General features: G+C 64.4%; 53 protein-coding genes, 3 pseudogenes and 1 riboswitch (1 of these 57 cut by a window edge). Of the genes and pseudogenes, 32 read left to right on the forward strand and 24 right to left on the reverse strand.

All coding sequences use genetic code 11. From position 1 onward, the window contains the following. Positions 1-342: 342 nt before the first annotated feature. Complete coding sequence (locus DM373_RS17500; RefSeq protein ID WP_110994769.1) at positions 343-612, reverse strand: DUF3077 domain-containing protein; 270 nt, start codon at positions 610-612, stop codon at positions 343-345. A 185-nt stretch (positions 613-797) separates the two neighbouring features. Next, positions 798-1,046, reverse strand: coding sequence for a hypothetical protein (locus DM373_RS17505; protein WP_110994770.1), 249 nt, complete (start codon positions 1,044-1,046; stop codon positions 798-800). A 491-nt stretch (positions 1,047-1,537) separates the two neighbouring features. Here DM373_RS17505 and hemA point away from each other — a divergent pair, with 491 nt between their 5' ends. From hemA to DM373_RS17535, 6 genes are all read left to right on the forward strand, one after another. Then, positions 1,538-2,815: a glutamyl-tRNA reductase gene (gene hemA, locus DM373_RS17510; RefSeq protein WP_110994771.1), complete on the forward strand. Its 1,278-nt coding sequence runs from the start codon at positions 1,538-1,540 to the stop codon at positions 2,813-2,815. Then, positions 2,812-3,894 carry a peptide chain release factor 1 gene (prfA, locus tag DM373_RS17515; protein WP_110994772.1) on the forward strand — a complete coding sequence of 361 codons (1,083 nt, stop codon included), beginning with the start codon at positions 2,812-2,814 and terminating at the stop codon, positions 3,892-3,894. The genes hemA and prfA overlap by 4 nt, the downstream gene beginning before the upstream one ends. Continuing rightward, positions 3,894-4,724 (forward strand): peptide chain release factor N(5)-glutamine methyltransferase, encoded by an 831-nt coding sequence (gene prmC / locus DM373_RS17520; RefSeq protein WP_110994773.1) that lies wholly within the window; start codon positions 3,894-3,896, stop codon positions 4,722-4,724. Before prfA ends, prmC begins: the two co-directional genes overlap by 1 nt. Next, positions 4,718-5,473, forward strand: coding sequence for a molybdopterin-synthase adenylyltransferase MoeB (locus DM373_RS17525; RefSeq protein ID WP_110994774.1), 756 nt, complete (start codon positions 4,718-4,720; stop codon positions 5,471-5,473). The genes prmC and DM373_RS17525 overlap by 7 nt, the downstream gene beginning before the upstream one ends. Continuing rightward, positions 5,466-6,263, forward strand: a complete 798-nt coding sequence (gene murI, locus DM373_RS17530) for a glutamate racemase (RefSeq protein ID WP_110994775.1) — start codon at positions 5,466-5,468, stop codon at positions 6,261-6,263. Before DM373_RS17525 ends, murI begins: the two co-directional genes overlap by 8 nt. 112 nt (positions 6,264-6,375) lie before the next feature. Continuing rightward, complete coding sequence (locus DM373_RS17535) at positions 6,376-6,894, forward strand: acyloxyacyl hydrolase (protein ID WP_110994776.1); 519 nt, start codon at positions 6,376-6,378, stop codon at positions 6,892-6,894. A 96-nt stretch (positions 6,895-6,990) separates the two neighbouring features. Here DM373_RS17535 and DM373_RS17540 read toward each other — a convergent pair whose 3' ends face one another. From DM373_RS17540 to DM373_RS17560, 5 genes are all read right to left on the reverse strand, one after another. After that, positions 6,991-7,677 carry an SDR family NAD(P)-dependent oxidoreductase gene (locus DM373_RS17540; protein WP_110994777.1) on the reverse strand — a complete coding sequence of 229 codons (687 nt, stop codon included), beginning with the start codon at positions 7,675-7,677 and terminating at the stop codon, positions 6,991-6,993. Beyond that, positions 7,674-9,116, reverse strand: a complete 1,443-nt coding sequence (phrB, locus tag DM373_RS17545; RefSeq protein ID WP_110994778.1) for a deoxyribodipyrimidine photo-lyase — start codon at positions 9,114-9,116, stop codon at positions 7,674-7,676. The genes DM373_RS17540 and phrB overlap by 4 nt, the downstream gene beginning before the upstream one ends. A gap of 4 nt (positions 9,117-9,120) precedes the next feature. Further along, entirely contained in the window at positions 9,121-9,999 is an 879-nt protein-coding gene (locus DM373_RS17550; protein WP_110994779.1) for a MerR family transcriptional regulator, read from the reverse strand. After that, positions 9,989-10,957: a YbgA family protein gene (locus DM373_RS17555; RefSeq protein WP_110994780.1), complete on the reverse strand. Its 969-nt coding sequence runs from the start codon at positions 10,955-10,957 to the stop codon at positions 9,989-9,991. The genes DM373_RS17550 and DM373_RS17555 overlap by 11 nt, the downstream gene beginning before the upstream one ends. A 107-nt stretch (positions 10,958-11,064) precedes the next feature. After that, positions 11,065-12,051 carry an NAD(P)/FAD-dependent oxidoreductase gene (locus tag DM373_RS17560; RefSeq protein WP_110994781.1) on the reverse strand — a complete coding sequence of 329 codons (987 nt, stop codon included), beginning with the start codon at positions 12,049-12,051 and terminating at the stop codon, positions 11,065-11,067. 187 nt (positions 12,052-12,238) lie between these two features. Here DM373_RS17560 and DM373_RS17565 point away from each other — a divergent pair, with 187 nt between their 5' ends. Continuing rightward, complete coding sequence (locus DM373_RS17565) at positions 12,239-13,144, forward strand: TIGR01777 family oxidoreductase (protein WP_110994782.1); 906 nt, start codon at positions 12,239-12,241, stop codon at positions 13,142-13,144. A gap of 13 nt (positions 13,145-13,157) precedes the next feature. Beyond that, entirely contained in the window at positions 13,158-14,171 is a 1,014-nt protein-coding gene (gene hemH, locus DM373_RS17570) for a ferrochelatase (RefSeq protein WP_110994783.1), read from the forward strand. 124 nt (positions 14,172-14,295) lie between these two features. Here the strand turns inward: hemH and DM373_RS17575 are convergent, their stop codons facing one another. Both DM373_RS17575 and upp read right to left on the reverse strand, forming a co-directional pair. Further along, a complete protein-coding gene (locus DM373_RS17575; RefSeq protein ID WP_110994784.1) occupies positions 14,296-15,570 on the reverse strand; it encodes a uracil-xanthine permease family protein in 1,275 nt (424 codons plus the stop codon). Between the two features lie 2 nt (positions 15,571-15,572). Beyond that, entirely contained in the window at positions 15,573-16,211 is a 639-nt protein-coding gene (gene upp / locus DM373_RS17580) for a uracil phosphoribosyltransferase (protein WP_110994785.1), read from the reverse strand. Positions 16,212-16,373: 162 nt separating this feature from the next. On the opposite strand from upp, the gene DM373_RS17585 reads away from it, so the two are divergent. From DM373_RS17585 to DM373_RS17595, 3 genes are all read left to right on the forward strand, one after another. Continuing rightward, on the forward strand, positions 16,374-16,931 hold the full coding sequence (locus DM373_RS17585) for a hypoxanthine-guanine phosphoribosyltransferase (RefSeq protein WP_110994786.1): 558 nt from the start codon (positions 16,374-16,376) through the stop codon (positions 16,929-16,931). Between the two features lie 103 nt (positions 16,932-17,034). After that, positions 17,035-17,505 (forward strand): hypothetical protein, encoded by a 471-nt coding sequence (locus DM373_RS17590; protein WP_110994787.1) that lies wholly within the window; start codon positions 17,035-17,037, stop codon positions 17,503-17,505. Between the two features lie 70 nt (positions 17,506-17,575). Beyond that, complete coding sequence (locus DM373_RS17595) at positions 17,576-17,866, forward strand: PA4642 family protein (protein ID WP_110994788.1); 291 nt, start codon at positions 17,576-17,578, stop codon at positions 17,864-17,866. Positions 17,867-18,037: 171 nt separating this feature from the next. On the opposite strand, the gene mqo is transcribed toward DM373_RS17595, so the two are convergent. Then, on the reverse strand, positions 18,038-19,543 hold the full coding sequence (gene mqo, locus DM373_RS17600) for a malate dehydrogenase (quinone) (RefSeq protein ID WP_110994789.1): 1,506 nt from the start codon (positions 19,541-19,543) through the stop codon (positions 18,038-18,040). 606 nt (positions 19,544-20,149) lie between these two features. Beyond that, complete coding sequence (locus DM373_RS17605; protein WP_110994790.1) at positions 20,150-20,383, reverse strand: hypothetical protein; 234 nt, start codon at positions 20,381-20,383, stop codon at positions 20,150-20,152. A 144-nt stretch (positions 20,384-20,527) separates the two neighbouring features. On the opposite strand from DM373_RS17605, the gene DM373_RS17610 reads away from it, so the two are divergent. Further along, entirely contained in the window at positions 20,528-21,112 is a 585-nt protein-coding gene (locus DM373_RS17610; RefSeq protein ID WP_110994791.1) for a YajG family lipoprotein, read from the forward strand. Positions 21,113-21,417: 305 nt separating this feature from the next. On the opposite strand, the gene DM373_RS17615 is transcribed toward DM373_RS17610, so the two are convergent. Next, positions 21,418-21,624, reverse strand: coding sequence for a hypothetical protein (locus DM373_RS17615; RefSeq protein WP_110994792.1), 207 nt, complete (start codon positions 21,622-21,624; stop codon positions 21,418-21,420). 158 nt (positions 21,625-21,782) lie between these two features. Here DM373_RS17615 and DM373_RS17620 point away from each other — a divergent pair, with 158 nt between their 5' ends. After that, positions 21,783-22,043, forward strand: a complete 261-nt coding sequence (locus DM373_RS17620) for a hypothetical protein (protein ID WP_110994793.1) — start codon at positions 21,783-21,785, stop codon at positions 22,041-22,043. A 148-nt stretch (positions 22,044-22,191) separates the two neighbouring features. Here DM373_RS17620 and DM373_RS17625 read toward each other — a convergent pair whose 3' ends face one another. Beyond that, positions 22,192-23,358: a 1-acyl-sn-glycerol-3-phosphate acyltransferase gene (locus DM373_RS17625; RefSeq protein WP_110994794.1), complete on the reverse strand. Its 1,167-nt coding sequence runs from the start codon at positions 23,356-23,358 to the stop codon at positions 22,192-22,194. A 125-nt stretch (positions 23,359-23,483) separates the two neighbouring features. Here DM373_RS17625 and DM373_RS17630 point away from each other — a divergent pair, with 125 nt between their 5' ends. Genes DM373_RS17630 through DM373_RS17640 form a run of 3 tightly spaced genes read left to right on the forward strand, consistent with a single transcriptional unit; the run spans position 23,484 to position 24,562 of the window. After that, the gene (locus DM373_RS17630; protein WP_110994795.1) at positions 23,484-23,666 is read left to right on the forward strand and encodes a CPXCG motif-containing cysteine-rich protein; all 183 of its coding nucleotides are present in this window, start codon (positions 23,484-23,486) and stop codon (positions 23,664-23,666) included. Further along, entirely contained in the window at positions 23,666-23,926 is a 261-nt protein-coding gene (locus DM373_RS17635; protein WP_110994796.1) for a putative signal transducing protein, read from the forward strand. The genes DM373_RS17630 and DM373_RS17635 overlap by 1 nt, the downstream gene beginning before the upstream one ends. Before the next feature lie 15 nt (positions 23,927-23,941). After that, complete coding sequence (locus tag DM373_RS17640) at positions 23,942-24,562, forward strand: SOS response-associated peptidase (protein WP_110994797.1); 621 nt, start codon at positions 23,942-23,944, stop codon at positions 24,560-24,562. Positions 24,563-24,710: 148 nt separating this feature from the next. Here the strand turns inward: DM373_RS17640 and DM373_RS29730 are convergent, their stop codons facing one another. Next, a complete protein-coding gene (locus DM373_RS29730) occupies positions 24,711-25,553 on the reverse strand; it encodes a methyl-accepting chemotaxis protein (RefSeq protein WP_425272596.1) in 843 nt (280 codons plus the stop codon). A 15-nt stretch (positions 25,554-25,568) separates the two neighbouring features. After that, positions 25,569-26,852: pseudogene (locus tag DM373_RS29735) on the reverse strand (methyl-accepting chemotaxis protein); the annotation flags it as partial. 151 nt (positions 26,853-27,003) lie between these two features. Between DM373_RS29735 and DM373_RS17650 the strand changes: the two are divergent. Further along, complete coding sequence (locus DM373_RS17650) at positions 27,004-27,819, forward strand: M48 family metallopeptidase (RefSeq protein ID WP_110994799.1); 816 nt, start codon at positions 27,004-27,006, stop codon at positions 27,817-27,819. 189 nt (positions 27,820-28,008) lie between these two features. Here the strand turns inward: DM373_RS17650 and DM373_RS17655 are convergent, their stop codons facing one another. The 3 genes from DM373_RS17655 to DM373_RS17665 form a co-directional block, all read right to left on the reverse strand. Beyond that, complete coding sequence (locus DM373_RS17655) at positions 28,009-28,593, reverse strand: TMEM165/GDT1 family protein (RefSeq protein WP_208642806.1); 585 nt, start codon at positions 28,591-28,593, stop codon at positions 28,009-28,011. A 90-nt stretch (positions 28,594-28,683) separates the two neighbouring features. Next, positions 28,684-28,805, reverse strand: a riboswitch (yybP-ykoY riboswitch). A gap of 38 nt (positions 28,806-28,843) precedes the next feature. Further along, positions 28,844-29,842, reverse strand: coding sequence for a class I SAM-dependent methyltransferase (locus DM373_RS17660; protein WP_110994801.1), 999 nt, complete (start codon positions 29,840-29,842; stop codon positions 28,844-28,846). Between the two features lie 51 nt (positions 29,843-29,893). Continuing rightward, positions 29,894-30,859, reverse strand: a complete 966-nt coding sequence (locus DM373_RS17665; RefSeq protein WP_110994802.1) for a 2-hydroxyacid dehydrogenase — start codon at positions 30,857-30,859, stop codon at positions 29,894-29,896. Between the two features lie 236 nt (positions 30,860-31,095). On the opposite strand from DM373_RS17665, the gene DM373_RS17670 reads away from it, so the two are divergent. The 3 genes from DM373_RS17670 to DM373_RS17680 all read left to right on the forward strand — a co-directional run bounded on the left by DM373_RS17670 (position 31,096) and on the right by DM373_RS17680 (position 36,430). Continuing rightward, the gene (locus DM373_RS17670; protein ID WP_110994803.1) at positions 31,096-32,778 is read left to right on the forward strand and encodes a fatty acid--CoA ligase; all 1,683 of its coding nucleotides are present in this window, start codon (positions 31,096-31,098) and stop codon (positions 32,776-32,778) included. A 335-nt stretch (positions 32,779-33,113) separates the two neighbouring features. After that, positions 33,114-35,039 (forward strand): DUF1302 domain-containing protein, encoded by a 1,926-nt coding sequence (locus DM373_RS17675; RefSeq protein ID WP_110994804.1) that lies wholly within the window; start codon positions 33,114-33,116, stop codon positions 35,037-35,039. Between the two features lie 26 nt (positions 35,040-35,065). After that, a complete protein-coding gene (locus DM373_RS17680; RefSeq protein ID WP_110994805.1) occupies positions 35,066-36,430 on the forward strand; it encodes a DUF1329 domain-containing protein in 1,365 nt (454 codons plus the stop codon). 71 nt (positions 36,431-36,501) lie between these two features. Here the strand turns inward: DM373_RS17680 and DM373_RS28780 are convergent, their stop codons facing one another. Further along, positions 36,502-36,699, reverse strand: coding sequence for a hypothetical protein (locus DM373_RS28780; RefSeq protein WP_157966856.1), 198 nt, complete (start codon positions 36,697-36,699; stop codon positions 36,502-36,504). Here DM373_RS28780 and DM373_RS17685 point away from each other — a divergent pair. From DM373_RS17685 to DM373_RS17710, 5 genes are all read left to right on the forward strand, one after another. Beyond that, positions 36,698-39,415 carry a winged helix-turn-helix domain-containing protein gene (locus DM373_RS17685; RefSeq protein WP_110994806.1) on the forward strand — a complete coding sequence of 906 codons (2,718 nt, stop codon included), beginning with the start codon at positions 36,698-36,700 and terminating at the stop codon, positions 39,413-39,415. The genes DM373_RS28780 and DM373_RS17685 overlap by 2 nt on opposite strands. Positions 39,416-39,577: 162 nt before the next feature. Next, complete coding sequence (locus DM373_RS17690; protein WP_110994807.1) at positions 39,578-41,185, forward strand: response regulator; 1,608 nt, start codon at positions 39,578-39,580, stop codon at positions 41,183-41,185. Next, on the forward strand, positions 41,182-41,874 hold the full coding sequence (locus tag DM373_RS17695) for a sensor histidine kinase (RefSeq protein ID WP_110994808.1): 693 nt from the start codon (positions 41,182-41,184) through the stop codon (positions 41,872-41,874). Before DM373_RS17690 ends, DM373_RS17695 begins: the two co-directional genes overlap by 4 nt. Before the next feature lie 191 nt (positions 41,875-42,065). Next, a complete protein-coding gene (locus tag DM373_RS17705; protein ID WP_110994809.1) occupies positions 42,066-42,710 on the forward strand; it encodes an MBL fold metallo-hydrolase in 645 nt (214 codons plus the stop codon). 95 nt (positions 42,711-42,805) lie between these two features. Then, entirely contained in the window at positions 42,806-43,525 is a 720-nt protein-coding gene (locus tag DM373_RS17710; protein WP_110994810.1) for a YiaD family glycine zipper/OmpA-like lipoprotein, read from the forward strand. Positions 43,526-43,615: 90 nt separating this feature from the next. Here the strand turns inward: DM373_RS17710 and pta are convergent, their stop codons facing one another. Then, the gene (gene pta, locus DM373_RS17715) at positions 43,616-45,706 is read right to left on the reverse strand and encodes a phosphate acetyltransferase (protein WP_110994811.1); all 2,091 of its coding nucleotides are present in this window, start codon (positions 45,704-45,706) and stop codon (positions 43,616-43,618) included. 32 nt (positions 45,707-45,738) lie between these two features. After that, complete coding sequence (locus DM373_RS17720) at positions 45,739-46,041, reverse strand: DUF3565 domain-containing protein (protein ID WP_110994812.1); 303 nt, start codon at positions 46,039-46,041, stop codon at positions 45,739-45,741. Here DM373_RS17720 and DM373_RS17725 point away from each other — a divergent pair. From DM373_RS17725 to DM373_RS17735, 3 genes are all read left to right on the forward strand, one after another. Continuing rightward, entirely contained in the window at positions 46,040-46,525 is a 486-nt protein-coding gene (locus DM373_RS17725; protein ID WP_110994813.1) for an FKBP-type peptidyl-prolyl cis-trans isomerase, read from the forward strand. The genes DM373_RS17720 and DM373_RS17725 overlap by 2 nt on opposite strands. 138 nt (positions 46,526-46,663) lie before the next feature. Beyond that, positions 46,664-47,146: a glutathione peroxidase gene (locus DM373_RS17730; RefSeq protein ID WP_110994814.1), complete on the forward strand. Its 483-nt coding sequence runs from the start codon at positions 46,664-46,666 to the stop codon at positions 47,144-47,146. Between the two features lie 196 nt (positions 47,147-47,342). Beyond that, on the forward strand, positions 47,343-48,446 hold the full coding sequence (locus DM373_RS17735; protein ID WP_110994815.1) for an NADH:flavin oxidoreductase: 1,104 nt from the start codon (positions 47,343-47,345) through the stop codon (positions 48,444-48,446). Here the strand turns inward: DM373_RS17735 and DM373_RS17740 are convergent. Continuing rightward, positions 48,415-49,632, reverse strand: coding sequence for a glycosyltransferase family 4 protein (locus tag DM373_RS17740; RefSeq protein WP_110994816.1), 1,218 nt, complete (start codon positions 49,630-49,632; stop codon positions 48,415-48,417). The genes DM373_RS17735 and DM373_RS17740 overlap by 32 nt on opposite strands. 267 nt (positions 49,633-49,899) lie before the next feature. Between DM373_RS17740 and DM373_RS29740 the strand changes: the two are divergent. Together DM373_RS29740 and DM373_RS29745 are read left to right on the forward strand one after the other, a co-directional pair. Next, positions 49,900-50,580: pseudogene (locus DM373_RS29740) on the forward strand (PAS domain-containing protein); the annotation flags it as partial. 186 nt (positions 50,581-50,766) lie between these two features. Continuing rightward, positions 50,767-51,126 (forward strand): annotated as a pseudogene (locus DM373_RS29745) (methyl-accepting chemotaxis protein); the annotation flags it as partial. A 72-nt stretch (positions 51,127-51,198) separates the two neighbouring features. Here DM373_RS29745 and cysZ read toward each other — a convergent pair. Continuing rightward, a complete protein-coding gene (gene cysZ / locus DM373_RS17750; protein WP_110994818.1) occupies positions 51,199-51,927 on the reverse strand; it encodes a sulfate transporter CysZ in 729 nt (242 codons plus the stop codon). Between the two features lie 327 nt (positions 51,928-52,254). Between cysZ and trxB the strand changes: the two genes are divergently transcribed. After that, positions 52,255-53,217 (forward strand): thioredoxin-disulfide reductase, encoded by a 963-nt coding sequence (gene trxB, locus DM373_RS17755; protein WP_028689829.1) that lies wholly within the window; start codon positions 52,255-52,257, stop codon positions 53,215-53,217. Positions 53,218-53,395: 178 nt separating this feature from the next. Here trxB and nadC read toward each other — a convergent pair whose 3' ends face one another. After that, positions 53,396-54,244 (reverse strand): carboxylating nicotinate-nucleotide diphosphorylase, encoded by an 849-nt coding sequence (gene nadC / locus DM373_RS17760; protein WP_110994819.1) that lies wholly within the window; start codon positions 54,242-54,244, stop codon positions 53,396-53,398. 243 nt (positions 54,245-54,487) lie between these two features. On the opposite strand from nadC, the gene DM373_RS17765 reads away from it, so the two are divergent. Then, on the forward strand, positions 54,488-55,060 hold the 5' portion of the coding sequence (locus DM373_RS17765) for a DUF1631 domain-containing protein (RefSeq protein ID WP_110994820.1). Its footprint extends 1,536 nt past the window's final position; the window shows 573 of its 2,109 coding nt (coding positions 1-573); the start codon lies at positions 54,488-54,490; the stop codon falls past the right edge of the window.

A 55,060-nucleotide genomic window follows, 5' to 3' on the forward strand; every position in this document is an offset into this window, starting at 1 on the left:
AATGATGGCGGGTTGGGTGTGGAATGCGTATTGCTCATTGACGGCAAAGTAGGAGAGGCTATTTTGCATGCCGAGTTTTCAATTGATGGTGATAAGTGTGAGTTAATGTACAAGTACATAGGCTCTTGACTTCAGGAATGCTTAGCGTTGTTGCTCTTTAATGAAGATGGGTTGAAGTTTAGAATTTTGAATCGCCCCTGGTTTCGTATGCACTAGGGGCGATGCACTGCTAGGGATAACTGTAATTAGGTGATCAGAGGCGAGCCCAGGCCTATTCGGCGCGCGCACCGCTCAACCCAATTGCCAGGGCGCCAGCACGCCGACTCCCTGGCACAGCACCACTCAGTGCCTCATCCCCAACTCGGCATCATCCATCAGCGCCTTGGCCAGCGCGCTCAGGTAATACGACGCCCACAGCAGTTGCGGTTTTTCCTCCATGATCCCGGCGATGGTCAGGTCGCGTACGCAGCCCATCAGCTCCGATGCCTGGTCACGGGCGTGCTGGCAGGGGATGCCGGGTTCAATGCAGAACAGCGGGGCGGTCATGCCTTCGCCTTGGTAGAACTTGGTTTTGCCCGCAGTGGTGCGGGGCGTGGTGTCGTCTGTGTTCATTGCTCACTCTCCCTGAAATGATCGGTGCCTGGGCGGGCCCCATCGCGGGTCAAGTCGCATCGGCGCACCGCCGCTCCCACGGATGCAGGCATAACCCTGCGGGCTGGGGGGGGCGTGGGAGCGGCGGTGCGCCGATGCGACTTGCCCCGCGATAGCGCCAGCCCAGGCGACACATGACCAACGGCCTAGTGGAACGCCCGGGGCTCCATCTGCGGCATCTGCACCTGAATCAGTGCCGACTCAAGCAGCACCCGCAGCGCCTCGATCTCATGCATCAACGCCATGATCAGAATCGACGCGGGCGACTTGGACTGCTGGACCGAAATGGCCTGATGCGCCACAGCCTGCGCGCACAGGGCGTACTCCGTGGCCTGGATCAGGGTGTCCTCAAGGGAATGATGATTGTGGGGTGGATCTGGGACGATCTTTAGCATGGTTTCAGTCCTGTTCGTGAAATAAGGACCACCACCGCAGGCTGTCAAACAAGAAGGTGGCAGCTGTACATGGGTTGACAGACCGGTGAACAAAACCAAAAGACCGGCGCACACGGAGGTGCCCCACGCACAGCCGCCATAAAAGCAAAGCCATGCGGTTTGTTCAGGACGGCCTGTCAAAGCCGGTCACTGTTTTCGCAGCGACCGCCCGAGACTAGAGGCCAACCCAGACCACCGCAATGGCTTGAAAGGACCTGGCAGTATGTTTGGGAAATGGACTACAGGAAAGGTGCTTAATCTGATTCTTCCCATTCCCATTTACCGCCCACCACCCCGCAAAAAGTCGCTTGAGCGTGGGAGCCTTCGCCTTCGAACCTGTCGATACCCACCCTCGCTACCACCTGCCTATCGCCACAATAGCGAACGGTGGTTGTTCTAAAACCTGCGAAGTAGGACAATTATCGGCTTCACGTCCCAACCAGCGACCTTGCATGGCCTTTCTTGCACTTGGTATCAACCATAAGACTGCCTCGGTAGACGTACGCGAGCGCGTGGCGTTTACCCCAGAGCAGCTGGTGGATGCCCTGCAGCAGCTCTGCCGACTGACCGCCAGCCGCGAGGCGGCGATCCTGTCCACCTGCAACCGCAGCGAACTCTATATAGAGCAAGACCAGCTCGGCGCCGACGCGGTGCTGCAATGGCTGGCCGACTATCACCAGCTGAGCCTCGATGAACTGCGCGCCAGCGCTTACGTGCACGAAGAGCACGACGCGGTGCGGCACATGATGCGGGTGGCTTCGGGCCTCGACTCGCTGGTGCTGGGCGAACCGCAGATCCTCGGCCAGATGAAGTCGGCCTACGCCGTGGCCCGTGAGGCCGGCACCGTCGGCCCGCTGCTCGGGCGCCTGTTCCAGGCCACCTTCAGCGCCGCCAAGCAGGTGCGCACCGACACCGCCATCGGCGAGAACCCGGTGTCGGTGGCCTTTGCCGCGGTCAGCTTGGCCAAGCAGATCTTCTCCGACCTGGGGCGCAGCCAGGCGCTGCTGATCGGTGCCGGCGAAACCATCACCCTGGTCGCCCGCCACCTGCACGAGCAGGGCGTGCGCCGCATCGTCGTGGCTAACCGCACCCTTGAACGCGCCAGCATGCTGGCCGAGCAGTTCGGCGCCCACGCCGTGCTGCTGGCGGATATCCCGCAGGAGCTGGCCAACAGCGACATCGTCATCAGCTCCACCGCCAGCCAGTTGCCGATCCTGGGCAAGGGTGCGGTGGAAAGCGCGCTGAAGCAGCGCCGGCACAAGCCGATCTTCATGGTCGACATCGCGGTGCCGCGTGACATCGAGCCGCAGGTCGGCGACCTGGATGACGTCTACCTCTACACCGTCGACGACCTGCACGATGTGGTCGCCGAAAACCTCAAAAGCCGCCAGGGCGCGGCCCAGGCTGCCGAAGAGCTGGTGTCGGCCGGTGCCGACGATTTCATGGTGCGCCTGCGCGAGCTGGCCGCGGTGGATGTGCTCAAGGCCTATCGCCAACAAAGCGAGCGCCTGCGCGACGAAGAGCTGCAAAAGGCCCAGCGCCTGCTGGCCAACGGCGGCAACCCCGAAGAAGTACTGGCGCAACTGGCCCGGGGGCTGACCAACAAACTCCTGCACGCGCCCAGCGTGCAACTGAAAAAGCTCTCTGCCGAAGGCCGCCTCGATGCACTGGCCATGGCCCAGGAACTCTTCGCCCTCCATGAGGGCTCGACGGACAAAACCCCGCAATGAAAGCGTCGCTGCTGAACAAACTGGACACGCTCCAGGACCGCTTCGAGGAACTCACCGCGCTGCTGGGTGATGCCGAAGTCATTTCCGACCAGACTCGCTTCCGTGCCTATTCCCGCGAATACGCCGAAGTCGAGCCGGTGATCGCCGCCTATAAAGAGTGGCGCAAGGTCCAGGATGACCTCGAAGGCGCCCAGGCGCTGCTCAAGGACGCCGACCCCGACCTGCGCGAAATGGCCGTCGAGGAAGTGCGCGAGGCCAAGGAGCAGCTGGTGGGCCTTGAGTCGAACCTGCAGCGCATGCTGCTGCCCAAGGACCCCAACGACGGGCGCAACGTGTTCCTGGAAATCCGCGCCGGCACCGGCGGTGACGAGGCGGCGATCTTCTCCGGCGACCTGTTCCGCATGTACTCGCGCTATGCCGAGAAACGCGGCTGGCGCCTGGAGATTCTCTCCGAGAACGAAGGCGAGCACGGCGGTTACAAAGAGATCATCGCCCGGGTCGAAGGCGACAGTGTGTACGGCAAGCTGAAGTTCGAGTCCGGCGCCCACCGCGTGCAGCGAGTGCCCGAGACCGAGTCGCAAGGCCGCATCCACACCTCGGCCTGCACCGTGGCCGTGCTGCCCGAGCCCGACGAGCAGGTGGCGATCGAGATCAACCCGGCCGACCTGCGCGTGGACACCTACCGCGCCTCTGGCGCCGGCGGCCAGCACGTCAACAAGACCGACTCGGCGATCCGTATCACCCACTTGCCGACCGGCATCGTGGTCGAGTGCCAGGAAGAGCGTTCGCAGCACAAGAACCGTGCGCGGGCGATGTCCTGGCTGTCGGCCAAGCTCAACGACATGCAGACCAGCGCCGCGCAGAACGCCATTGCCAGCGAGCGCAAGCTGCTGGTCGGTTCGGGCGACCGGTCCGAGCGCATCCGCACCTACAATTATCCACAGGGCCGGGTGACCGACCACCGCATCAACCTCACCCTCTATTCCCTCGACGATATCCTCGCCGGCGGTGTGGACGCGGTGATCGAGCCGCTGCTGGCCGAGTATCAGGCCGATCAGCTGGCCGCCCTGGGGGATTGATGACCATCATTGCCAGCCTGCTGCGCAACGCGCAGTTGCCGGAGTCGCCCACCGAGCGCCTGGACGCCGAGCTGCTTTTGGCCGCGGCCCTGGGCAAGTCGCGCAGCTACCTGCACACCTGGCCCGAGCGCATCGTCAGCAGCGAGGCCGCCGAGGCGTTCGCCGGCTTTATCGAGCGCCGTCGCGCGGGTGAGCCGGTGGCCTACATCCTGGGCCAGCAAGGCTTCTGGAAGCTCGACCTGGAAGTGGCGCCGCACACCCTGATCCCACGCCCGGACACCGAGCTGCTGGTGGAGACCGCCCTTGAGCTGGTCCCGGCCACGCCTGCCCGGGTGCTGGACCTGGGCACCGGCACCGGCGCCATCGCCCTGGCCTTGGCCAGCGAGTGCCCGGCCTGGCAGGTGACGGCGGTGGACCGTGTCGACGAAGCCGTGGCGCTGGCCGAGCGCAACCGTCAACGCCTGGGCCTGGGCAATGCGCAGATTCGCGCCAGCCATTGGTTCGATGCCCTGGCCGGCGAGCGCTTCGACCTGATCCTCAGCAACCCCCCCTACATTCGCGCCGCCGACCCGCACCTGGTGGCCGGCGATGTGCGCTTCGAGCCCAGCAGTGCCTTGGTTGCAGGTGAAGATGGCCTGGACGACCTGCGGGTGATCGTCGCCCAGGCGCCGCAGCACTTGCTGCCCGGCGGCTGGCTGCTGCTCGAACATGGCTACGACCAGGCCCCGGCGGTGCGCGAACTGCTGGCGGCCAGCGGCTTCGTCGAGGTCGCCAGCCGTGTCGACCTGGGCGGCCACGAACGCATCAGCCTGGGGCGCCTGCCATGCTGAGCGACCTGGAGCTATTGCGGTACAGCCGGCAGATTTTGCTGCCCCAAGTGGACATCGACGGCCAGCTGCGCTTGAAGCACGGCAAGGCGCTGGTGATTGGCCTCGGCGGCCTGGGCTCGCCCGTGGCGCTGTACCTGGCCGCCGCCGGCGTCGGCCAATTGCACCTGGCCGATTTCGACACCGTCGACCTCACCAACCTGCAGCGCCAGGTCATCCACGACAGCGACAGTGTCGGCATGAGCAAGGTGGATTCGGCGATCAAGCGCCTGCAGGCGATCAACCCGGAAATCACCCTGGTCGCCCATCGCCAGGCGCTGGATGTAGATTCGCTGGCCGCCGCGGTGGCGGCGGTGGACGTGGTGCTGGACTGCTCCGACAACTTCGGCACCCGTGAGGCGGTCAATGCCGCCTGTGTCGCGGCCGGCAAGCCGTTGGTCAGTGGCGCGGCGATCCGCCTCGAAGGCCAGCTGTCGGTGTTCGATACGCGGCGCGACACCAGCCCCTGCTACCACTGCCTGTACGGCCATGGCAGCGAGGCCGAGCTCACCTGCAGCGAAGCCGGCGTGCTGGGCCCGCTGGTTGGGCTGGTGGGCAGCCTGCAAGCACTGGAAGCCCTGAAATTGCTAGCCGGCTTCGGTGAGCCGCTGGTGGGGCGCCTTCTGTTGATCGATGCGCTGAGCACCCGCATGCGCGAACTGCGGGTCAAGCGCGACCCGGCCTGCACCGTGTGCGCTAGCCGCCATGGCTGAAGGGCTGGCGCCGGTTGGCGTGATGGATTCGGGGGTCGGCGGCTTGTCGGTACTCGCCGAAATCCAGCGCCTGTTGCCCAATGAGTCGCTGTTGTACGTGGCCGACAGCGGTCACGTGCCCTATGGCGAAAAATCCCCCGACTACATTCGCCAGCGCCTGCGCCATATCGCCGGGTTCTTCCGCGATCAGGGTGCCAAGGCGATGGTCCTGGCCTGCAACACCGCCACCGTGGCGGCGGTCGCCGACCTGCGCGAGCTGTACCCCGACTGGCCGCTGGTGGGCATGGAGCCGGCGGTCAAGCCGGCGGCGGCGGCCACCCGCTCTGGCGTGGTCGGCGTGCTGGCCACCACCGGCACGCTGCAAAGCGCCAAGTTCGCCGCCTTGCTCGACCGTTTCGCCAGCGATGTGCAGGTGATCACCCGGCCTTGCCCTGGGTTGGTTGAGTGCATCGAGGCCGGCGACCTGGCCAGCCCGGTCCTGCGCCAATTGCTGGCGGGCTACGTGCAGCCGTTGCTCGCGGCGGGCTGCGACACCTTGATCCTGGGCTGCACCCACTACCCCTTCCTGCGCCCGCTGCTGGCGCAGATGGTCCCGGCAGACGTGGCGATCATCGACACCGGTGCCGCCGTGGCACGCCAGCTGCAGCGCCTGCTGGCGGAGCGCGGCTTGCTCGCCGCGGGGCCGGCGCAGCCCACCCGGTTCTGGAGCAGCGCCGACCCGGATACCTTGAAAAAAATCCTGCCGTTGCTGTGGCATAAATCCGACAGCGTGCAAAGCTTCCCCTTATAAAAAGTGTGAAGGGCGTCAATCGCCGTTGGAACTATGGTTTCGCCGTCGATTTCTACCGCTCTGCCTGCATGCCGGGCAAACACTGAACACCATCAGGAAGAAGGGGTTTTGCATGCGCAAACTGTGCGTCTTGGCGGCCGTTGCCGCCGTTTCCATGGGGCAGGCGGTGGCTGTGCAGGCCGCTGACATTTCGTTTTCGGTAGGACAGACCGGGGACTCGACCCAGGTCTATCGGCTGGGCTTGCAGTCGAACTGGGACGCCAGCTGGTGGCAAACCGGGGTCGGGCGCCTGACGGGCTACTGGGATGGCGCCTACAGCTATTGGCAGGGTGACAAGACCGCCAGCAACCACAGCCTGTCGTTCGCGCCGGTGTTCGTCTATGAGTTCGCCGGCGAGTCGGTCAAGCCCTACATCGAGGCGGGGATTGGCGTAGCGGCATTCTCCAGCACCGAGCTGGAAGACAACCGGTTGGGCTCGTCATTCCAGTTCGAGGACCGTATCGGCTTTGGCCTGCGCTTCGCGGGCGGGCATGAGGTGGGGATTCGCGCCACCCACTATTCCAATGCCGGGCTCAAGCAGCCCAACGACGGGGTGGAAAGTTACGCCCTGCATTACCGCATGCCGTTATAGGGCCGGCTGATAGTCCTTGTGCCGCGAAAGGGCTGCGAAGCGGCCCCAGCATGCACGAGCCTGGAATAGCTTGATATGGCTTGCTGGCAAAGCTGTTCAGCCTGGCAACGGCCAAAGGCTGTTCAGGCTCAGCGCCTCGAGCACAAGTTCAGGTTGGCGCTGCTCCAGGCGTGCCAGCAACTCATTGGCGGCGGTCTGTGCGGTCCAGTCCTCCGGGATGGCCTGGGAGAGGGTTACCGGGGTTTTCAACGACTGTGGCGCGATGATCGTCAGGTCCACGCCCAGCCTCTTCAAGGGTGCGCGTTGGTCACGCAGCCACCTGGGCAGGCTGTTGAGGCCGCTGGGCCGCTGGTTCGGCTCGTACAGCTGCGACGCCGAATAGCGGCTCAGGATCACCATCACCTGCGGTTTGTCACCCTTGGCCAGCAACGGCAGGGCCGCCGCCAGGCAGTGCTCGGCGGCGCGCAGGTTGCTGGCGACGATCATCTCGAACAGGTCGGCGCCCGCCACGTCGTCTGGCAGGTAATCGCAACTGCCGGCGTTGATGATCAAGGTGTCGAGCGCAGCCCATCGCGCCTGCAACTGCTGGCTGGCGGTATCGGCCTGGCCCACCTCCTGCAACTGGCCAGGAAGGCAAAGCACCTGTTCGCTCAACGCCTGGAGCTGCTCATGGTCCTTGCTGCTGGCGGCGACCCGTTGCCCCTGGTCGAGCAATCGCTCCACCAGGGCCAGGCCAAGTCCGTTGGTAGCCCCCGTTACCCAGAATCTGCGTGTTGTACTCAAATTGCTGCCCTCTGATCCTGCCAGGTGGACAAACCCTTGAAGGCGTCCAATGCACGCTGGCGACTGCTTTCGAGATCGACGATCGGACTGGTGTAGTAATTTGTAGCAAACAGATCGGCAGATTTCACCGGGAAATGAATGTATTTATCATCCGCCTGCCGTAGCTCCGGCAACCAGTGGCGTATGAAAACGCCTTTGGAATCGAAGCGTTGCGACTGAGTGACCGGGTTGAAGATGCGAAAGTAAGGCACGGCGTCGGTGCCTGTCGACGCACTCCACTGCCAGCCGCCGTTGTTGGCGGCCAGGTCGCCGTCGATCAGGTGGCGCATGAAGTGTCGTTCCCCCTCGCGCCAGTCGATCAGCAGGTTCTTGCTGAGGAACATGGCCACGATCATGCGCAGGCGGTTGTGCATCCAGCCGGTGTGCAGCAGCTGGCGCATGGCGGCATCGATGATCGGGAAACCCGTGCGGCCTTCTTTCCAGGCTTGCAGGTCGTCAGGTGCGTTGCGCCAGGGCAGGGCTTCGGTGTGGGCACGGAAGGCGCGGTGCCGGGACACCTGTGGATAACCCACCAGGATGTGTTTGTAGAACTCCCGCCAGAGCAGTTCGTTGACCCAGGTCTGCACGCCGGCATTGCCGCTGTCGAACTCACCCTGGTTGCTGGCCAGGGCGGCATGCAGGCACTGGCGCGGCGAGATCACCCCGGCGGCCAGGTAGGGTGAAAGCTGGCTGGTGCCGGCCTTGGCGGGCAGGTCGCGCTGTTGTGGGTAGTCTTCGACACATTCGTCGAGGAAGTGGGCCAGGCGCCGGTGCGCCTCGTCCTCGCCGGCCGGCCAGTGCTCGCGCAGGGCAACGGGTGTGCCGTCAAAGCCTTCGATGTGCGCAGGGATGGGGTCGCTGGCGATGTCCAGGGCGCCTTGGCGCTGAACACGCGGGGCGCGGGCGGGCAGGCTGCGGTGCAGGTGCTCCAGGCAAACCCGTTTGAACTGGCTGAACACCTGGAAGTAATGGCCGCTGCGGGTGAGCACGCTGCCGGGCTTGAACAGCAACTGGTCGAGATGGCCATGGGCACCGATCCCGGCCTGTTCCAGCAGCCGTGCGGTGGCCTGGTCGCGCCGGGCTTCGTTGACGCCGTACTCGTCGTTCCAGTGCACGGCCTCGATGTTGTGCTGGCGGCACACCTTTAGCACCGCTTCGGGCACCTCGGCCCAGCTGTCGGTATGGCGGATCAGCAGCGGGATGTTCAGGGCTTGCAGCGACTGGCGCAGCTGGCGCAGGTTACGCAGCCAGAAGTCGACCTTGCAGGCGGCGTCGTCGTGGCTTTGCCACTGCCTGGGGCTGGCGATCCACAGGGCCACGGCAGGGCCGCGCTGGCAGGCGGCCGAGAGGGCGGTGTTGTCGTCGATGCGCAGGTCGCTGCGCAGCCAGATCAATTGCATGGGGTTAGCGGCCTGTTGAGTGTTGAAGGCGGTGCAAGGCAGCCTGTGGGCTGTCGAACAGTTGCAGGTCGGGCAGGCCCAGGGCTTGCAGTTCGGCCTGATGCAGGCTGATGCTGCGGCCGCCCAGGAGTTTTGCCGTGTTCAGGTCTTGCAGGGCGCGGCCGAGGGCTGCGAGGTCCGGGCGCCGGCCGAGGTAGAGCAGCAGCGCGCGTGGCTGCAGCAGCTCGACGGCCTGGCGCAATTGCCGGGGCTCCACGGGCCATTCGAGGATCTCCAGCGGCTGGCCGTTGCTGCTGAGCAGCCAGGCGCAGAGCCAGAATTCGGCATCGAAGGGCGTGTCGTCGGTGCGTGCCAGCAGTACGCATGCTCCCGCCAGGGAATGGCTGTCGTGGTACACCCGGGCGCCCAGCTTGCTGCGCAGCCAGGTGTTGAAGAACGCCTGCTCCAGGCCCGCGTCGAAGTGCGTCTGCCAGCGCAGGGCAAGCGCGTCGAGCAGCGGCAGCAGCAGGCGTTCGCATACCGTGACGGCCGGATACAGCGCCATGGCCTGATTCAGCAGTTGGTCGAGTGGGCGTTGCGCCAGCAGGGCGATGGCTTCGATCAGTTGCTCGATGCGCTCACCCCATTCGCCCTCGACCGGGGTGCTGGCGTCCGCCGCGTTGTCCAGCAGTGCGCGCACCTGGCTGACCGCCGCGCCGCGTTCGAGCCAGCGCAGCACTGCCTGGACGCGCTGCACCTGGTCCTGTGGATAAAGGCGGTGGCCCTTGGGTGTGCGTTGCGGCTTGATCAACCCGTAACGGCGCTCCCAGGCGCGCAGGGTGACCGGGTTGACGCCGGTCAGCCGGGCGACTTCGCCAATGGGTAGCAGGGCTTCAGATGGCATTGCGCAGCCCGAGGCGTTCAGGGTGGGGTTGCAGGTAGGCCTGCTGCAACAGGTAGGGGTCGGGGTGGCAACGCAGGTGGTGTTTGAGCAGCGTCAACGGCACCACCAGCGGCACCACGCCTTGCTGGTACTGGCCGATGATCTGCTGCAGCTCGGCCTTGTCGGCCTGGTCGAGGTCGTTGCGCAGGTAACCGCTCAGGTGCTGCAGCACGTTGCCATGGGTGCCGCGGCTGGCGCAGCGGCGCAGGGCCTGCATCAGCTGGCTGAAATAAGCGGGGCCGAACTGCTCGGGGTCGTGGTCGCGGGTCATGCTGCCGAGCAGCTTGCCCAGGCTTCGGTACGCCTGCGGGTTATGGGCCATCAACAGGTACTTGTAGCGGGCGTGGAAGCGGATCAGCGCGCCACGGCTGAGGCCGCCCTGCAGTACCTGCTGCCAGTCGGCGTAGGCATACACGCGGCTGATGAAGTTCTCGCGCAGCACCGGGTCGTGCAGGCGGCCTTCTTCTTCCACCGGCAGGTCCGGGCGGCCGGCACAGAAGGCGGCGGCGTAGGCGCCGCGCCCGCCCTGGCTGGCCGGGTGGCCGTTCTCCTGGTACACCTTGACCCGCTCGAGCCCGCAGGAAGGCGATTTCTGCATGAAGATGTAGCCGCAGATATCGTCGAGTTCGCTGGCCATCTGTTGGCCGTAGGCGCGCAGCGGACCGGAAAAATCGGTGCTGCTGTCGCGGCTGCCGGTGACGGCAGGGTGCTCCGGGTCGCCGACCAGGCGGATCGGCTCGCGAGGCACGCCCAGGCCGATGGCGACTTCCGGGCACACCGTCACCCATTCGAAGTGCTCGTCGAGCAGCTCATGGCACAGGTCGGAGTGCTTGTGCCCGGCGTTGTAGCGCACGTTGAGGCCTGTGAGGCAGGCGCTGATGGCCAGGCGTGGCTTGCCGCTCGGGGAGGGATGTTTCATGGCGTGCTCCGGAATTACTTGTACAGGCAGCAGGGTTTGTACAAGGCAATTCCAGCACATTTGAAAACTTATACAAGAATTATTTCTTGTATAGGTTTTTGGTCCGGCTAATCCAGGTGCTCCAGCAGCCGCCGGGCCGCCTCCTGGCCGCTGAGCCAGGCGCCTTCGACACGCCCGGACAGGCACCAGTCGCCACAGGCATACAGGCCCAGGTCGGCATCGGCCAGGGCGCCCCATTCATGGTTCACGGCCGGCCGGGCATACAGCCAGCGGTGGGCGAGGGCGAACGTCGGCGCAGGCACCACGCAGCCGACCAGCTCGGCGAATTCGCCCCACAGCTGTTCGATCACGTCTTCCTTGGGCAGGTCGATATGCTGCTTGCTCCAGCTGGAGGTGGCGTGCAGCACCCAGGTGTCGAGGTGCGCTTCACGCCCGGGCTTGCTGCGGTTGCGTGCCAGCCAGTCAAGCGGGTTGTCTTGTACGAAGCAGCCTTGCATGGGGGTATCGAGCGGGGTTTCGAAGCCCAGGGCGATCGCCCAGGTCGGCTCCATCTGCACACCGGCGGCGACCGCGGCAAGCTTGGGGGTGGCGGTCAGCAGCTGCGTTGCCTGAGGCGCCGGCACGGCGATGACCACCCGGCTGAATGGGCCGTGGCTGCAGCCCTCGGTGTCTTGCAGGTGCCAGTATTGCTTGCCGCGGAACACCTCGGCGATGCGGCAGCCGAAGTTGACCGTGACGTCCTTTAGCAACCCGCGGGTGATGGCGCTCATGCGCGGTACGCCGACCCAGCGGGTCTGTTCGTCAGGGGAGGGGGTGAGTTCGCCATCGCGGTAGTTGTACAGCTGGGGCTTCCACTGTTCGGCCCAGCCGCTGGCGACCCAGTGTTGCACCTGCTCGACGAAACGCCGGTCGCGGGCGGTGAAGTATTGGGCGCCGAGGTCAAGCGCACCGGCCTCGCTGCGCTTGCTGGCCATGCGCCCGCCGCTGCCGTGGCCTTTGTCGAACAGATGGACGGTGTGCCCGGCTTTCTGCAAGGCCTGGGCGGCGGACAAACCGGCGATGCCGGCACCGATGATGGCAATAGGTACTGTCATGATGGCCTCTTCGAACCTCGCTGTTCGCAGCCTACGCTGCCAGGCAAACCTGTACAATACGCAATGTTTGTATAAGGTTATTCCGCTCGATAGGGCAGCTTGGCCTATGTTTATCCGAGAGCGTTCGGTCAAAAAAGTGCCTTGATCTTAAAAATAGACCACGGCCGCCAACTCTGAGGACACAGTCATGCATATATTGCTGACCGGCGGTACCGGCCTCATCGGCCAGCACCTTTGCCAGCTGTGGCGAGGGCAGGGTCACCGCCTGACCGTGTGGAGCCGCACCCCCGCGCAGGTGCCCAAACGCTGTGGCAGCGACGTGCGCGGTGTCGCTCGGCTGGAGGAGATTGCCGCGGATGATGCCGTGGACGCGGTGATCAACCTGGCCGGCGCGCCGATCGCCGACCGGCCCTGGACGGCCGGGCGCCGCAGCCTGCTCTGGGCCAGCCGCATCACCCTCACCGAGCAGTTGCTGGCCTGGCTCGAGGGCCGCGAGCAACGCCCCGAGGTGCTGATATCCGGCTCTGCCGTGGGCTGGTATGGCGACGCTGGCGAGCGTGAGCTGACCGAGGCGTCGGCGCCGGTGAAGGAGGATTTTGCCAGCCAGCTGTGCATCGCCTGGGAGGAGACCGCCTTGCGCGCCCAGGCCTTTGGCATCCGCGTGGTGCTGGTGCGAACGGGGTTGGTGCTGGCCAGCGACGGCGGCTTTTTGTCGCGCCTGCGCCTGCCGTTCAAACTCGGGCTGGGCGGGCCGCTGGGCGATGGCCGGCAGTGGATGCCGTGGGTGCATATAGACGACCAGGTCGCCCTGATTGATTTTCTGTTGCAGCACAAGGAGGCCAGCGGTCCTTATAATGCCTGCGCCCCGGAGCCGGTGCGCAACCGCGAGTTCGCCAGGCAGCTGGGGCGTGCCCTGCATCGCCCGGCGTTGCTGCCGATGCCGGCGTTGCTGCTCAAGGCCGGGCTGGGTGAGCTGTCCACATTGCTGCTTGGCGGCCAGCGTGCCCGCCCGGTGCGCCTGCTGGCGGCAGGCTTCACATTCCGCTTCAACGATCTGCAATCGGCGCTGGGCAACCTGTCCAGCCGCCTCTGACATAGGACGCTGCATGACCGATCACGCTCTGCTGCTGGTCAACCTGGGCTCGCCGGCCTCCACCTCGGTGGCCGACGTGCGCCGTTACCTCAACCAGTTCCTCATGGACCCGTACGTGATCGACCTGCCCTGGCCGGTGCGGCGCCTGCTGGTGTCGCTGATCCTGATCAAGCGCCCCGAGCAGTCGGCCCATGCCTACGCCTCGATCTGGTGGGACGAAGGTTCGCCGCTGGTGGTGCTGACCCGCCGCTTGCAGCAGGCGATGAGCGCCCATTGGCCCCATGGCCCGGTCGAGATCGCCATGCGCTATGGCCAGCCGGCGCTGCCCGAGGTGCTCGAGCGCCTGGCTGCCCAGGGTGTGCGTAAAGTGACTCTGGCGCCGCTTTATCCACAGTTCGCCGACAGCACCGTGACCACCGTGGTGGAGCTGGCCAAGCAGACCATCGCCGAGCGCAAGCTGCCGTTGCAGACCCGCATTCTGCAGCCGTTCTACGACCACCCCGACTACATCGACGCGCTGGTCGCCAGCGCCCGGCCGCACCTGGAGCAGGGTTACGATCACCTGCTGCTGAGCTTCCATGGCCTGCCCGAGCGCCATCTGAAGAAGCTCGACCCTACCGGCAACCACGATTTCCAGGCCGCCGATTGCTGCGCCGGCGCCAGCGCCGAGATGCGCGCGGTGTGCTATCGCGGACAGTGCCTGGCCACCGCCAAGGCCTTCGCGCAGAAGATGGGTATCCCGGATGGCAAGTGGTCGGTGTCGTTCCAGTCGCGCCTGGGCCGCGCCAAGTGGATCGAGCCCTACACCGAAACGCGCCTGGATGAGCTGGGCAAGGCGGGGGTGCAGAAGCTGCTGGTGATGTGCCCGGCCTTCGTCGCTGACTGCATCGAGACGCTGGAAGAGATCGGCGATCGGGGCAAGGAGCAGTTCATCGAGGCGGGTGGCAAGGAGCTGGTGCTGGTGCCGTGCCTGAATGATCACCCGGAGTGGGTGAGGGTGTTGGCGGGGATGTGCGAGAAGGCTTGAAAACTACAGGGGCTTGCCGTGGGAGCGGGCTTGCCCCGCGATAGCGATTGTTCTGGCGACCCGATTGGCAAGCCAGACGCCATCGCGGGGCAAGCCCGCTCCCACGCCCCTTCAAACCGTCAGATCAAGGCAACTGATCATCCAGCTTCTTGTGTTTCCAGCCATCGTTGCCCGGCAGGATCAGGTTCAGGGCAATGGCCACGATGGCGCACAGGGCGATGCCCTTCAGGCCCCAGTCGTCCGGGCCGTCGCCGCTGCCGATCAGTACGCCGCCGATGCCGAACACCAGGGTCACCGACACGATCACCAGGTTGCGCGCTTCGGCCAGGTCGATCTTGTGGCGGATCATGGTGTTCATGCCCACCGCCGCGATCGAGCCGAACAGCAGGCACAGGATGCCACCCATCACCGGTACCGGAATGCTCTGCAGCAGCGCGCCGAACTTGCCGATGAAGGCCAGGGTGATGGCGAACAGCGCCGCCCAGGTCATGATCTTCGGGTTGTAGTTCTTGGTCAGCATCACCGCGCCGGTCACTTCGGCGTAGGTGGTGTTGGGCGGGCCGCCGAACAGGCCGGCGGCGGTAGTCGCCAGGCCGTCCCCCAGCAGGGTACGGTGCAGGCCAGGCTTCTTGAGGTAGTCACGGCCGGTCACGCTGCCGACTGCGATCACCCCGCCAATGTGTTCGATCGCCGGTGCCAGGGCGACCGGCACGATGAACAGGATGGCCTGCCAGTTGAAGGCCGGGGCGGTGAAGTTCGGCAGCTCCAGCCAAGGGGCCGCGGCGATCTTGGCGGTGTCGACCACGCCAAAGGCGAACGACAGGGCAAAGCCCACCAGCACGCCGGAGATGATCGGTACCAGGCGGAAGATGCCCTTGCCGAACACCGCCACGATCAGCGTGGTCAGCAGCGCCGGCATCGAGATCATCATCGCGGTCTTGTACGGCATCAGCGCAGCGCCATCACCGCCCTTGCCCATGGCCATGTTGGCGGCGATCGGCGCCATGGCCAGGCCGATGGAGATGATCACCGGGCCGATGACCACCGGCGGCAGCATGCGGTCGATGAAGCCGGTGCCTTTGACCTTCACCATCAGGCCCATGAAGGTGTAGACGAAGCCTGCGGCCATCACCCCGCCCATGGTCTCGGCCAGGCCGAACTGGCCCTTGGCGAGGATGATCGGGGTGATGAAGGCAAAGCTCGACGCCAGGAACACCGGGACCTGACGGCCGGTCACCAGCTGGAACAGCAAGGTGCCGATGCCGGCGGTGAACAGCGCGACGTTGGGGTCGAGGCCGGTGATCAGCGGCATCAGCACCAGCGCGCCGAATGCCACGAAGAGCATCTGCGCGCCCGAGACGACCTGGCGCCAGAGCGGGTCGTTGAAGCCGTCCTGCATGGTCAGGCGTCCTTCTGCTTGGTGCCGAAGATCTTGTCACCGGCATCGCCCAGGCCGGGGACGATGTAGCCGTGTTCGTTCAGGCGCTGGTCGATCGAGGCGGTGTAGATCTTCACATCCGGGTGGGCTTTCTCCACCACTTCGATGCCTTCGGGTGCGGCGACCAGCACCATGGCGCGGATCTCTTTGCAGCCGGCTTTCTTCAGCAGGTCGATGGTGGCGACCATCGAGCCGCCGGTGGCCAGCATCGGGTCGATGATCAGGGCCAGGCGCTGATTGATGTCCGGTGCGAGCTTTTCAAGGTAGGTGTGCGCTTCGAGGGTTTCCTCGTTGCGGGCAACGCCCACGGCACTGACCTTGGCGCCGGGGATCAGGCTGAGCACGCCGTCGAGCATGCCGATGCCGGCACGCAGGATAGGCACGACGGTGATCTTCTTGCCGGCGATTTTCTCGACCTGCACCTTGCCGCACCAGCCGTCGATCTCGTAGGTTTCGAGCGGCAGGTCCTGGGTGGCTTCGTAGGTCAACAGCGCGCCGACTTCCTGGGCGAGTTCGCGAAAATTCTTGGTGCTGATATCGGCGCGGCGCATGAGGCCGAGCTTATGGCGGATCAGCGGATGGCGGATCTCACGAGTAGGCATAGGGGGGCTCCGGAAGGCGGGCAAAAAAACCGCGCTAGATTAATCTATTCAGTCCTGACTGTCGTGCGGTCATTGTGCACGTTAGTCCATAAAGGCTTGATCTGGGACGAGCGGATGCGTACCTTTGCCCGCTTTTCCAAAACGCACCCCCTGGAGAGCGCCATGTCCGCCGATCTCGAGCATATCCGTCAAGTGATGCGCGAGGCTGATTGCCTGTACAACGAAGCCGAGGTCGAGGCCGCCATCGCCGAGGTCGGCAAACAGATCTGCAAGGACCTGCACGACAAGAACCCGGTGGTTTTCTGCGTGATGAACGGTGGCCTGATCTTCGCCGGCAAGCTGCTCACCCACCTGCAGTTCCCGCTGGAAGCTTCGTACCTGCACGCCACCCGCTACCGCAACCAGACCAGCGGCGGCGAACTGTTCTGGAAGGCCAAGCCCGAGGTGTCGTTCATTGACCGCGACGTGCTGATCGTCGACGACATCCTCGACGAGGGCCACACCCTCAGCGCCATCATCGAGTTCTGCAAGCATGCCGGCGCCCGCTCGGTGCACACCGCCGTGCTGATCGACAAGGATCACGACCGCAAGGCCAGCCCGGACCTGAAGGCCAACTACGTCGGCCTGCCGTGCGTCGACCGCTACATCTTCGGCTATGGCATGGACTACAAGGGCTACTGGCGCAACGCCAACGGCATCTTCGCCGTCAAGGGCCTGTAATCCTGCGCCAGCCCGGGTTCATCGATCAGTCGATGTTCGCCGGGCTGGCCGCTACGGCCGAACCGAGCATGCTAGAGTGCCCCTTCAAGCCAAGGAGCCTCACATGCGTGCGTTCGTCCCTCTCCTGCTGGCGGTGAGCCTGCCGCTATCTGCTGCCCCGCTGCACAGCCAGTTCCTGCCCCCCGACGACCTCGCCCTGCGCCAGGAAGCCCCGACCGGCCAGCAGTTGCTGCAGGTCACCGACTATTCGGTGGTGGTGGGCACCCAGCGCCAGTCCGACCAGCAACCCATTCCCATCACCTCTTCGTTGCAGATGCGCCTGAAGGGCAAGCCCTTGAGCAAGGGCTCGACCATCGGCGAGGTGCTGATCAACTTCGACGGCGAGGGCGGCAAGAGCCTGAAAAAGCCGGCTTATGACGACAAGCGCCGTACCCTGACCCTCAATTACCCGATGGCCGACTATCGGGTGATCATGGACCTGCTGCGCAACGAGACCCTTTACGTGCAGTTCCTCACTTACGGCAACGGCCATGTCTGGGCCGATCTGCACACCGGAACCGTACGTACGCGTTGAGGCACGATCGACTCGAGGGGTACACTGCCGGCCTTCGAAAATGTCCTAGACAGTCCAGTGGGAGTCCTTGATGCGTAAAGACAAGAAACAGGTGATTGGTGACGAAATCAGCGACGAGTACATCAAGAGCTTCCTGCAGTTCGAGCCGGCCGATGGCCTCACCTCGCCGTCGCATCACAAGCTGATCAAAGGCTACCGCGGCCTGCGCATCGACGATTTCGAGCGTTATGTCGGTTTCTTCCTCGAGGCCGGATACGACCTGGATGGCAAGGACGAGCACGGCAAGACCTTCGTCGAGGTGATTGCTGACCAGCGCAACGCCCCTGAGTACATCGAGATCATCGACAACGCCCGCGGTTGATTGATTGGCCTGTACTGGCCTCTTCGCGGGGCAAGCCCGCTCCCACGGTATTCCAAAGTATTTGAATCCTGTCTGTGGGAGCGGGCTTGCCCCGCGATAGGGCCGGCACAGGCTGATGAACTTCCAGGCACAAAAAAACGCCCCGAGGGGCGTTTTTTCGTTTCAACCGGTTCAGGCGTAGTGCTTGGCCGGGCTGTCCTGCGCCAGGTCCAGTGCCACATCGTTGTCGGCGCTGATCTTGTGGTACAGCGCAGCGTCGGTCGCCAGGACCTTCTCGCGGGCCGGGAAGATTTCCTTGAGCTTGGCAGCCCAGGCACCCTTGGCCTGCTCGGGGAAGCAGCGCTCGATCAGTTCGAGCATGATCGACACAGTCACCGAAGCGCCCGGCGATGCGCCGAGCAGTGCAGCCAGGCTGCCGTCCGCGGCCGAAACCAGCTCGGTGCCGAATTGCAGCACGCCGCCTTTTTTCGGGTCTTTCTTGATGATCTGTACGCGCTGGCCGGCCACTTCTAGGCGCCAGTCCTCGGCTTTCGCCTCGGGGTAGAAGCGACGCAGGGCTTCCAGGCGTTGCTCCATCGACTGCATCACTTCGCTGACCAGGTACTTGGTCAGGTCCATGTTGTCGCGGGCCACGGCCAGCATCGGGCCGATGTTGCCCATGCGCACCGACAGCGGCAGGTCCATCAACGAGCCGTGCTTGAGGAACTTGGTGGTGAAGCCGGCGTACGGGCCGAACAGCAGCGAGGTGTTGCCATCGACCACGCGGGTATCCAGGTGCGGTACCGACATGGGCGGGGCGCCAACCGCGGCCTGGCTGTAGACCTTGGCCTGGTGCTGCTTGACGATTTCCGGGTTGTCGCAACGCAGCCACTGGCCGCTGACCGGGAAGCCGCCGAAGCCTTTGCTTTCCGGGATGCCGGAGGCCTGCAGCAGGGGCAGTGCGGCACCGCCGGCGCCGAGGAAGACGAAGCGGGCGTCGACTTCACGGCTGCCGCCGCTGTTGACGTCCTTGATGCTCACGGTCCAGCCGCTGCCGTTGCGGCGCAGGCCGACGACCTTCTTGCTGTACTTGACCTGGGTGTCCGGGCTGTTGCCCAGCAGCTTGAGCAGCTTGTTGGTCAGGGCCCCGAAGTTGACGTCGGTGCCTTTGGCCACGCGGGTCGCGGCGATGCGCTGGTCAGCCGGGCGGCCCGGCATCATCAGCGGCATCCAGTCGTTCATCACGGCCTTGTCTTCGGTGTATTCCATCTCCGAGAAGGCGTGGTGCTGCTTGAGCAGCTCGAAACGCTTCTTGAGGAAGTCGATACCCTTGTCACCCTCGACGTAGCTCAGGTGCGGAACCGGGTTGATGAAAGCGCGCGGCGAGCCGAAGTTGCCCTTCTTGCTCAGGTAGGCCCAGAACTGGCGCGAAACCTCGAACTGGGTGTTGATGTGCACGGCTTTCTTGATGTCGATGCTGCCATCGGCGGCCTGCGGGGTGTAATTCAGCTCGCACAGGCCGGCATGGCCGGTACCGGCGTTGTTCCAGGGGTTGGAACTCTCCGCGGCTCCGGAGTCCATCGCCTCTACGACCTCAAGCTTCAGGGTCGGGTCGAGCTCCTTGAGCAGTACGGCCAGGGTGGCACTCATGATGCCCGCGCCTACCAGTACCACATCAACCGATTCGTTCTGCGCCATTTAACGCGTCTCCACAATCTACAGCTACCTAATTGACAGCACAGGATCCCTGGGTTTGCCAGGATCGCCATGTCCGACTCTTCGCAGTTCTTGCAACTTCAGCGGACACTGCCAACCAGTCTTGGGTGTTCAGGTATTGAACGCCGTATGCCACGGGTGCGGCAATTCGACTTATGGTCAAGTGATCCGTCATGCGTTACGGGCCGGCCTCAGGCTCCCATCCAGGATGAGCGCTTGTGCCGTCTGCGCAGGGCTGTTTGTGAAAGATCTGCTGCTTTTACACATGCCAGACTGTTCATTGCTCGCCACACTCTCGTGAAGTTGTGAAAAACCGTTTTTTCACGCTCTTTTGGAGACGTGAACCTCAAAAGTGGACTGCACGATGGCAACCCGCAGGTTCATGCGCAGCAGAAGGCCGGAAACAGCAGGCACGACAGCCAATGCAAGACCTGAGTGGAAGGCTCTCTGTGGGCGAAGCGTAGAAGGTGCCGGGGTCAGTCGGCGAATGCGGGGCCCGATCAGGAGACGTCCTTATAATCGGGGGCAGATTATAGCGATGTCGCAGGCAGAAAGGTCGGTCTTTATGGGTTTTTATTGCAGCGTTTGTCAGGCTGCGAGGGGGCGACGCTGCCAGCGGCTGGTTGCGTGGGTGCAAATTCGGGCGCTGGCGGGTAGCGGTTGGCCCAGCCAGCCGAGGTGCGCCTCGTTGACCAGAACCCAGCCGGCGGCCGTTGGCGGCTGGCGCGTCTGCTTGAAGCCCAGGCAGATGCCATTGCTGTCGAGGTGGGCGTAGGTGAAGTGGCGCTGACGTTTGAAAAGCAGGGTCCAGAGCGAGGCCATGGCGGTTTGTCCTGTCAGGTCGGGCTGGCGCAAGCATAACGGCGGGGGCATGAAACCATTGTGACAAGCCGGGCAGGGCGATGACTGGCCGATGGCGGGCTGGGTATACTGTGGGCCTTTGCCGCTTTTTCTGGAGAAATGCGCATGTTGCAACGTCTGTTGGTCGGTTTGTTCGCGGTGGCCAGCCTGAGCCTGGCCGGGTGTGCCCACAGCCCGCAACAACTCAGCCCGCAACCCAAGCTCACTCAGCAACTGGCGCCGGTCGGCCATGGCCAGCCGGTGGTGGTCAGGGTGGTTGACGGTCGGGCCTCGCAATCGCTGGGCACCCGTGGGGGCATGTACCCCGAAACCAGCACCATCAGCGTCAGCGGCAACGATGTCGTGCCCAAGCTGCAGGCCCAGGCCGAAGCGGCGGTGCGCCTGCTCGGCTTCACCCCGACGCCCAACGCCGGCAACGTGCCGCAGCTGACCGTGACCCTGGCCGAGCTGAAGTATCAGTCGCCCAAGGACAAGATGTACGTGACCGAGGCCACCATCGGCGCCACGTTCCGCGCGGACGTGTCGAACGCCAATCGCCGCTACAGCGGCCGCTACGGTGCTTCGCTCGACCAGCGTTTCGGCATGGCGCCGAACCAGGAAACCAACACCAAGCTGGTGAGCGATGTGCTCAGCGATGCCCTGACCCGCCTGTTCAAGGACCCGACCATCGGGCAAGTGCTGGGCGAGTAAGCGCTTCGGTGCAATGCAAAAGCCCGCTGCCTGGGTGCCAGGCAGCGGGCTTTTTTGTGCGCAGGCTTCGCCGGTGCCCAAAGGACCATGCATATCCTGAGTAGAGCGCCGGCCCTGTAGGAGCAACTGTCTTGCTCAACTGTTAAAGCTAGCGCGATCCCTGTGGGAGCGGGCTTGCCCCGCGAACACCGGCCAAGCCAGTGCCATGCACCGCGTCGCTTGCTTCGCGGCTAAAGCCGCTCCCACAGGATGTTTGCTGGTTTCAAACGATGCATGCAGCCTGCGATGAAGCCGTTGAAGATGTCTCAGGCCGCCAGGACGTGCAAGTCCAGCAAGCTGATGCCGGTCTGTATGTCGACCTCGGGCAGGTCGTCATGGCTGTGTCCGCCCAAGGCGCAATACACCAGCCACTGGCGGTCCTGGACATTGATCGAGAAGCTGTCGATCAGCGCCTGTTGCTCATCGCTCTGGGCAACGAGGTACAGGCGGTCCTGGTTTTCGGCGTGCAGCATGACAAGCTCCGGTACGGTGGAAGGCCGACAGGGTGGCCTGCCTTGATGACGAGCGTGTGACAGATGAAATTAACTGACACTTTGTCGCAAAAAGCGGGAGGGGCAGGCCGGCTTGGGTAGAATGCCGGGCTTTGCCGTCGTGATACCGAGGTCGTGCGATGTCGTTGCAAGTGCTCTGGGGCTTCCTGGCTGCCCACCCGGCCAAGCTGATCAACCTGCTGGCCCTGTTCATAACCTGCCCTGGCGGGCTGCTGCTGCACAGTGCCCGGCGCCGCGCCAGCATGACCCGTGAAAGCCTGGCGGTGGACGAAGGGCTGGTGGATGCCTTCGACCGGCGCGTGCCGCGTTACTACTACATCCTCGGTTTCTCATGCCTGGCCATGGCGCTGCTGCTGTCGTGGTTCAGCACCTGGGTCTGAAGCCTGGTGTTCCATTCGTGGGAGCGGCGCACCGCCGCTCCCACAGGATCGCGCAAAGTCTGAATCGAGCGCTGCACGTGTGGGAGCGGGTTTACCCGCGAAGGGTCGCGCAGCGACCCCAATTGGCTTGACCGACTGGCATTACCCTTCAGGCAGACAGAGGCTGGCGCTTCACCTGGTACTGGTTGCGCACCGGCGTCGCATACTGCTGCACCAGGTACGGCTGCTGTTCCACCGGGCATGCGTCGAGGCGACGCTGCCACTCTTCCTTGGCCTTGGCCAATTCGTCCGCCGGGAACAACTTCTCGGCGTCTGGCACCTCGAGTGCCGCATCCTTCTCGGCCCACATCGCATAGGCCAGGTAGTGCACCGGGAACAACCGGTAGCCACCGAGAATCTGCCGGTCGATGGCTTGCGCCAGCTGCTTGGTGTCTTCGTGGTACTCGGTCACCGGTGGGGCAAAGTTGATGTGCACGCGCCCTTTGTAGCCGGTAATGCCCTGGGCAATGCTGTTGTCGTCCTCGCCCGGGGCCTTCTTGTAGCTGCCGGTGGTGGCGCGGATGTACAGCTCGCGGGCCTTGGCCTGGTCACAGGGGTCGTATTCGTAGCTGATCGACACCGGGATCAGGTTCAGGCTCTGGATCACCGCGCCGAACGGCTCGTCCTTGCGGCTCATGTGGAACATTTTGAGGATGGCCGAATCGGTGCGGTCGTCACCGTCCTTGGCGCGGCCTTCGGCCTGGGCGATCCAGATCGAGGCGCCGTCGTTGCGGATCGAGTGGTTGATGTAGGCCGACAGCAGCTGGTACGCGGCCAGTTTCTCGCGGCGCCCGCTGATCGAGCGGTGCACGATGAAACTCTTGTTCAGGCGCATCATGTCGCTGACGAACGGCTTCTGCAGCAGGTTGTCGCCGATGGCGATGCGCGGCGTGGGCAGGCCCGCGTGATAGACCGCGTAGTTGACGAAGGCCGGGTCCATGACGATGTCGCGGTGGTTGGCCAGGAACAGGTAGGCGGTGCCCGACTTGAGCTGCTCGACGCCGGAATAGGTGACGCCGTCGGTGGCTCGGTCGATGGTGCGGTCGACGTAGTACTCGACCTTGTCCTGCAGCGTCGAGACGCAGGTAACGCCGGCGAACTCTTTACGCAGGCGCCGGGCGATCAGCGGCTTGAGCAGCCAGCCGAGGGCGCCCGCCGCGCGCGGGAAGCGGAAGTGGGTGAGGATATCGAGGAATGCCGGGTCGCTGAGCAGGCGTGCCAGAACGGCAGGGACCTCAGCGTCGTCGTACGGTCGGATGGCATCGAATTCGCCCATCATGCTCTCTTGTTGGAAACGGCTAGGGTAATAAGGTAGGGACGGGGTCGGAAAAACGGCTCGGACACACACAGGCCCTGTAAACAGACCGGCAATTATACGCACAAGTCACTCGGGAGGCCGCGATGCTGGAGACTGCACTCTACGATTGTCCCTATTGTGGTGAAGAAGTCGAAACGACGGTGGACCTGTCCGGCGGCGATCAGGAATACATCGAGGACTGCCAGGTGTGCTGCAAGCCTATCCGCTTCGTGCTGCAGGTACATGGCGATGAGTGGATGCTGGATGTCTACGGCGAGAATGACTGATGCAGCGAATCTATGACCCGGAAAGCCTCCTGGAGGCGCAGATGCTGGTTGGCATGCTGGCCAGCGAGGGCATCGAGGTGCACCTGGTCGGGCGCGACCTGATGGGTGGTGTAGGCGAGCTGCCAATGCAGGGCCTGCTCGGCCTGGCGGTGGCCGATGAGCAGGCCGGCTACGCGCGGCAGCTGATCGATGCGTACAATGCGGCCCAGCCTCTTGCTGGCGACGAACCGGAAAGTTATCCGGGAACCCTGATCTGTTAGGTTTTGATTTCGCCCATGTGTGGACGCTATGCCCTGTTTCGCTGGTCCCAGGCCTTCGCCGGCCTGCCGGGGTTCCCCCCGGGCCAGCAGCCTCAATGGAACATCTCGCCCGGTGCCTCGGTACTGGTTCAGCGCCAGCTCGATGGCCAGCTGCAACTGGCCAGTGCCCGCTGGGGGCTGACCCCGGCCTGGTTGACCGACCTCTCCCGTACCCCCGCCCAGGCCCGCGCCGAGACCCTCGCAGAGCAACCGATGTTCCGTGAACCGTTCCGCCAGCGGCGCTGCCTGATCCCGGCCAACGGCTTCTACGAGTGGCGCGGCACGGCGCGCAAGCGCCCTTATTGGGTCACCCCGGGAGAGGGCTCGGCGCTGTTCTTTGCCGCGGTCTGGGAAGAGTATCCGGTACAGGAGCAGGTCTGGCTGAGTTGCGCGGTGATCACCCAGGCGGCCATGAACCAGCGCCGGCCGTTGATCCTGGATGAGGCCGAGCAGGCGCTATGGCTCGACCCGCATACGCCGTTGGCACGGTTGCACGAAATCCTGGCCAAGCCGCCTGGCGCCTTGCGCGAGCGGGCGCTGGCGCTGTTCGTCAATGATCCGAAGCTCGATGGGCCGGAGTGCCTGACCCCGGCGTGAGGCCTTGGCGTAATCCCTGTAGGAGCGGCCTTGTGCCGCGAAAGGGCTGCGCAGCGGCCCCGGCATTCTATGTGGTAACGCCGGGGCCGCTTTGCGGCCCTTTCGCGGCACAAGGCCGCTCCTACAGGAGTACCTGCGCGCCCTGGGCTCAAACCCTGAACTGATTGATCAAGCGCCGCTGCTGCTCGGCCAGCTTGGTCAGCTCGGCGCTGGCCTGGCTCGACTCGTCGGCGCCGCCGGCCACTTCACCGGCCACCTGGCCGATGCTGATCACGTTGCGGTTGATGTCCTCGGCCACCGCGCTCTGCTGCTCGGCGGCGCTGGCGATCTGGGTGTTCATGTCGTTGATCACCGACACCGCCTGGGTGATGCTCTCCAGCGACTGCGCCGCGCGGCTGGCCTGCTGCACGCTGACGTCGGTCTTGCCCTGGCTGTCTTCCATCACCTTGACCACTTCGCGGGTGCCCTGCTGCAGCTGCTGGATCATCTGCTGGATTTCCTGCGTGGCCTGCTGGGTCTTCTGTGCCAGGTTGCGGACTTCGTCGGCGACCACGGCGAAGCCACGGCCCTGCTCGCCGGCGCGGGCGGCCTCGATGGCGGCGTTGAGCGCCAGCAGGTTGGTCTGCTCGGCAATTGCGCGGATCGCCACGAGGATGGCGTTGATGTTCTCGCTGTCGCGGGCCAGGTCCTGCACCACGGCCACGGCCCGGCCAATCTCGCCGGCCAGTGCGCTGATCGAATGCGAGGTGTCACGTACGATCTCCAGCCCCTGGTTGGCCGCGCGGTCGGCCTCGCTGGCCGCCTGGGCCGCCTGGGTGGCGTTGCGCGCCACGTCCTGCGCGGTGGCGGTCATTTCCTGCACGGCGGTGGCCACCTGGTCGATCTCCACCATCTGTTTGTGCACGCCTTGGTTGGTGCGAATGGCGATGTCGGCGGTGTGCTCCGACGAGTCGCTGACTTTCTGGACCGAGCTGACCACCTGGCTGATCATGGCCTGCAGCTTGACCAGGAAGGTGTTGAAGCCCTTGGCGATGGCGCCCAATTCGTCGGCGCGGTCGCTTTGCAGGCGGCGGGTCAGGTCGCCTTCGCCCTGGGCGATGTCGTCGAGCATGGCCACCATCTGGCGCAGTGGGCGGGCGATGCCGTGGGCCAGCAGCCAGATCACCAGCAGGCCCAGCGCGGCGATGCCCAGGCCGACCACGGTCATGCCGGCGATGTCGGTGCGACGTTGTTCGGCCAGATCCTGCTGCAACTGATTGACGTCGGCCATCACCGTGCTCAACGGCAGTTCCAGCAGCAAGGTCCAGCGCGCATCGGTGCTGGCGACCTTGAACGGCAGGTACAGCTCGATGCGGTCCTTGCCGGCGTCCACTTCATAATGCAGGGCTTCGCCGCTCAGGCTGTTGAGGGTGCCCGACTCTTCGCTGTCGAGCACTTCGCTGGCTTTTTCGCCGAACTTCGCCGGGTCTCGGGTATAGGCCACCAGGCGGCCGTTGCTCGACACCAGCGCCAGTTCGCCGGCTCCGTCGTAGAGCTGGCGGTCGGCGGCGTTGAGCAGGTCCTGGATGAAGTTCACCGACAGGTCGGCGCCGGCCATGCCCTTGAACTGGCCATCGACCATGATCGGTTCGACGAACGAGGCGAGCATGACCATCTTGTCGCCGACCTTGTACGGTGCCGGGTCGATCACGCAGGCCTTCTTCGACTCTTTCGGGCACAGGTAGTACTCGCTGGCGCGCACGCCGGTGGCCAGCACGGTGCGGTCGTTGACGTCGGCCAGTTGGTCCTGGCCGAGGCTGCCGTCGCCGTTGCGGAACCACCAGGGCAGGAAGCGGCCGTTGGCGCTGTCGATGCCGACCAGCTTGCTGCCGACGTAGCGGGCGTCGTCATGGTCGAGGGCGTTGGGCTCCCAGCCCAGGTACGCGCCCAGTACCGTCGGGTTGACCTCTACGGTGCGCTTGAGCTGGTTGATCAGGTGTTCACGGTCGATCCGCATCAGCGGGCTGCCATCGGCGGCCTGCATGCCGAGCATGGCGTTGCTGGTGGCCAGACTGCGGGCAATCGCCAGGGGCGCCTCAAGGCCGCGCTGGATCTCGCTGACCTGGGTGCGGGCCAGGGCTGCCAGGCGCTGCTCGATCACGCTTTCGAACTGCTTCTGTGTGCGCTGTTCCACCAGCGCCTGGGTGCGTTGGCCGGAATACACGGCGTAGAGCACCAGCGCCGCGACAATGCTCAGCACGATGGCACCGGCCAGGGCGGCCACGGAAAACTGGATCGACTTGAACTTCATGAAAAGCTCCGCGCGCAAGGAGGTCGTATCCCTGGGTTATCGGCGGGCTAATACCAAAGCATGAGGGGCGTGCAAGAAATCTTCCTTGTGGCTCTGGTCGAGGCGCACGACTGGGCCTAGGATACGCGGCACGTAAAAAGGGAGTGTTTAAATGCGTAAGTCATTCGTTGTCAGCATGTTGAGCGCCAGCGTCCTGCTGGGCGGCTGCCAGGCGGTCAATACCACCAGCGGTGGCGCCGTGGGCGTCGAGCGCAAGCAGTACATGTTCAGCATGCTCTCGACCGATGAGGTCAACCAGATGTATGCCCAGTCGTACCAGCAGACCCTCGGCGAAGCGTCGAGCAAGGGCGTGCTGGACAAGGGCAGCGCCGACGCCAAGCGCGTGCAGGCCATCGCCGACCGCCTCATCGCCCAGGCACCAGTGTTCCGGCCGGATGCCGCGCAGTGGAAGTGGGAAGTCAATGTGATCAAGAGCGACGAGCTCAATGCCAACTGCGGCCCGGGCGGCAAGATCATCGTCTACACCGGGCTGATCGATCAGCTCAAGCTCAACGATGCCGAGATCGCCGCGGTCATGGGCCACGAAATTGCCCACGCCCTGCGCGAGCACGGCCGTGAAGCGATGTCCAAGGCCTATGGCGTGGAAATGGCCCGTCAGGGCGCGGGTGCCTTCCTCGGCCTTGGCCAGGACAGCATGGCGCTGGCCGACACCGTGGTGAACTACGCCATGACTCTGCCCAACAGCCGCAGCAACGAGAACGAGGCCGACCTGATTGGCCTGGAGCTGTCGGCCCGCGCCGGCTACGACCCGAACGCCGCGATCACCCTGTGGAACAAGATGAGCAAGGCTTCCGAAGGGGCGCCGCCTGAGTTCATGAGCACCCACCCGGCCTCCAGCAGCCGGATCGCCTCGTTGCAGGCAGCGATTCCGAAGGTGATGCCGCTGTATCAAGCGGCCAAGAAGTAAGCCATTCGGACGGGGCGCTGTGCGCCCCTGTCCCATGCACTGCGTGATACCTGTAGGAGCGGCCTTGTGCCGCGAAAGGGCCGCAAAGCGGCCCCCCAGCGTTACCAGATAGATTGCCGGGGCCGCTGCGCAGCCCTTTCGCGGCACAAGGCCGCTCCTACAGACAGTTGCTCCTACCTATTGCCGCTGTCAGCCTATCCAGCCACTGGTCTTCATCGCCGAATACACCGCGACGATCGCCAGCACCACGAACGCCGCCGCCGCCAGGCGCCGAATCAGCGTCAGTGGCAGTTTCTCGGCCGCGAAGTTACCTGCCAGTACCACCGGCACGTTGGCAATCAGCATGCCCAGGGTGGTGCCGATGATCACCATGATCAGGTGCGGATACTGCGCCGCCAGCATGACCGTGGCGACCTGGGTCTTGTCGCCGATCTCCGCCAGGAAGAACGCGATCAGGGTGGTCAGGAACGGCCCGAAACGGCGTGCGTTGCTGCTTTCGTCATCGTCCATCTTGTCCGGCACCAGGGTCCACAGCGCGGTGGCGGTGAAGCTTGCGGCAAGGATCCAGTGCAGCACCGATTCGGTGAAGAAGCTGCTCACCCAGGCACCCACGGCGCCAGCGGCGGCATGGTTGGCCAGAGTCGCGGCGACAATGCCGGCGATGATCGGCCAGGGCTTGCGAAAACGCGCCGCGAGGATGAGTGCGAGCAGTTGCGTCTTGTCGCCGATTTCGGCGAGCGCAACGATGGCGGTGGGGACCAGCAGAGATTCCAGCATCAGGTTTCCTACGGGGGCGGGTCGACACGGCTATGACACGTACAGCCTCCCCGCCCCGGGTAAGGTGTGCGTGTCATAGGTCTTGTCAAACCCTGGATCCGTCTGTGCGGATCGTGGGTCGTACGCGCCATGGCCTGTGGGCCAAGTGTGTTGACGCGTACCGGGCGAGCAGGGCGCTCGCGGGAGACTACTCCCCTAGGACGGAGCGGATTCTGCCTACACCGCGCGCATTCGGCAAGCGCTGTTTTCAGCCACGGGTTGCCCGGTAGATGCGAAAGCCCTGCGCTTCGGCGCGAATTTCGCAGTTGCCGAGCGCGCCTTCGATCAAGGGTTGATAGCGCAGGAAGCTGTTGGCAACCAGGCGTATTTCACCGCCTTTTCGAAGATGTTCGCCAGATTTTTTCAGCAGGTTCTCCGAGGTCTGGTAATCGGTGTGCACCCCTGTGTGGAACGGCGGATTGCTCAGGATCAGGTCCAGGTCGGCAGGGGCGGCATCGATGCCGTCACCGCTGATCACCTCGCCTTCGAGGTTGTTGGCCGCAAGGGTCAGGCGACTGGCGGCCACGGCGAATGCATCCACATCCAGCAGGGTGACCCGGCTGTGCGGGTAACGCCGTTTGACCGTTGCCCCCAGCACGCCGGCGCCGCAGCCAAAGTCCAGCACATGGCCGCCTGGCAGGCCGTCGAGGTGCTCCAGCAACAGCGCCGTGCCTTTGTCCAGGCGGCCATGGCTGAACACCCCCGGCAGGCTGATGACTTGCAGCGGGCCATCGGCGAGCGGCAGCTCGAAACGTTCCGCCAGGCTGTGCAGTGGCTTGGCTTCAGGGGCGTTGTCGACGGTCACCTGCCACAGCTGGCAGTGCCGGGCGCTGTCGAGCTTACGCGGTTTGCCAAAGGCCTGCAGCAGCTTGGCCGCACCTTCGATGCCGCCGCGTTTTTCACCCACCAGGTAGAGCACGCGGCCGGCCAGGCGTGACGCCAGCGCGTTGAGCAGGTAGGCGGCCAGTTCGCGGGATTTGGGCAGGAACAGCACCGCGCTGTCGAAGGCCGCCGCGGGCACCTCGACGCCATAGTGGCTGCGCCCGGCGAAGCGGCTTTCAAGCAGCGCCTGATCGCCGGCATGCCAGGTCCAGCCATGGGCCGCCGGCAGCTGGCCAAGCAGGCCATCGGCCTGGGCGCCGGCAATCAACAACGGGCCCTGGAACAGGTCCGCCTGGCGGAGCAACACTTCACTGCGCGGGTCCATGGACGACGCCTCCTGAAAAAAGTGGCGCAGTGTAGCAGAGGCTCCAGTCGATCAGCCGACCACTCGCCGTGGCTGGCCGGCGAAGTAGGCCAGGGCGTTTTCGGCGAGCTGGCCGACGATGCGCTGGCGCGACTCCACCGCGCCCCAGGCGCTGTGCGGGGTGATGATCAGGCGCGGGATGTCGCCGGCCAGCAGAGGGTTGCCGTTGACGGGGGGCTCGACGCTCAGCACATCGGTGGCCGCGCCGCCCAGGTGGCCGCTGCGCAGTGTGTCGGCCAGCGCCTGCTCGTCGATCAGCCCGCCACGGGCGGTATTGACCACCAGGGCGCCCGGTTTGAGCAGCGCCAGCTCGCGGGCGCCCAGCATGTGGCGGGTCTGTTCGTTGAGCGGGCAATGCAGGGTGAGGGCGTCCACCTGCGGCAGCAACTCTTCCAGCGGCAGGCGATCCGCGCGGGGTGGGCGCCCGGGTATCTGCCCGGTCAGCACGCGCATGCCGAATGCCTCGGCCAGCCGCGCCACCGCGCCACCCAGCTCGCCATGGCCGAGCAGGCCGAGGGTCTTGCCCTCCAGCTCGACGATGGGGAAGTCCAGCAGGCAGAACTGGCTGGCCTTGGCCCACTGGCCGGCCGCCACGGCCTGGTTGTAGTCGCACAGGCGCGTGGCCAGCGCCAGCAGCAGGGCCAGGGTGTGCTGCGCCACCGACGGGGTGCCATAGCCCTGGCAGTTGCACACGGTGATGCCCTGGGCGCGAGCGGCGGCCAGGTCGACGTTGTTGGTGCCGGTGGCGGCAACCAGGATCAGCTTGAGCTGCGGGTTGGCCGCGAGCGCCTCGGCATCGAGCATGACCTTGTTGCTGATGACTGCGGTGGCGCCCTGCAGGCGCTCGGCAACCTGGTCCGGACGGGTCGCGGCATGCAGTTGCAGTTCGTCGAATTGGCTGCGCAGGGGCGAAAGGTCGAGGTCGCCGAGGTCGAGGGAGTGGTGATCGAGAAACACGGCGCGACGTAGGCTGGGCATGAGGGGCTCCGGTCAGGGCAAAGGTGTTCGGCTATCCGTGGGCGCGGGCTTGCCTCGCGAAGGGGCCTCAGGAAGCTGGGCGCAGTGTCGGTTCCGCAGGCGCCGCTCGTCAACGACGACGGCCCCACTCATACCTGTTCCAGCCAAATCATTCCTTCGGCTGATTTGACCGGTGCGTCACCGTTCTACAGTAAGTGCCTGAATTGTCCGGCCCGCTTTCCAGAAAAGGGATACCCATGCTGCAGACGCGCATCATCAAGCCCGCCGAGGGCGCTTACCAATATCCACTGCTGATCAAGCGCCTGCTGATGTCGGGCGTGCGCTACGAGAAGACCCGTGAAATCGTCTATCGCGATCAGTTACGCCTCACCTACCCGCAACTGAGCGAGCGCATCGCGCGCCTGGCCAACGTACTGAGCGCCGCTGGCGTGAAGGCCGGTGATACCGTGGCGGTCATGGATTGGGACAGCCACCGCTATCTGGAATGCATGTTCGCCATCCCGATGATCGGTGCGGTGGTGCACACCATCAACGTGCGCCTGTCCCCCGAGCAGATTCTCTACACCATGAACCACGCCGAAGACCGCTTCGTGCTGGTCAACAGCGATTTCGTCGGCCTCTACCAGGGCATCGCCAGCCAGTTGACCACCGTGGAAGGCACCGTACTGCTGACCGACGGGCCGGACAAGAGCGCCGACCTGCCTGGCCTTCACGGCGAATACGAGCAACTGCTGGCGGCTGCCAGCCCGCAGTACGACTTCCCCGATTTCGACGAAAACTCGGTGGCCACCACGTTCTATACCACCGGCACCACCGGCAACCCCAAGGGCGTGTATTTCACCCACCGCCAGCTGGTGCTGCACACCCTGGCCGAGGCCGCGGTGACCGGCAGCATCGACAGCGTGCGGCTGCTTGGCAGCAACGATGTGTACATGCCGATCACCCCGATGTTCCATGTGCACGCCTGGGGTATTCCCTATGCGGCCACCATGCTTGGCATGAAGCAGGTCTACCCCGGGCGCTATGAGCCGGACATGCTGGTCAAGCTGTGGCGCGAGGAAAAGGTCACCTTCTCCCACTGCGTGCCGACCATCCTGCAGATGCTGCTCAACTGCCCGTCCTCCCAGGGTGAAAACTTCGGCGGCTGGAAGATCATCATCGGCGGCAGCGCGCTCAACCGGGCGCTGTACGAGGCGGCCCTGGCCCGGGGCATCCAGCTCACCGCGGCGTATGGCATGTCGGAGACCTGCCCGCTGATCAGCGCCGCGCACCTGAACGATGAGTTGCAGGCCGGCAGCGAGGATGAGCGGGTCACCTACCGCATCAAGGCCGGGGTGCCGGTGCCGCTGGTGGAGGCGGCGATCGTCGATGGCGACGGCAACATCCTCCCTGCCGATGGCGAGTCCCAGGGCGAGCTGGTCCTGCGTGCGCCGTGGCTGACCATGGGGTACTTCAAGGAGCCGGAAAAAAGCGAGGAGCTGTGGCAGGGCGGCTGGCTGCATACCGGTGACGTCGCGACCCTCGATGGCATGGGTTTCATCGATATCCGCGATCGCATCAAGGATGTGATCAAGACGGGGGGCGAGTGGATCTCGTCGCTCGACCTCGAGGACCTGGTCAGCCGGCACCCTGCGGTGCGCGAGGTGGCGGTGGTCGGCGTGGCCGACCCGCAATGGGGCGAGCGCCCGTTCGCGCTGCTGGTGGTGCGCGAGGGGCTGAGCATCGACGCGCGTTCCCTCAAGGAACACCTCAAACCGTTCGTCGAACAAGGGCACATCAACAAGTGGGCGATCCCCAGCCAGATCGCCATTGTTACTGAAATTCCCAAGACCAGTGTCGGCAAGCTCGACAAGAAGCGCATCCGCCTGGACATCACTCAGTGGCAGGCCAGCAACAGCACTTTCCTTTCCACGCTCTGACCCTGTGGCGGCTCGTGCCTTACAAGGTGCGGGCCGCATGCTAGAGCGGCCGAAGCCTTGCCAAACAGAAAAATTGGGCCATGCTTGAGCACTGCCAGCCCATGGGGCCGCTCCTTCAGGGCCGGCCGCAAGCAGGGCGCGCAAATCACACTTTAGAGGGATCAAGCACCTGTGACCGCTGGCTATAGTCGGGCCAGGGGATTTTTCAGGAATGGGGGAGGGTGCCGCGCATCATTGATGTGCGATACCACGGGCAGGAGCCGGCTTTACCAGGCGCTCGAGCCGTTCTTGAAAGGACTCACTGCCATAACAATAAAGTACATGGAGTAGCGTCGATGACATCTGCAAACCCGTTCTGGCGCCGGGCAAAACTGCCTCTGGCAGTCAGCCTCGCTTCTACGCTCGCAAGTCCTGCTTTCGCTGTCAGCTTCAACATTGGGGAAATCGAAGGCCAGTTCGACTCGTCGCTCTCCGTGGGCGCCAGCTGGTCGACGGCCAATCCGAACAAAAACCTCATCGGTGCCAACAACGGCGGCAGAGGGTTGTCGCAGACCTCCGACGATGGTCACCTGAACTTCAAGAAGGGCGAGACCTTCTCGAAGATCTTCAAGGGGATCCACGACCTCGAACTCAAGTACGGTGACACCGGCGTGTTCGTCCGTGGCAAGTACTGGTACGACTTCGAGCTCAAGGACGAACACCGCGAGTTCAAGGACATCAGCGACTCCAACCGCAAGGAAGGCGCCAAGTCCTCGGGTGCGGAGCTGCTCGATGCCTTCGTCTACCACAACTACAACATCGCCGACCTGCCGGGCACCGTGCGCCTGGGCAAGCAGGTGGTGAGCTGGGGTGAGAGCACCTTCATCGGTGGCGGCATCAACTCCATCAACCCCATCGACGTCTCGGCGTTTCGCCGCCCAGGCGCGGAGATCAAGGAAGGCCTGATCCCCGTCAACATGTTCTATGTGTCGCAGAGCCTGACCGACAACCTGACGGCAGAAGGCTTCTACCAGATCGAGTGGGACCAGACGGTCGTCGACAACTGCGGTACGTTCTTCTCTCAGCCTGACGTAATTGCCGATGGTTGTGACAACAACCTGGCGGTGCTGGCCACACGTAACAACGTGGCTCGGGGCCTTGGGCCGCTCTCGGGGCCAGCCCTGCGTGCGCTGACGGCACAAGGGGTGAGCTGGGGTTCGCCTGACGAGGGCGTGATCGTACGTCGCGGTCCCGACCGTGATGCCCGCGACAGCGGCCAGTTCGGTTTGGCCCTGCGCTACATGTACGAACCGCTGAACACCGAGTTCGGCGGCTACTTCATGAACTATCACAGCCGTGCACCGATCTTCAGTGGGCGTGGCGCCGCGGCCCGCTTCTATAACCCGGCCAACCTGGCAGGCGCTCTGATCGGCGCTGGGGTTCCACCCGCTGCTGCAACCAACCCGGCTTTGCTCCAGCAGCTCATGCCGCTCTATGTCGCGGGCAACTCCAGCTACTACGTGGAGTACCCAGAGGACATCCGCCTGTACGGCCTGAGCTTCTCCACGACCTTGCCCACTGGCACGGCCTGGAGCGGTGAAATCAGCTACCGGCCGAATGCGCCGGTGCAGTTGAACACCACCGATATCCTGTATTCGGGCCTGACGCCGCTTGACCCTAACGCATCGGTCCTGAAGGGCACGGCGAACACCGATCAGCCAGGCTATCGCCGTAAAGAGATCACCCAGCTGCAAACCACCTTCACCCACTTCTTCGACCAGGTGATGGGGGCAGAGCGCCTGACCATGGTGGGTGAAGTGGGCTGGACCCACGTGGGCGGCCTGGAAAGCACCTCCAAGGCACGCTATGGCCGTGACCCGGTCTATGGCCCAGGGCCGCTGCCCAACGGCCGCTGCCAAAGCCTGAACGCCAGCACCCTGGCGGCCGCCGACAAGAACAACCTGACGCGCTACTGCGAAAACGATGGCTATACCACCGCCGACTCCTGGGGTTATCGCGTGCGTGCCATCTGGGACTACAACAACGTCTTCGCCGGCGTGAACCTGCGCCCCAGCGTGGCCTGGTCCCACGACGTCGATGGCTACTCCCCTGGCCCTGGCGGCGCCTTCGAGGAAGGCCGCAAGGCGGTCAGCCTGGGCCTGGACGCCGAGTACCAGAACACCTACACCGCGAGCCTGTCGTACACCAACTTCTTCGACGGCAAGTACACCACCGTGGATGACCGCGACTTCGTCGCCCTCAGCTTCGGCGTGAACTTCTAAGCACATTGATCCAGGACGACAACAGAATGAAAACGACCACACGTCTGCTGCAAGCCGGTGTACTGGGCCTGTCCCTGTTGGCTACCAGCGTCATGGCTGCGGTGTCCGCCGACGAGGCGGCCAAGCTGGGCGCATCGCTGACCCCCATGGGGGCGGAAAAAGCCGGCAACGCCGATGGCTCGATCGGCCCGTGGGAACCGCTGTCGAAGAGCGCTGGCAGCGCCGACAGCAAGGGCTTCCTCTCCGACCCTTACGGCAGTGAAAAACCCCTGTTCACCATCACCGCGCAGAACGTCGACCAGTACAAGGCCAAGCTTTCGCCTGGCCAGCTGGCGATGTTCCAGCGCTACCCGGACACCTACAAGATCCCGGTATACAAGACCCACCGCGGCTCCACGGTGCCGGACGACGTCTTTGCGGCGATCAAGCAAAACGCCACCAAGACCACCCTGGTAGCGGGCGGCAACGGCCTGGAGAACTTCCAGACCGCCGTGCCTTTCCCGATTCCCAAGGATGGCCTTGAGGTGATCTGGAACCACATCACCCGCTACCGTGGCGGTAGCGTGACCCGACTGGTCACTCAAGCCACCCCGCAGCAGAACGGCTCCTATAGCCTGGTGTACTTCCAGGACCAGTTCGTCTTCCGCGACAAGATGAAGGACTTCGATCCCGCCAACCCGGGCAACATCCTGTTCTATTTCAAGCAGGAAGTGACTGCGCCAGCCCGCCTGGCCGGTACCGTACTGCTGGTTCACGAAACCCTCGACCAGGTCAAGGAGCCGCGCAAGGCATGGATCTACAACGCCGGCCAGCGTCGGGTACGCCAGGCACCGCAAGTGTCGTATGACGGTCCGGGCACTGCCGCCGACGGTCTGCGCACCTCCGACAACCTGGACATGTACAACGGTGCCCCGGACCGCTACGACTGGAAACTCGAAGGCAAGAAGGAGATGTACATCGCCGCCAACGCCTTCAAGCTCGACGACCCGAAACTCAAGTACGGCGACATCATCAAGGCCGGGCACATCAACCAGGACCTGTCGCGCTACGAGCTGCGCCGTGTCTGGCATGTGGTTGCCACGCTCAAGCCGGGCCAGCGCCACATCTATGCCAAACGTGACTTCTACATCGACGAGGACACCTGGCAAGCCGCAGTGATCGACCAATACGACGGCCGCGGGCAACTGTGGCGTATCTCCGAGGCCCACGCCCAGCCGTACTACAACGTGCAGGTGCCGTGGTACACCCTGGAAGCCATCTACGACCTGCAGTCTGGCCGTTACCTGGCCCTGGGCATGAAAAACGAAGAGAAGAGTGCCTACAACTTCGGCTTCAGTGCCAGCAAGGCCGAGTTCCAGCCAGCGGCCCTGCGCCAGGCGGGGGTGCGATGAACTGACTGTTACACACTTCTTGTGAACTCCCAGAACGCCCCGGCTTGCCGGGGCGTTTCTGTTGTAAGGGGCTACTGTCGTCGAGAACCTTCGAGGTGATTTGGTTGATGGGGTGTCATCAATCGAGATGATGTCCATCGCCAGCGTTTCTTTTTGTCGTAGTCTTTTTTGGCTAAATCGCCGCCATCATCTTCAAATGCATAGCATTTGCCGCTAGTCTCGCAAAAATCCATATCGCCGTAGTCTTCCAAACAGAACGAGCCGGCCATGACAGACCTGTCCCGTATGCATGGAGTCGCCAGCCAGGCCTTGGGCCTGCTGGACGGGCGTTTCTTCAGGCCACCCCTGCCCGACGCCCACGTACCGAGAGCCCGCCTGTGCCAGCGCCTGCAGGCGGGGCTGGATGGGCGCTTACTGTTGGTCAACGCGCCAGCCGGCTTTGGCAAGAGTTCGCTTGCCATCGAGTTCTGCCAGGAGCTGCCTGGCCATTGGCGCAGCCTCTGGCTGGGCCTGAGCCAGCGCGATGCCGACCCTGGTCGCTTCCTCGAGCGCTTGCTTGAAGGGCTGCAGCAGTTCTGCCCGGCGTTGGGAGGCCAAGCCCTGGGGCTGCTGAAAATGCGTCAGCGCCACCAACCCTTTGCCTTTGAAGAGTGGCTCGATGGCCTGCTCGACGAGCTTGCGCTGTACCTGCAGCCCGATACCCCCCTGCTGCTGGTCCTGGACGACTACCACCTCGCCCAAGGGGCAGTACTCGATCGCTGTCTGCAGTTTTTCCTCAATCATCTGCCTGCCGGGTTGGTGCTGTTGGTCACCAGCCGGCAGCGGCCAGACTGGCACCTGGCGCGCCTGCGGCTGTCGCGCCAATTGGTCGAACTCAACGAGCAGGACTTGCGCCTGACCCCCGATGAAGCCTTGGCGGTGATTGGCCGCCAACCCACCGGCTTGCGTGGCCAGGCGCTCGATAACCTGATCCAGCGCAGCGACGGTTGGGTGGCGGGGCTGCGTTTCTGGCAACTGGCGGCCAGTGAGTCGGGTGACGAGCATGCCTTGCCGCAGGCGTTGCACGGCGGCGAAGGCTTGATCCGTGATTACCTGCTCGAGGAAGTCATCGACATCCTGCCCGCGCCCGTGCAGGCATTTCTTTACGACACCGCTTGCCAGGAGCGCTTTTGCGCTGAGCTGTGCGACGCGGTGCGCGAGCGTGACGACAGTGCACAGGCGCTGAGCTACCTGCAGGCCCATCAGGTCTTCCTGGTGCCGCTCGATGAGCATGGGCGCTGGTTCCGTTACCACCACCTGTTCTCCGACCTGCTGCGCAGTCGGCAGGCCAGCGAGCCGCTGGCGAGCTTGCATCTGCGTGCCTGTCGTTGGTTCGAGGGCCAGGGGCTGCTGGATGAGGCGGTAGAGCAGGCATTGCGTGCCGGGCACCTCGACGTGGCGGCGGACCTGGTGCAGAGCTTGTCGGAAGAGCAACTGCTGGCCGAGCAGAACGTCGGCATGCTGCTGCGCTGGAAAATGGACTTGCCTGACAGCTTGCTGATCAGCACGCCCCGGCTGATCGTGCTGTACAGCTGGGCCCTGGGGCTGGCTTGCCAGCTGGACGCGGCCGAAGAGCTTGCAGGTTATCTGAGCCGCTTCCTGCCGGCGCCGTCGGCCACGGCGCAGAAGTCGATGCTGGCCCAGTGGCTGGCGCTCAGCGGCGTGATCGCCCGCGGCCGCGGCGATCGCGAGCGCACCCTGGCTTACTGCACGCAAGCACTGCGCAGCCTGCCTCGCAAGCGCTACGGGCAACGCCTGGTGTGTCTTTCCACGCTGTCCAACCTGGCCATCGCCGATGGTGATTTCTGGCGGGCGCGTGGCTGGAACCGCGAGGCGCTCGAGTTGGCCCAGCGTGTCGGCAACCCGTTGTTCGAGGCATTGGCGCATTACGACCGTGCACGTGTGCTGCATGCCCGTGGCGAAGTGCGGCGCGCGCTGGATGAAGTGCGTCAGGGCCTGCAGCGGCTGCAGGGGTTGTCGGGGCAGCGGCTGTACGCCGTGCGGGCCCGGCTCACCTTGTACGAAGGCTATCTGCTTGCGGCTGGCCTGCAGCCTGGCCAGGGGCGCGCACGCTTGCGTGCGGGGCTCAGCGAAGCACGCACCTGCCGTGACATCAGCGTGCTTATCGGTCACTGCGTGATCGCCTCGCTCGAGGGGCGTGAAAGGCGTTTCACCGAGGCGTTTGCGGAGCTGGCCGAGGCGGAGCGGCTGATGCACATCTGGGATGTTCCGCCGATCTTCTACCTGGCCATGATTACGCTGGTGAAGTGCGAGCTCTGGATCGCCCAGGGGCGCACAGACCTCGCCGAGTCCTGGCTGCTGCGCCTGGGCCAGACCTACGGCGGCAAGCTGCCCGCCGCCGCACCGGAGTTTCACCCCTTGCTGCCCTTGCACATCGAGCTGCAGCAGGCGCTGCTCGATCGCGTGCTGCAGCGCCCGCGCGAGGCCGAGTCGCGCTTGCAGGCACTGGTCGAGCGTGGCCAGGCCAATGGCGGCATGACACTGGTGGTCAGTGCGTCGTGCCAGCTGATCGAACTGCTGCTGGCCGAAGGCCGTGAGCCCGAAGCCTGCAAGTGCTTGGCGCACGCCATGGAGGCTGCGCAAGGGGGCGCGCTGCAGGCCTTCGCGCGGCTTGTCGAGGAGCACCCGCAGTGGTTGCGCGATCAACTCGAGCTCAGAGCTGCCTGCCCGGCCCAGGCGGAGCTGCTGGCGCGCTTGCCCGAGGCGCTGACCACCGCCAATGGGGCCTCTGAAGCCTTGAGTGCGCGCGAACTCGCGGTGCTGGAGCTGATTGCCCAGGGCTGCTCGAACCAGCAGATCAGTGAGCGGCTGTTCATTTCGCTGCATACGGTCAAGACCCACGCCAGCCATATCAACAGCAAGCTTGGGGTAGAGCGGCGCACGCAAGCCGTCGCCAGGGCCAAGTCTCTGGGCATGCTGGCCTGAAGGCTGGCCCAGGTGCACGCCGGCCGCTAAAATGGTGGCCACTGGCTACCCTGGCGCACTGCTTTTTCCCCACTCATCTTTGTGCAGAGGCTGCCGATACACATTTCGGCGTCTTGCATTGCCACGCGCCAATTTCCCTTCTTCCTTCTACAGGTCGTGTTGATGCTGCAGTACGGGCAAAAAAGCTTTCTGATCGTCGACGACTTCACTGACTTTCGCACGTCGACGCGCTCCATGTTGCGCGAGCTGGGTGCACGCGACGTGGACACCGCCGACAGTGGCGAGCAGGCGCTGCGCATGTGTGGGCAGAAGCGCTATGACTTCGTTTTGCAGGACTTTCACCTGGGCGATGGCAAGAAGAACGGCCAGCAGGTGCTTGAGGACCTGATTCTCGACAAGCTGATCAGCCATGAGTGCGTGTTCATCATGGTCACCGCTGAAAGCAGCCAGGCCATCGTGCTGAGTGCCATCGAGCACGAGCCTGACGCTTACCTGACCAAGCCTTTCAACCGCGTAGGCCTGGCCCAGCGCCTCGAGAAGCTGGTTCAGCGCAAGACCCTGCTCAAACCGATTCTCCAGGCCCTTGACCGTGGTCGCCCGGCTGAAGTGATGACGGCCTGTGCCGAGCTGTGCAAGCAGGACCCTCGCTTTGCGCCGCTGTGCCTGCGCTATCGTGCCGATGCGCTGCGCGATCTCAACCGCTTCGAAGAACTGGAAAAATTCCTCAAAGGCATCCTCGCCAGCCGCCCGCAACCGTGGGTCTATGCGGCGCTGGGCAGCTTGCTGCACAAGCGCGGCCAGCATGCCCAGGCGCAGGGTGTATACGAACAGGCGCTCAAGGCCTTCCCGATCATGCCCAGCCTGTATGACGGCATGGCCGAGGTGCTGGTGGCCCAGGGTGAGAGCCGGCGTGCCCAGCACATGCTCGAGGAGGCGGTACGATTGTCGCCGCTGGCGGTGCGCCGGCAAGCCGCGCTGGGCAAGCTGGCGCTGGACAATGCCGACTTCGAGGGTGCTTCCAAAGCGTTTCGGCATGCTGTCAGCCAAGGCCAGAGTTCGCGCTACAAGAGTGCCGAAACCAACCTGGGGCTGGCCCAGGCATTGATGAACAAGAATGCTGGCAACGGTCTCGACGCGCGAACCCGGGTCGAGATCAACAGTGTGCTCAGTGAAGTGGCCAAGGAAAACGTCGAGGACCAGGGCCTGCAAGTGCGGGCGCGGTTGATGAAGGCGGCGAGCCTGCAGCAGGCGGGCGATGCGGAGACAGCCGCCAAGCTCACCGAACAGGCCATGCAACGCCTGGAGAAGATGGAGCAGTTCTTCTCGGTCGAGGCGGCGCTGACCGTGGCCAAGCAACTGCAGCAGCTGGGCCAGGACGCGGCGGGCACCTCGATTCTCAAAGGCTGCGTGGAAACCTACGGCGACGATCCCAAGGTCATGCAGAGCGTAGCCAAACTTACCGATGACCCGGTGGTGCTCGGTGCGGTGACCGAGGCGGTCGACCTAAACCGTCAAGGCGTGCGCAGCTACCAGGGCGGGCAGCTCAGCGAGGCGCTGGGCATGTTCCGCAAGGCGCTGTCGCTGCAGCCGAAGAACATCAGCATCGCCCTCAATACCGCCCAGGCACTGCTGCGCATCGGTGGCGAGACACCGCCACCGGCATTGATGGAGGAGTGTCGCAGCTGCCTCACCAGCGTGGCGGGCATCCCTGCCAGCGACAGCCGCTACGATCGCTACCGCAAACTGCACATCCGGGTCTTCGGCGCATGAACCACGACAACCAGGGGCTGGATTTCTCCACGGTGATCGCCTCCACCGTGCACGACCTGAAGAACTCGCTGTCGGCGTTGATCCAGGCGCACAACCAGTGGCTGGCACGGTTGCCCGAGGCGTTGCAGGGCGGTGCCGAGCAGGGCGTGATGGAGCACGAGTTCCGCCACCTCAACGGCATGCTGGTGCAGATGCTGGGCTTGTACAAACTGGGGGTGAACCAGCTCCCGGTCTGCCCGGACTACCATGAGTTGGACGACTTCATAGAGGCTCAGCTGGCCGCCCATGAGGAGGTGCTCAAGCATCGCGACATCCTCGCCACCTGGCGCATCGACACCGAGAGCCCGCTGGGCTTCTTCGACCGCGAACTGGTGGCATCGGTGCTGGCCAACGTGCTGACCAACGCCATCCGCTATGCCGGCCACACCTTGCTGATCGGTATCGAGGAGGAGGGCGAGCAGTTGGTGATCAGCGTCAACGACGATGGCGCCGGTTATCCACAGCGCATGCTCGAGCGCCAGCAGGATTATGTGCAGGGTATCGATCAGCAGAGCGGCAGCACCGGGCTGGGCTTGTACTTCGCTGCGCGCATCGCCGCACTGCATGAGCGCAATGGCGTGCATGGACGAATCGAGATCGCCAATGGCGGGGCGCTGGGGGGCGGGTTGTTCAGGTTGTATCTGCCCTGAGTGCTGGTTTGCAGTTACCCTGAGCGGCGCCGGTACCCAGACGCAAGGTGTGATGCTGTGCAATCAGCTACGCACGGTAGACCTTGAAGCGAGGGGCGCCAAGCGCATCGAATCCGTTCCTGAAGCCGTGATCCTGGACGCGCTGGCGCGTGTTCAAACCCTCTTCGATTAATTGTGTGCAGTGTCCTGTCATGGAAAAACCATCCGTAGCGCTCATCCGCGAAACCTTCCCCGTTGGCCCCCTGCAGTGCAACTGCACGCTGATCGGCGACCCGCTCAGCAAGAAAGCCATTGTCGTCGACCCGGGCGGTGACGAGCAGAAGATCCTCGCCCGCCTGCAGCACCATGGCCTGACCCTGGTGAGCATCATCCATACCCACGCCCACTTCGATCACTTCCTCGCCTCGGGCAGGCTCAAGGAACTGACCGGCGCCACCTTGCACCTGCACAAGGACGACCAGCCGTTGTGGGACAACCTGGAGATGCAATGCCAGATGTTCGGCATGCCCTACACGCCCGTGCCTGCACCGGACCGCTGGCTGAGCGACGACGAGGAACTGGCGTGTGGTTGTGGCGTGGCCCTGCATACGCCAGGGCATAGCCCCGGCTCGATGAGCTTCTGGTTCGCCGAGCAGAAACTGCTGATTGCCGGCGACACCCTGTTCCGCCGCGGTGTCGGCCGCACCGATTTGTGGGGTGGTGACCAACGGACTATCGTTCGTTCCATCAAGGAGCGACTGTACCGCCTCGATGAAGACGCCATCGTGGTGACCGGCCATGGCCCGGAAACCCGACTGGGCGACGAAATGCGCGAAAACCCGTTCGTGCGTGCCTGAGGTTGCATGGAATTTTTCCGCTTTGCTGCAATCCAAGGCTGGCACAGATCCGTGAGTGATCCGCTGCACTTTTGAATTTCAGTAGGAGCTTGTCCATGTTCACCATGCGTCGTCTGATTATCGTCGCTACCGCCGCCGCCCTGATGTCCGGTTGTGCCAGCCCCAACCCGTATGACAACCAAGGCCAGGCGCAAGGCTCCACAGGGATGAGCAAAACTGCCAAGTACGGTGGCCTGGGCGCGCTGGCCGGCGCCGTCGCCGGTGCTGCCATCAACCACAACAACCGCGGCAAGGGTGCGCTGATCGGCGCCGCCGCAGTGGGCGCAGCCGCCGCGGGCTACGGTTACTACGCCGACAAGCAAGAGGCCGCGCTGCGTGCGCAAATGGCCAACACGGGCGTCGAAGTGCAGCGTCAGGGTGACCAGATCAAGCTGATCATGCCGGGCAACATCACCTTCGCCACCGACTCGGCGAACATCGCCCCAAGTTTCTACTCGCCGCTGAACAACCTCGCCGGTTCGTTCAAGCAGTTCAACCAGAACACCATCGAAGTGGTCGGATTCACCGACAGCACCGGCAGCCGCCAGCACAACATGGACCTGTCGCAGCGCCGCGCCCAGGCCGTCAGCAGCTACCTGACCTCGCAAGGTGTCGATGCATCGCGGGTGACGGTGCGTGGCATGGGCCCTGACCAGCCGATCGCCAGCAACGCCGACGCCAACGGCCGCGCGCAGAACCGCCGCGTCGAGGTCAACCTCAAGCCGATTCCGGGTCAGCAGTATGACCAGCAGGGTACCGTGCAGCAGTACCCTTAAGCTGCCTGGCTGCAACCGATCGCGGGGCAAGCCCGCTCCCACGCCATTTGTTCACGGCGTGGGAGCGGGCTTGCCCCGCGATGCTTTTTATCAGCGCACGGTGCTGGCCTGGATCGCCGTCAGCGCGATGGTGTGCACGATATCGTCCACCTGGGCCCCGCGCGGCAGGTCGTTGACCGGCTTGCGCAGCCCTTGCAGCATCGGCCCGAGGCTCACGCAGTCAGCACTGCGCTGCACCGCTTTATGGGTGGTGTTGCCGGTGTTCAGGTCGGGGAACACGAACACCGTGGCGCGCCCGGCCACCGGGCTTGCGGGTGCCAGTTGGCGGGCGATCTCGGGGTTGGCGGCGGCGTCATACTGCAAGGGGCCGTCGATCAGCAGGTCGTGCTCGGCCTGCTGCGCCAGCCGCGTGGCCTCGCGAACTTTTTCCACTTCCTCGTCACTGGCGGCCGAGTCGCTGGAGTAGCTGAGCATCGCCACCCGTGGGGCGATACCGAACGACTCGGCAGACTCGGCGCTCTGCCGGGCAATTTCGGCCAGTTCGGCGGCGCTGGGGTGCGGATTCATCACGCAGTCGCCATACACCAGCACCTGGTCCGGGAACAGCATGAAGAACACCGACGACACCAGGCTTGCACCTGGCGCGGTCTTGATCAGTTGCAAGGCCGGGCGGATGGTGTTGGCGGTCGAATGCACCAGGCCCGAGACCAGGCCGTCGACCTCACCCAGGGCCAGCATCATGGTCGCGATCACCACCGGGTCTTCCAACTGCTGCTCGGCCATCGGCGCGTTGAGGTTCTTGCTCTTGCGCAAATCGACCATCGGTTCGACGTAGCGGGCACGGATCAGGTCGGGGTCGAGCACTTCCAGATCGGGCGGCAGGGTTATGCCCTGGGCACGCGCTACGGCCTGCACCGCTTCGGGCTTGGCCAGCAGCACGCAGCGGGCGATACCGCGCGCCTGGCACAGGGCGGCGGCTTGCACCAGCAAGGGCTCGGCGCCTTCGGGCAGGACGATGCGCTTGTTGGCCTGCTGGGCACGCTGAATCAGTTGGTAGCGGAACACCGCCGGCGACAGGCGCAGCTCGCGTGGCGTGCCGCAGCGCTGGTGCAGCCAGGCGGCATCGAGCTGGCTGGCGACGAAGTCGGTGATGAACTCGGCGCGTTCGCGGTCGTCCACCGGGATCTCGCGGTTCAGCGAGTTGAGCTGATTGGCGGTGTCATAGGAGCCGGTGCTTACCGACAGGATCGGCAGGCCGGCCTGCAGTGCGCCGCGGCATAGCTCCAGGATGCGTGGGTCGGGCTTGCTGTCGCTGGTCAGCAACAGGCCGGCCAGGGGCACGCCATTGATCGCCGCCAGGCTCACGGCGAGGATGATGTCGTCGCGATCGCCCGGCGTCACCACCAGGGTGCCCGAGGTGAGCAGCGGCACGGTGTTGGCCACGGTGCGGGCGCAGATGATGATCTTGTTCATGCGCCGCTGGTCGTAGTCACCGGCGTTGAGCACCTGGGCGCCGAGCAGCTCGGCGACGTCGCGGGTGCGCGGCGCATTGAGGTCGGGCTGGTAGGGGATGCAGCCGAGCAGGCGGAAATCGTTGCCGCGCAACAGCGGCGAGTGCTCGCGCAGCCGCGTGGCGAAGTCGGCCATGCTTTCGTCGGTGCGCACCTTGTTGAGGATCACCCCGAGCACCTTGGGGTCGCGCGGGCCACCGTACAACTGGGCCTGCAGTTCGACGCGCCCGGACAGCTCGCTGAGCACCTCGTTCTCGGGCGCCGACACCAGGATCACCTCGGCATCCAGGCTCTTGGCCAGGTGCAGGTTGACCCGGGCCGCGTAGCTGGCGTGGCGGGTCGGTACCATGCCTTCGACCACCACCACGTCCTTGCCCACGCACGCTTGCTGGTAAAGGCGAATGATTTCTTCGAGCAGTTCGTCCAGTTGGCCGTCCCCCAGCATGCGCTCCACATGGCCAAGGCTAAGTGGCAGGGGCGGCTTGATGCCATGGGTGCGCGCAACCAGCTCGGTGGAGCGCTCCGGGCCGGTGTCGCCGGGGTGTGGCTGGGCGATCGGCTTGAAGAAGCCGACCTTGAGCCCGGCGCGCTCCAGGGTGCGGATCAGGCCCAGGCTGATGGAGGTGAGGCCGACACCGAAGTCGGTCGGCGCAATGAAAAATGTCTGCATGCGTGCTTCTCGAAATAAGCGGTGCAAGGAAATCAACGGCCAAGGGTATCGCTAACCGCACCCTGGGCGCACCAGCCACAGTGGAATACCTGGCCGATGCGGCGTTCGCGCTCGCTGGGCTCGAGCACCCAGGGCCGCGCCTGCCAGGGCGGCTGGTGGCGCAAGTGCTGGGTGTGGCCGCAGGACAGGTCGACCACCCAGTGGCCTTCCTCGTCCTGATGGAAGCCGGTGATCAGACTGACGGGCCTCCCTTCGTCCATGGTCGGTTCGCAATCGGACGGTGCCTTGGTTACACTTCTCCGCTCTACATTCTTTTGCAAAAGGTCCTGCCCCATGCTGATCGCCGCCAACAAGGCTGTCTCCATCGACTATACCCTGACCAACGACGCCGGTGAGACCATCGACAGCTCTGCCGGCGGTGCGCCGCTGGTTTACCTGCACGGTGCCGGCAACATCATCCCGGGCCTGGAAAAAGCCCTGGAAGGCAAAAAGGTCGGTGACAAGCTGACCGTTGCCATCGAGCCCGAAGACGCCTACGGCGAATACTCGGCCGAACTGGTCAGCACCCTGAGCAGCAAGATGTTCGAAGGCGTCGACCAACTGGAAGTCGGCATGCAGTTCCACGCTTCGGCGCCGGACGGCCAGATGCAGATCGTCACCATCCGCGACATCGACGGCGACGACGTGACCGTCGACGGCAACCACCCGCTGGCCGGCCAGCGCCTGAACTTCCAGGTCGAGGTCGTTGACCTGCGTGACGCCAGCGCAGAAGAAATCGCTCATGGCCACATCCACGGTGAAGGTGGCCATCACCACTGATTTTCTGCGCTAAGCTCAGAGAGTCGCCAGGCGCTCGGGCAAGCCGGACATCCTCAGGGAGTGGACGGTTTGGCTGCGCGCCTTTTTAGTGGGCGCAATTCGCCCCAGCGGCAACCGGGAACCTGAGAGGGGATCAACATGAGTGTATTTCACGACCTGACATTGAAGGCGCTGAACGGCGAAGACCTGCCCCTTGCCCCGTTCAAGGGCCAGGTGGTGCTGGTGGTCAATGTCGCCTCCAAGTGTGGTCTCACGCCGCAATACGCGTCGCTGGAGAAACTCCAGCAGCAGTTCAAGGGCAAGGGTTTCAACGTGCTGGGGCTACCCTGCAACCAGTTTGCCGGCCAGGAGCCAGGCAGTGCGGACGAGATCCAGGCGTTCTGCAGCCGCAACTATGGCGTGAGTTTCCCGCTGAGCGAGAAGCTCGACGTCAATGGCTCGGAGCGGCATGCCCTGTACCGGCTGCTGGCTGGCGAGGGCGCCGAGTTTCCTGGCGATATCACCTGGAACTTCGAGAAGTTCCTGGTGGGCAAGGATGGTCGCGTGCTGGCGCGTTTCGCGCCACGTACCGCGCCGGACGATCCAACCGTGGTACAGGCGATCGAGAAGGCCTTGGCGTGATTTGCACCCTGTGGGAGCGGCCAAAGCCGCTCCCACAGGTTCGCGCGAATCAGCAAGCGCTGTGCAGTTCTGTGAGATCTCGGCCTGCCCCGCGCTCATCTGGGATACCTGCCAATCACCCCGATCAATAATGCTGTGCCCATCCACCCGCTCCCCCTAAGCTCAGGCGCATTTCCTCACCTGTCGGGAGCGCCGCATGTCCAGCAACCCTCTGTTCCAGCCTTTCACCCTTGGCACCCTCGACCTGCCGACCCGTGTGGTCATGGCACCGATGACCCGTACCTTCTGCCCCGGTGGCGTACCCCATGAAGGCGTGGTCGAGTACTACCGCCGCCGTGCTGCTGCCGGTGTCGGCCTGATCATCACCGAAGGCACCACGGTTGGCCACAAAGCCGCCAACGGCTACCCCAACGTTCCACGCTTTCATGGCGACGATGCGTTGGCCGGCTGGAAGCGCGTGGTCGAAGCCGTGCATGCCGAAGGCGGGCGCATCGTGCCGCAGCTGTGGCATGTAGGCAGCGTGCGCCGGCTGGGCACCGAACCCGATGCCAGCGTGCCGGGCCATGGCCCGAGCGGCAAGGACAAGGACGGCAAGGTCGTGGTCCATGGCATGAGCCATGACGACATCCGCGAGGTGATTGCCGCCTTCGCCCAGGCTGCCCGTGATGCCCAGGCCATTGGCATGGACGGTGTCGAGATCCACGGCGCCCATGGTTACCTGATCGATCAGTTCTTCTGGGAAGCCAGCAACCGCCGCGATGACGAATATGGCGGTGACCTGGCCGGGCGTTCGCGCTTTGCCATCGAACTGATCCAGGCCGTGCGTGCTGCAGTGGGGCCGGACTTCCCGATCATCTTCCGTTTCTCCCAGTGGAAGCAGCAGGATTACAGCGCGCGCCTGGTGCAAACCCCGCAGGCCCTGGCGGCGTTCCTCAAGCCGCTGTCCGAGGCGGGTGTGGATATCTTCCATTGCTCTACCCGGCGCTTCTGGGAGCCGGAGTTCGACGGCAGCGAGCTGAACCTGGCCGGCTGGACCCGTCAACTCACCGGCAAACCGACCATCACCGTGGGCAGCGTCGGCCTGGACGGCGAGTTCCTGCAGTTCATGGTCGATACCGACAAGGTGGCCCAACCGGCCAGCCTGGAAGGGCTGCTGCGCAGGTTGCAGGCCGAGGAATTCGACCTGGTGGCTGTGGGCCGCGCCCTGCTGGTCGATGCCGAGTGGGCGCAGAAAGTGCGTGAAGGGCGTGAGGCGGATGTGCTGCCGTTCAGCCGCGAGGCGCTGACGACCCTGGCTTGATCGCCACGGCATGGGCTGGCGCCTGCTCGCTCACGGGCGCGCCGGCACGGCAGGCGTCGCGCAGGAACCCTTCGAACTGCTCGACGATCGCCGGCCAGCCCTGGCGGCTGGCATGCTGGCGGGCGTTGAGGCGCACCCTGCGCAAGGTTTCGTTTTCTTCCAGCAGCCAGCAGGCGGCGTCGATGAACGCTGCCTGGTCGCCCGGCATGGCCAGGGCGCCGCTGTGGCCATGGCGGATGTGCTGGGCGGCGGCGGCCTCATCGTAGGCAACCACCGCCAACCCCGAGGCCATCGCCTCGAGCACCACGTTGCCAAAGGTCTCGGTCAGGCTCGGGAACAGGAACAGGTCGCCACTGGCGTAATGTTCGGCCAGCTGTTCGCCGCGTTGCGCACCGCAGAACAGTGCATCCGGTAACTGCTGCTCAAGGCTGGCGCGCTGCGGCCCGTCACCCACCATGATCAGGCGCAATCGATGCTGTGGAAAACGTGCCTGCAGGGTGTCCAGGGCAGGGCGCAGCAAGGCGAGGTTTTTTTCCGCAGCCAGGCGCCCGACATGCACCACGGCAATGTCATCGACCGCCAACCCCCACTGTTCACGCAGGGCCTGGCTGCGCCGCGCCGGGTTGAACAGGCAGGCATCGACCCCCCGCGCCATCAGGCCCAGGTTTTCGAAGCCGCGTCGCTCCAGGGCCAGGCGCTGGCTGGCGCTGGGTACCAGGGTGATGGCGGTGCGCCGGTGGAACCAGCGCAGGTAATGGGTGAGCAGCCGCGTCAGCAGGCCCAGGCCATACTGGCCCGAGTACTGTGGGAAGTTGGTGTGAAAGCCACTGACCACCGAAATACCCAGGCGCCGGGCCGCGCGCAGGGCGCTCAGGCCCAGCGGCCCCTCGGTGGCGATGTACAGCACGTCCGGGCGCTGGCGGCGCCAGCGCCGTAGCAACCTATGCATCGACACTTCGCCCCACTGCAGCCCGGGGTAGCCCGGCAATGGCCAGCCACGGCACAGCAGCAGCTCACCCTCGGCATCGGGCACGCTGTCGCTCGCCTGGCGCGGGCGGATCACCTCTACCTGATGGCCCCGCTGGCGCAGCCCGGCATCGAGGCGGCCAAGGGTATTGGCCACACCGTTGATCTCCGGTGGGAAGGTTTCGCTGACCAGGGTGATGCGCAGGGACGGTGTATTCATGTGCAAAAGTGTCCGCCGCACCCGTTGCGGGTATGTGACGGCTGTGTGACGGCTGTATGACGCCTGATTTTCGGCGCCTCGCGCAGGTCAATTATTCCCGTCAAACCGCTCAAGAATCCCCGGGGCGCAGCCGATGAAGATGCATTCGACTATGGTGTGCGCTCCGGGAGAGCGGTGATGTTCAACAGCAAACTGAAGCAAGAAATCCAGCAGCTGCGCGAAGAGCTGATGTCCATCGAACAGGTCAAGAACAGCCTCGACAGCGAAATGCTGGTACTCCAGCTCGACCCCCAGGGGCGCATCGAGACGGTCAACGGCAACTTCGAGACCGAGATGCTCTACCGCGCCGAACAACTGATCGGGCGCAACATCGAAGACATCGTGCCGGCCCACGTCAAGAAGCTCGATTTCTACCAGCGCATGAAAACCGCGATCACCCGTGGCGAGCATCTGAACGGCGCATTCCGCCTGCTGCGCGGCAACGGTGAAGAAGCCTGGCTGCGCTCGATCCTGCAGCCGGTGAAGAACAGCGGCGGGCAGATCAAGTACTTCACCCTGCATTCCAGCGACCTGACCCGCACCATCGAAACGTCGCGTGAACATGAAAGCCTGATCAAGGCGTTGATGCGCTCCACCGCCGTGATCGAATTCAACCTCGACGGCCAGGTGCTGACCGCCAACGACCGCTTCCTGCAGGGCATGGGGTACAGCCTGGAGCAGGTGCGTGGCAAGCATCACCGCATGTTCTGCGATCCGGAAGAGGCAAACTCGCCGGAGTACAAGGCATTCTGGGAAAAGTTGCGCCGCGGCGAATTCGTTGCCGAGCGCTTCAAGCGCGTCGACGCCCATGGCCGCACCGTGTGGCTGGAGGCCTCGTACAACCCGATCATCGACGCCCACGACGTGCTCTACAAAGTGGTCAAGTTCGCCACGGTGATCACCGACCAGGTCAATCAGGAGCTGGCGGTGGCCCAGGCGGCGGACATCGCCTACAACACCTCGCTGGAAACCGACAGCTGCGCGCGCAAGGCCACCGACGTGGTTACCCAGACCGTGGACGTGATGCGCGGGCTGGAGGGCTCGATGCAGGATGCCGCCGACGGCATCCAGGCGCTGGACAAGCAGTCCAAGGTGATTGGCGCGATCATCAAGACCATCAGCGACATCGCCGGCCAGACCAACCTGCTGGCGCTCAACGCCGCCATCGAGGCCGCCCGCGCCGGCGAGCAAGGCCGTGGCTTTGCCGTGGTCGCCGACGAAGTGCGCCAGCTGGCTTCGCGTACCAGCAGCGCCACCGAAGAAATCGCCAAGGTGGTGCAGCAGAACGAACAACTGGCCCAGGCGGCGGTGGACATCATCGACACCAGCAAGCGCCAGGCCGAACAGGGCCTGGCCCTGGCAGCCGATACCGGCGGGGTGATCGTGGAGATTCAGGAAGGGGCGAAGAAGGTGGTGGATGCGGTGGGGCAGTTTTCCAGCCAGTTGAGTCACTGACCAGGCGATCGCATCGCGGGGCAAGCCCGCTCCCACGTGGCGTGGGAGCGGGCTTGCCCCGCGATGGCTTGTTCAGTTGCGCTCGCGCACCCAGAACAACGTAGCCCCGGCCACCGCCGCCGGCATCATCACCACGTTGACCCCAGGGATCATCAGCGCCAGGTAGGTGATGCCGCCAAAGCCCAGCGACTGCCAGCGCTTCTGGCGCAGCCAGGCCAGCATGTCCTGCCAGCTCATCTTGTTGTTGTCCGCCGGGTAGTCGATGTACTGGATGGCCATCATCCACACGCCGAACACCAGCCACAGCGGCGCGGCGACCACGTTGACCACCGGGATGAACGACAGGATGAACAGGCCGATGGCGCGTGGCAGGAAGTAACCGAGCTTGCGCATTTCACGGCTGAAGGTGCGTGGCACCATCGCCACCAGCTCGCCCCAGCTGAACGCCGGGAAGTTGTCCTGGCCGCGCACCACCACTTCGACTTTCTCGGCGAGGAAGCCATTGAACGGCGCGGCGATGACGTTGGCCAGCAGGGTGAAGGTGAAGAACACCATCAACAGCACCAGGGCAACGAACAGCGGCCAGAGAATGTAGGAAAGAAAACTCAGCCAGTCGGGCAGGCTGGGCATCAGCGCGTCGACCCACAGGCTGAACTCGTGGCCGGCGAACCAGATCAGCCCACCGAACAGCAGCAGGTTGACCGCCAGGGGCAGCAGCACGAACAGCCGCAGGCTGGGGCTGAGGATCAGTTTCAGGCCTTCGCGCAGGTATTGCGGGCCAGAAAGGACGGGGGCTTGCATTGGAACGCTCCGCAGAAGGAAAACGCGCTGACCTTACCGAGTTTGCCGTTTCGACGAAAGGCGCCCGCTGCCTGCGAAACGGTCTGTAACAAAGCGTATGGACAATCCCTATCGGTTTTCTCGTTGGATAGAGACTCTCTATAAGGTGGATTGTCGAAGGATATTTCCTTAATCTCTGCGGCCTCGCTACAGTGCGCTCAACTTTTCGTTTTTGGACCGACGCGTTGTAGCACTTCCCCAAGTGCTGCGTGGGTCCCTTTTAATTCCAGCTGGCACAGCCGGCATCCCGATGCCGGCCCGCTGCGGCCCGCTCGACAGGAGTTCGACATGTCTGAAGTACGTCATTCGCGCGTCATCATTCTGGGTTCCGGCCCTGCCGGTTACAGCGCCGCGGTGTATGCCGCCCGCGCCAACCTCAAGCCGCTGCTGATCACCGGCATGCAGGCCGGCGGCCAGCTGACCACCACCACCGAAGTCGACAACTGGCCGGGCGACCCCCACGGCCTGACCGGCCCGGCCCTGATGCAGCGCATGCAGGAACACGCCGAGCGTTTCGAGACTGAGATCGTCTTCGACCACATCAATGCCGTCGACCTGGCCAACAAACCGTTCACCCTGCGTGGCGACAGCGGCACCTACACCTGCGACGCCCTGATCGTCGCCACCGGTGCCAGCGCCCGCTACCTGGGCCTGCCGTCGGAAGAAACCTTCATGGGCAAAGGCGTTTCGGCCTGCGCCACCTGCGACGGTTTCTTCTACCGCAACAAGCCGGTTGCCGTGGTCGGTGGTGGCAACACTGCCGTGGAAGAGGCGCTGTACCTGGCCAACATCGCCAGCAAGGTCACCCTGGTGCACCGCCGCGATACCTTCCGCGCCGAGAAGATCCTGATCGACAAGCTGCACGCCCGCGTGGCCGAAGGCAAGATCGAGCTCAAGCTCAACGCCACCCTCGACGAAGTACTGGGCGACAACATGGGCGTGACCGGTGCGCGCCTGAAGAACAACGACGGCAGCTTTGACGAGATCAAGGTCGACGGCGTGTTCATCGCCATTGGCCACACCCCGAACACCTCGCTGTTCGAAGGCCAGCTGACCCTGAAGGACGGCTATCTGGTAGTGCACGGCGGCCGTGAAGGCAACGCCACCGCCACCAACGTCGAAGGCGTGTTCGCCGCCGGCGACGTGGCCGACCACGTCTACCGCCAGGCCATCACCTCGGCCGGTGCCGGCTGCATGGCCGCCCTGGACGTCGAGCGTTACCTGGACGGCCTGGCCAACGCCGCGCACTGATGCTTCAGGGGCTGCCTTGCAGCCCTTTCGCCGGCAAGCCGGCTCCCACAGAATCAGCGCATGGCTTGTGTTTGATGCGGTCGGGGTGGGAGCCGGCTTGCCGGCGATGAAGTCAGCACCGATCCAGAAATGAAAAAACCGGCCCTTTGGCCGGTTTTTTCATGCCCGCGACATCAGCTCACAGGCTCAGTCGCATCGACAGGTCCACCGCCTTCACATCCTTGGTCATGGCGCCAATCGAGATGTAGTCCACACCGGTCTCGGCGATGACCCGCAGGGTGGCCTCATTGACCCCGCCGCTGGCCTCGAGCTTGGCCTTGCCGGCGTTGATGCGCACCGCCTCGCGCATTTCATCGAGGGTCAGTTCGTCGAGCATGACGATATCGGCCCCTGCAGCCAGCGCCTGGCGCAGTTCGTCCAGGCTTTCCACTTCGATTTCCACCGGCTTGCCCGGGGCGATGCGGTGCGCCGCAGCCACTGCCTGGGCCACGCCGCCACTGGCAGCGATATGGTTTTCCTTGATCAGGAAGGCGTCGTACAGGCCGATGCGGTGGTTGTGGCAACCACCGCAGGTGACCGCGTACTTCTGCGCCAGGCGCAGGCCCGGCAGGGTCTTGCGGGTGTCGAGCAGGCGCACCTGGGTACCTTCGACCAGGTCGGCGAGCAAGCGTGCGCGGGTGGCCACGCCCGAGAGCATCTGCAAAAAATTCAGCGCCGAACGCTCACCGCTGAGCAGCGAGCGTGCCGGGCCTTCGAGGTGGAACAGCACCTGGTTGGCGCTGGCCCGCTCGCCGTCCGCCACCTGCCAGTGCACCGCCACCCGTGGGTCGAGCTGGCGGAACACCGCATCCACCCAGGCCGTGCCGGCCACCACGCAATCCTCGCGGGTGATGATGGTCGCCTTGGCCAGGCGCTCGGCCGGGATCAGCTGGGCGGTGATGTCGCCGCTGCCGATGTCTTCGAGCAGCGCGCGGCGCACGTTGGCTTCGATTTCGGCGGTCAGGTCGGCGAGGCGTAGGTTCGGCATGGTCGGCTCCACAAGCTAGATGGCGGCGATTATAGGGCAGGGGGGCGATGTGTACAGCAGCGCGGACGATGACCGTTGGTCGGGCTCCGTGAGTGATTGCTGTAAAGCACGGTCTGTTGAGTCGTGCGAAAGGCACGCTGGCAGCTGTAATGATTTTCACAGATAATGGCGCCTTGTATTTGGCGTCATAGCTTTGACGATTTTTGCGCGGTCGAGTACGCAACATCCATCAAGGAGTCCGGGATGCATGAAGAAGGCAAGGTGGTGCTCCTGGCGGCCGCCATCGATCGAGGTGCGCCAACGCCCTCGCCCTGCCTTCCGTTGTTGCTCCTGCAAGTGCGCGACAAGGCTGCGCTTCAGCTGCGCCAAGGCCTCCAGGCATTGTTCGACAACGCCGACGACACCCTGTTCGAGATGGCCGACAAGGCCTGCGACCGCGTTGATCAGAATCTGCACTTCGAGGCCATGCGTGACTTGCGCCTCAAGCGCAAGAGCATCGAGCGCGGCTTCCTCGATACCTTCTACCAGGCCTTCGCCCTGATCGGTCAGGCCGAAGCCATGGCCGCACCGGCGCATTCCACCGTGGTGCAGGCGATGGTCGACCGCGTGCTGTCACGCGACGGTTTCGACTTGCTGCAACTGAACCTGCGCTGCGCCGCCTTGCTCGAGCAGGGCCTGGACCCGGCCTGCAACCCGCTGGGGCCCGGCAGCCTGTGTGGCTACTTCCTCACTGCCGGGCGCAACCTGGGCGTGGGGCCTGAGGTCAAGCAGGTCCTGCTCAAACTGTTCGAGCGCTATGTGTTGCGCGACCTCGAC

Source organism: Pseudomonas sichuanensis, from assembly GCF_003231305.1.
Lineage (GTDB): Bacteria > Pseudomonadota > Gammaproteobacteria > Pseudomonadales > Pseudomonadaceae > Aquipseudomonas > Aquipseudomonas sichuanensis.

What these genes read in the sequence shown, in the direction of transcription:
- DM373_RS17560 (WP_110994781.1), bottom strand. Translation starts at nt 12,051, where the DNA reads ATGACAGTACCTATTGCCATCATCGGTGCCGGCATCGCCGGTTTGTCC.
- DM373_RS17625 (WP_110994794.1), bottom strand. Translation starts at nt 23,358, where the DNA reads ATGGGCGAATTCGATGCCATCCGACCGTACGACGACGCTGAGGTCCCT.
- DM373_RS17640 (WP_110994797.1), top strand. Translation starts at nt 23,942, where the DNA reads ATGTGTGGACGCTATGCCCTGTTTCGCTGGTCCCAGGCCTTCGCCGGC.
- DM373_RS17730 (WP_110994814.1), top strand. Translation starts at nt 46,664, where the DNA reads ATGAGTGTATTTCACGACCTGACATTGAAGGCGCTGAACGGCGAAGAC.
- DM373_RS17725 (WP_110994813.1), top strand. Translation starts at nt 46,040, where the DNA reads ATGCTGATCGCCGCCAACAAGGCTGTCTCCATCGACTATACCCTGACC.
- prmC (WP_110994773.1), top strand. Translation starts at nt 3,894, where the DNA reads ATGACCATCATTGCCAGCCTGCTGCGCAACGCGCAGTTGCCGGAGTCG.
- DM373_RS17635 (WP_110994796.1), top strand. Translation starts at nt 23,666, where the DNA reads ATGCAGCGAATCTATGACCCGGAAAGCCTCCTGGAGGCGCAGATGCTG.
- DM373_RS17690 (WP_110994807.1), top strand. Translation starts at nt 39,578, where the DNA reads ATGCTGCAGTACGGGCAAAAAAGCTTTCTGATCGTCGACGACTTCACT.
- DM373_RS17550 (WP_110994779.1), bottom strand. Translation starts at nt 9,999, where the DNA reads ATGCCATCTGAAGCCCTGCTACCCATTGGCGAAGTCGCCCGGCTGACC.
- DM373_RS17565 (WP_110994782.1), top strand. Translation starts at nt 12,239, where the DNA reads ATGCATATATTGCTGACCGGCGGTACCGGCCTCATCGGCCAGCACCTT.
- DM373_RS29730 (WP_425272596.1), bottom strand. Translation starts at nt 25,553, where the DNA reads ATGATCAGCCAGGTGGTCAGCTCGGTCCAGAAAGTCAGCGACTCGTCG.
- DM373_RS17555 (WP_110994780.1), bottom strand. Translation starts at nt 10,957, where the DNA reads ATGAAACATCCCTCCCCGAGCGGCAAGCCACGCCTGGCCATCAGCGCC.
- DM373_RS17660 (WP_110994801.1), bottom strand. Translation starts at nt 29,842, where the DNA reads ATGGACCCGCGCAGTGAAGTGTTGCTCCGCCAGGCGGACCTGTTCCAG.
- hemH (WP_110994783.1), top strand. Translation starts at nt 13,158, where the DNA reads ATGACCGATCACGCTCTGCTGCTGGTCAACCTGGGCTCGCCGGCCTCC.
- DM373_RS17710 (WP_110994810.1), top strand. Translation starts at nt 42,806, where the DNA reads ATGTTCACCATGCGTCGTCTGATTATCGTCGCTACCGCCGCCGCCCTG.
- nadC (WP_110994819.1), bottom strand. Translation starts at nt 54,244, where the DNA reads ATGCCGAACCTACGCCTCGCCGACCTGACCGCCGAAATCGAAGCCAAC.
- DM373_RS17590 (WP_110994787.1), top strand. Translation starts at nt 17,035, where the DNA reads ATGCGTGCGTTCGTCCCTCTCCTGCTGGCGGTGAGCCTGCCGCTATCT.
- prfA (WP_110994772.1), top strand. Translation starts at nt 2,812, where the DNA reads ATGAAAGCGTCGCTGCTGAACAAACTGGACACGCTCCAGGACCGCTTC.
- DM373_RS17740 (WP_110994816.1), bottom strand. Translation starts at nt 49,632, where the DNA reads ATGAATACACCGTCCCTGCGCATCACCCTGGTCAGCGAAACCTTCCCA.
- DM373_RS17575 (WP_110994784.1), bottom strand. Translation starts at nt 15,570, where the DNA reads ATGCAGGACGGCTTCAACGACCCGCTCTGGCGCCAGGTCGTCTCGGGC.
- DM373_RS17620 (WP_110994793.1), top strand. Translation starts at nt 21,783, where the DNA reads ATGTCGTTGCAAGTGCTCTGGGGCTTCCTGGCTGCCCACCCGGCCAAG.
- DM373_RS17680 (WP_110994805.1), top strand. Translation starts at nt 35,066, where the DNA reads ATGAAAACGACCACACGTCTGCTGCAAGCCGGTGTACTGGGCCTGTCC.
- DM373_RS17585 (WP_110994786.1), top strand. Translation starts at nt 16,374, where the DNA reads ATGTCCGCCGATCTCGAGCATATCCGTCAAGTGATGCGCGAGGCTGAT.
- DM373_RS17650 (WP_110994799.1), top strand. Translation starts at nt 27,004, where the DNA reads ATGCGTAAGTCATTCGTTGTCAGCATGTTGAGCGCCAGCGTCCTGCTG.
- mqo (WP_110994789.1), bottom strand. Translation starts at nt 19,543, where the DNA reads ATGGCGCAGAACGAATCGGTTGATGTGGTACTGGTAGGCGCGGGCATC.
- DM373_RS17595 (WP_110994788.1), top strand. Translation starts at nt 17,576, where the DNA reads ATGCGTAAAGACAAGAAACAGGTGATTGGTGACGAAATCAGCGACGAG.
- DM373_RS17675 (WP_110994804.1), top strand. Translation starts at nt 33,114, where the DNA reads ATGACATCTGCAAACCCGTTCTGGCGCCGGGCAAAACTGCCTCTGGCA.
- DM373_RS17525 (WP_110994774.1), top strand. Translation starts at nt 4,718, where the DNA reads ATGCTGAGCGACCTGGAGCTATTGCGGTACAGCCGGCAGATTTTGCTG.
- DM373_RS17505 (WP_110994770.1), bottom strand. Translation starts at nt 1,046, where the DNA reads ATGCTAAAGATCGTCCCAGATCCACCCCACAATCATCATTCCCTTGAG.
- DM373_RS17665 (WP_110994802.1), bottom strand. Translation starts at nt 30,859, where the DNA reads ATGCCCAGCCTACGTCGCGCCGTGTTTCTCGATCACCACTCCCTCGAC.
- DM373_RS17720 (WP_110994812.1), bottom strand. Translation starts at nt 46,041, where the DNA reads ATGGGGCAGGACCTTTTGCAAAAGAATGTAGAGCGGAGAAGTGTAACC.
- DM373_RS17615 (WP_110994792.1), bottom strand. Translation starts at nt 21,624, where the DNA reads ATGCTGCACGCCGAAAACCAGGACCGCCTGTACCTCGTTGCCCAGAGC.
- DM373_RS17735 (WP_110994815.1), top strand. Translation starts at nt 47,343, where the DNA reads ATGTCCAGCAACCCTCTGTTCCAGCCTTTCACCCTTGGCACCCTCGAC.
- DM373_RS28780 (WP_157966856.1), bottom strand. Translation starts at nt 36,699, where the DNA reads ATGGCCGGCTCGTTCTGTTTGGAAGACTACGGCGATATGGATTTTTGC.
- DM373_RS17610 (WP_110994791.1), top strand. Translation starts at nt 20,528, where the DNA reads ATGTTGCAACGTCTGTTGGTCGGTTTGTTCGCGGTGGCCAGCCTGAGC.
- upp (WP_110994785.1), bottom strand. Translation starts at nt 16,211, where the DNA reads ATGCCTACTCGTGAGATCCGCCATCCGCTGATCCGCCATAAGCTCGGC.
- DM373_RS17670 (WP_110994803.1), top strand. Translation starts at nt 31,096, where the DNA reads ATGCTGCAGACGCGCATCATCAAGCCCGCCGAGGGCGCTTACCAATAT.
- cysZ (WP_110994818.1), bottom strand. Translation starts at nt 51,927, where the DNA reads ATGCAAGCCCCCGTCCTTTCTGGCCCGCAATACCTGCGCGAAGGCCTG.
- phrB (WP_110994778.1), bottom strand. Translation starts at nt 9,116, where the DNA reads ATGCAATTGATCTGGCTGCGCAGCGACCTGCGCATCGACGACAACACC.
- DM373_RS17535 (WP_110994776.1), top strand. Translation starts at nt 6,376, where the DNA reads ATGCGCAAACTGTGCGTCTTGGCGGCCGTTGCCGCCGTTTCCATGGGG.
- hemA (WP_110994771.1), top strand. Translation starts at nt 1,538, where the DNA reads ATGGCCTTTCTTGCACTTGGTATCAACCATAAGACTGCCTCGGTAGAC.
- DM373_RS17605 (WP_110994790.1), bottom strand. Translation starts at nt 20,383, where the DNA reads ATGGCCTCGCTCTGGACCCTGCTTTTCAAACGTCAGCGCCACTTCACC.
- trxB (WP_028689829.1), top strand. Translation starts at nt 52,255, where the DNA reads ATGTCTGAAGTACGTCATTCGCGCGTCATCATTCTGGGTTCCGGCCCT.
- DM373_RS17695 (WP_110994808.1), top strand. Translation starts at nt 41,182, where the DNA reads ATGAACCACGACAACCAGGGGCTGGATTTCTCCACGGTGATCGCCTCC.
- DM373_RS17705 (WP_110994809.1), top strand. Translation starts at nt 42,066, where the DNA reads ATGGAAAAACCATCCGTAGCGCTCATCCGCGAAACCTTCCCCGTTGGC.
- pta (WP_110994811.1), bottom strand. Translation starts at nt 45,706, where the DNA reads ATGCAGACATTTTTCATTGCGCCGACCGACTTCGGTGTCGGCCTCACC.
- murI (WP_110994775.1), top strand. Translation starts at nt 5,466, where the DNA reads ATGGCTGAAGGGCTGGCGCCGGTTGGCGTGATGGATTCGGGGGTCGGC.
- DM373_RS17630 (WP_110994795.1), top strand. Translation starts at nt 23,484, where the DNA reads ATGCTGGAGACTGCACTCTACGATTGTCCCTATTGTGGTGAAGAAGTC.
- DM373_RS17685 (WP_110994806.1), top strand. Translation starts at nt 36,698, where the DNA reads ATGACAGACCTGTCCCGTATGCATGGAGTCGCCAGCCAGGCCTTGGGC.
- DM373_RS17500 (WP_110994769.1), bottom strand. Translation starts at nt 612, where the DNA reads ATGAACACAGACGACACCACGCCCCGCACCACTGCGGGCAAAACCAAG.